A 57169-nucleotide genomic window follows, 5' to 3' on the forward strand; every position below is an offset into this window, starting at 1 on the left:
AGGTGGTACGCCGGGTGAGCGAAAGTGGCGTGGCATTCGACCAACTGATCCTGGAGTTCGATAGTTGGGTGCATCTGTCAGTCAGTCTGGCCGCGCCTCGTCGCCAAGTGCTGACCATCCGCAAAGGAACCGGTTACCTGCAGGGCCTGCATTAGATCCTAGGCCGATTGACGCCGCTGCCTCACCCTCCGTATGCTGTATATAAATACAGTGTTAAGGCGATCTCATGCTCAACGTCGAGCAACTCAAGTACAGCGTCAACCGCATGCCAGTGGAGCGGGTGTATGACGCCATGCTGGAATTGCGCCTCGAAGGCTTGGTCACAGGTGACCGCACGCCATTCGGCAAGGTGCATTTCAATACCTGCTTCGCCGAAATCGAGGCGCTGTTCCAGCGTGCTGGATACCACCGAGGGTTGGATGTCGTGGGGTATGAAGGCTTGGTCTACGCACTCTATGACCCTGGCCGTTGGGAAGCCGTACAGGTACTGCGCTGGTTGAAGGCGCACAGCGAAGCGGCAGTTGTGACTGGTTGAGGCCCCGACCTTGGGGGATAATGCCAGCTTTGACGCTTGAGCCTCGCCATGACCCCGCCTTTCGACCCCGCTCAACAGCAAGCCAGTACCGTCTGCCTGCCGCCTGGGAATTGGGCCACGGTGCTCGACTGCCTGTGCGACCATTTCAAGGCTATCGAGCGCGCTCAGTGGCTCGACCGTTTTACCCGTGGCCGCGTATTAGATGCCCAGGGCAGGCCGATTGCGGCCGAGTTGCCATATCGTCGTGGGATGCGCATTCACTATTTTCGCGAAGTGCCGAACGAGCGGCCGATCCCGGTGCAGGAAACCATCCTGCATGTCGATGAGCACCTGGTAGTGGCCGATAAACCGCACTTTCTACCGGTGACACCAACCGGTGAGTACGTTGAGCAAACCCTGCTGCGCCGCCTGATCCGTCGGCTAGGTAACCCGCACCTTGTGCCGTTGCACCGCATCGACCGGCATACGGCCGGCCTTGTGCTGTTCTCCGCCAACCCGCAGACACGCAGTGCTTATCAGCGCTTGTTCCCGGAGCGGCGTATCGACAAGCATTATCAGGCCATCGCTGCTGCCTTGCCGCAGCATACCTTCCCCTTGATACACAAAAGCCGTCTGGAGCATGGCGAACCCTTCTTCCGCATGCATGAAGTGCCAGGGCAGGCGAACAGCGAAACCCTAGCCAAGGTGCTGGAAAAAAATGGCGAGCTTTGGCGCTACGGTTTGTCGCCAGTGACCGGCAAGACCCACCAGTTGCGCGTGCACATGGCCGCCTTGGGGGCGGGCATCTGCAATGATCCGTTTTATCCGCAGTTGCTAAAGGAAGACGATGATTACCAGCGGCCATTGAAGCTGCTGGCTCAGCGCTTGTGCTTCGCAGACCCCTTGACCGGCGAGCAGCGTGACTTCCAGAGCCAGCTATCGCTGGATTGGTGAGGCATCTGGTGTACCCACCAAAAGCGGCGTTCGGCTAGGCGAAGCCGCTCTTGAGGGTGCTGCGCTGGCAATCGGTCAGCGGTTGAAACGCTCCACCAGCGAATACTGGGTTCCGGCTGTGCTCGTCAGTTCCTCGCTAAGCTGCGCCGAATGCTGCGCCTGCTCGGCGGTCTGGTCGGCCAGTTCTGCGATGGTGCTGATGTTGCGGCTGATCTCGTCGGCTACTGCAGTCTGCTCTTCGGTCGCGGCGGCAATCTGGGTAGCCATGTCAGTGATATTGGCCACCGCCTCGCTGATGCCTACCAATGCCTGGTCCGCTTGCATGACCCGGTCCACGCCTTCCTGGGCCTGGCGGTGGCCGGCTTCCATGGTGAGCACGGCATTGTTGGCCGTCTGCTGCAGTTTGGCGATAAGGCCGTGGATCTGCCCCGTCGATTCGGCAGTGCGCTGGGCCAGCTGACGGACTTCGTCGGCAACCACGGCAAACCCACGGCCCATCTCGCCGGCGCGGGCCGCTTCGATGGCTGCGTTGAGTGCCAGCAGGTTGGTTTGGTCGGCGATGCCTTTGATCACATCGACCACGCCGCCGATTTCGTCGCTGTCCTTTGCCAGTTGGGTCACGGTCTGGCCGGTTTCGCCCACCGACGTGGACAGACGCTCGATGGCTTCGCGGGTTTCACCGGCGATCTGCCGGCCCTGGCTGGTAAGGCGGTTGGCTTGCTGGGTCGCGTCAGCGGCGCGCTGCACGTGGTTCGCCACCTCCTGAGTGGTGGCGGCCATTTGGTTGACGGCGGTGGCGACCTGTTCGGTTTCCACGCGCTGGCGCTCCAGGCCCGATGAGCTCTTGTGCGCCAGAACATCGGACTGGCGTGCCTGGTCACTGAGATGCTCGGCGCTATCCTGCAGGCGAGTCAGGCAGGTTTTCATGCGCGCGTCCTGGCTGAGCATGGCCATCTCCAGGCGTGCCTGTACCCCACGGCTATCGGTGTACATCTGCGCGATCAGTGGGTCGGAGGTGGTCTGTTCGGCCAGACGCAGCAGGCGTTTGAGGCCACGTTGCTGCCAGCCAAGGCCAAGCAGGCCCAGCGGTACAGAAAGCCCGGCAGCCAAGGCAAAGCCCCAGGAATGGCCAAGCCAGTTGCCGATCAGGAAACCGACCTGGCTGATCAGAATGAACGGCAGCCAGTCCTGCAGCACCGGCAACCAGCGGTCACGACGGGGGATGGCAGTTTTGCCATCGTTCAGGCGCTGGTACAGAGCTTCAGCGCGGCGGATCTGTTCGGCGCTGGGCTTGACCCGCACCGACTCGAAGCCAACGACTTGGTTGTTTTCGAATATTGGGGTGACGTAGGCATTGACCCAATAATGGTCGCCGGATTTGCAGCGATTCTTGACGATACCCATCCATGGCAAGCCTTGCTTGAGCGTTTGCCACATATGGGCGAACACAGCCGTAGGCACGTCGGGATGGCGTACCAGGTTGTGGGGAGCACCCAGCAGCTCATCGCGAGTGAAGCCGCTGATCTCGACGAAGGCATCGTTGCAGTAAGTGATCACACCTTTGGCATTGGTGGTGGAGATCAACCGCTGTTGGGCAGGGAAAGTCCGTTCCCTTTGGGTAACCGGCTGGTTGTTGCGCATAGCTGAATAGTCCGTGAGGCTTTGGACAGATATCGGCAAGCCACCGGTTTTATTGAATGAATATTTGATTAACTTGATTTATAGCAGTTAGCCACTATGGCAGGTGCGATAGTGAGTGCGGAGCATGGACAGCAGAATACATCGCCACGATGTTGAAGGATCGAGCGCCGCTGGGGCGGCGCTCGATCTTCAGTGGCTGGCAGATTGGCAAACAATCAGCTGCTGATCATTTGCCGCAACACGTAGTGCAGAATTCCTCCGGCTTTGAAGTATTCCACTTCATTCAGGGTATCGATACGGCACAGCACCTCAATCTGCACTTGCTGGCCATCCTCTCGCGTAATGCGCAGCGGCAGGCTCATGCCGGGCTTGAGTTGCGCCCCGGTGAGCCCCAGCAGGTCGACTTGCTCTTTGCCTGTCAGCCCCAGTTGCTTGCGATCTTGCCCGGCCTTGAACTGCAGCGGGAGCACGCCCATGCCCACTAGGTTGGAGCGGTGGATACGTTCGAAACTCTCCGCCAACACCGCTTTGACTCCCAGTAAATTGGTGCCTTTGGCTGCCCAGTCGCGGCTGGAGCCGGTGCCGTATTCCTGGCCTGCGATCACCACCAGGGGTGTGCCTTCGGCTTGATAGCGCATGGCGGCGTCGAAGATCGAAAGCTTCTCGCCACTGGGAACGTGCACAGTGTTACCGCCTTCCTCGCCACCGAGCATCTCATTGCGGATGCGGATATTGGCGAAGGTGCCGCGCATCATCACTTCATGGTTACCGCGCCGCGAGCCGTAGGAATTGAAATCCCGGGGTTCCACACCTTTGCTGCGCAGGTAATGGCCGGCAGGGCTGTCAGCCTTGATGTTGCCTGCCGGGGAAATATGGTCAGTGGTGACTGAGTCGCCGAGCACGGCAAGAATCCTGGCACCCTGAATATCCTTGATGTCGGGTAAAGGCCCGCCGATGTCATCGAAAAACGGTGGGTGCTGGATGTAGGTAGAGTCGTCCTGCCACACGTAGGTTGCCGCCTCGGGGACCTCGATGGCCTGCCATTGGGCATCGCCGGCGAAGACCTCTGCGTATTCCTTGTGGAACATTGCGGTGTCGACTTTGGCCACGGCGTCAGCGATTTCCTGCTGGCTGGGCCAGATATCGCGCAGGTATACCGGCTGGCCATCCTTGCCGGTGCCCAGTGGGTCTTTGGTCAGGTCGGTGCGCACGGTACCCGCCAGCGCGTAGGCGACCACCAGCGGTGGCGATGCCAGCCAGTTGGTCTTGACCAGCGGGTGTACGCGCCCTTCGAAGTTGCGGTTGCCCGAGAGCACCGAGGCCACGGTGAGGTCGGCACCGGCGACAGCTTTCTCGATCGCTTCGTCCAGCGGCCCGGAGTTGCCGATGCAAGTGGTGCAACCGTAGCCGACCAGGTCGAAGCCCAATTGGTCGAGGTAGGGGGTCAGCCCAGCGGCTTCATAGTAGTCGGTCACAACCTTCGAGCCGGGTGCCAGCGAGCTTTTGACCCAGGGTTTGCGTTGCAGGCCTTTTTCCAGTGCTTTTTTTGCCACCAGTCCCGCCGCCATCATTACGCTGGGGTTGGACGTGTTGGTGCAGGAGGTGATTGCGGCAATGACCACGGCGCCATTGCGCAGGGTATAGGTTTGACCTGCATGGCTATATTCGATTTCGCCCGCCTGGTCGGCGTTACCGACGGCCACGCCGCCGCCGCCCTCACTCTCCAGGCGGCCCACTTCCTTGGCCAGCGGCTTGGGCTGCAGCTCGATGAAGTGGTCGAAGGCCTGACCCACCTGGCCGAGGGCCACACGGTCCTGTGGCCGCTTAGGCCCGGCCAGGCTGGCCTCCACGTCATGCATGTCCAAGGCGAGGGTGTCGCTGAACAGCGGCTCCTGGCCTGGCTGGCGCCATAGCCCCTGGGCTTTGCAGTACTGTTCGACCAGCTGCACCGCTTCGTGCGGGCGGCCGGACAGGCGCAGGTATTGTAGGGTTACTTCGTCGACCGGGAAAAAGCCACAAGTCGCCCCATACTCCGGGGCCATATTGGCAAGGGTCGCGCGGTCGGCCAACGGCAGATCGGCCAGGCCATCACCGTAGAACTCGACGAACTTGCCCACTACGCCTTTCTTGCGCAGCATTTGCGTCACGGTCAGAACCAGGTCGGTGGCGGTGATCCCTTCGCGCAGCTTACCGGTCAGTTTGAAGCCGATCACTTCAGGGATGAGCATCGACACTGGCTGGCCAAGCATGGCCGCCTCCGCCTCGATGCCCCCCACGCCCCAGCCGAGCACGCCGAGGCCGTTGATCATGGTGGTGTGCGAATCGGTGCCGACCAAGGTGTCCGGGAAGGCGTAGGTGCGACCATCGGTTTCAGCGGTCCACACCGTGCGCCCAAGATATTCGAGGTTGACCTGATGGCAGATGCCAGTACCTGGCGGCACTACCCGGAAGTTGTCGAATGCGCTCTGGCCCCAGCGCAGGAACGCATAACGCTCGCCATTACGCTGCATTTCGATGTCGACGTTTTCGGTAAAGGCTTGTGGTGTGGCGTAGCGGTCGACCATCACCGAGTGGTCGATCACCAAGTCCACTGGCGACAATGGGTTGATCCGCTGCGGGTCGCCGCCGGCTTTGGCCATGGCGGCACGCATCGCGGCCAGGTCGACCACGGCCGGCACACCTGTGAAGTCTTGCATCAGTACCCGCGCCGGGCGGTACTGAATCTCGCGGTCTGAGCGACGCTCCTGCAACCAGCCTGCAAGGGCGTGCAAGTCGTCGGTGCTGACGGTTTTGCCGTCCTCCCAGCGCAGCAGGTTCTCCAGCAGCACCTTGAGCGACATGGGCAGGCGCTGCAGGTCGCCAAGCTGCTGGCTGGCTTGGGCGAGGCTGTAGTAGTGATAGGTGCGGTCAGCCACCTGGAGGGTCTTGAGGGTGTTCAGGCTATCTAGCGAGGGCATTGCCAACTCCTTGTGCGGCGGTGCCCGGCATCACGGGGTATTTGCCGGTGCTACCGCGCTGTTTCGGCCCGCACGGCACGGGCCTGGCTGAAAGGTCAGGTTAGCCCCGTTTGGTGCCCCTGACTCTTTTCTGGACCGGCGGGGCATGTCGCTGGTTCCGATCTTCCTTTATCATCGCCGCCCTGCCGGCGCCTGTGGCGCGCCCGCCGTTGTGGAGTGAGAGATGAATACCCTGTTCATGCATTGCCGGCCCGGTTTCGAGGGTGAGGTCTGCGCCGAGATTAGCGAACATGCCGCCTTGCTGGGGGTGGCCGGCTATGCAAAGGGCAAGCCGCAGAGCGCTTGTGCCGAGTTCGTCTGTGCCGAGGCCGATGGGGCTGAACGCCTGATGGCCCACCTGCGCTTTGCCCAACTGATCTTTCCGCGCCAGTGGGCGCGTGGCAGCTTCATCGAGCTACCAGAAACCGATCGCATCAGCGTGCTGCTGGAGCATCTGGCCGGGCCCGCAGTCTTCGGCAGCCTTTGGCTGGAGGTGCTGGACAGCAATGATGGCAAGGAACTGTCTACCTTCTGCCGCAAGTTCGAGGCACCGCTGCGCAAGGCCTTGGAAAAGGCAGGCCGCCTGGTCGATAACCCAAGACTGCCGCGCCTGTTGCTGACGTTCATCAGCGGCCGCCGCGTGTTCGTTGGCGTAGCCGAGGCGAACAACTGCGCACTCTGGCCAATGGGCATCCCGCGCCTGAAGTTCCCTCGCGAGGCGCCTAGCCGCTCGACGCTGAAGCTGGAAGAGGCCTGGCACCAATTTATCCCGCGTGATCAGTGGGAACAGCGCCTGAATGACGACATGACCGGGGTCGATCTTGGCGCTTCGCCGGGTGGCTGGACTTACCAGTTGGTGCGCCGTGGCATGCTGGTGACGGCCATCGACAATGGGCCGATGGCCGAAAGCCTGATGGACACTGGGCTGGTACAGCACTTGATGGCCGATGGTTTCACCTGGCAGCCGAAGCGGCCGGTGGACTGGATGGTCTGCGACATCGTCGAAAAGCCGGCCCGCACCGCTTCGTTGATCGAGACCTGGCTGGGTGATGGGCTCTGCCGGGAGGCAGTGGTCAACCTGAAGTTGCCGATGAAGCAGCGCTATGCTGAGGTACGGCGCTTGCTTGACCGCATGCAAGCAACCTTCAAAGCGCGCAAGGTCAAGGTATCGATTGCCTGCAAGCAGCTGTATCACGACCGCGAAGAAGTCACGTGCCACCTGCGCAGGTTGGACATCAAGCAACGTTGATTCAACTGCTCCATTTTTTGCTTGTGCTAGCAAGCGCGCGATTATCCTGGCGACTCAGATTGCGACTTCAAGAGGCCTGCGCTTGGCCTGCTGAAGTCGCATTTGGCGTTTGCTGAATTACCGCGTACTTGAGCTTAAGCAAAACACCAGCAGTTCCAAGAGCGGTTGCATGACTGGCTATTGGTCCTGGCGGCCCTATGCGCCACAATAGCGATCATTTGCGGAGCCCTTCATGACCGATTTCACCCCCGATGCCATCCTCGACGCCACCGGCCTGAACTGCCCGGAGCCAGTAATGATGCTGCACCAGCACGTGCGTAACCTGGCCGCTGGCGGCCTGCTCAAGGTCATCGCTACCGATCCGTCGACCCGTCGTGACATACCCAAGTTCTGCAACTTCCTGGGCCACGAATTACTTCAGCAGCATGAAGAGGCAGGTACCTACCTGTACTGGATCCGCAAGAAGGCCGACTGAGCCGCGCTGGAACACGCCTCGCGTAGCGCCTACACTGCGCTCCCCAGACAGGAGAGCGCCATGCTGATAGTTGCCGACGAGAATATCCCGCTACTCGATGCCTTTTTCGAAGGCTTCGGCGAGATTCGCCGTTATCCCGGCCGCAGCCTCGACGCTGCCAGCGTTAAGGACGCCGATGTGCTGCTGGTGCGTTCGGTAACCAAGGTCGACCGTCAACTGCTCGAAGGTAGCAAGGTGCGCTTCGTCGGTACCTGCACCATCGGCACCGACCACCTGGACCTGGACTATTTCGCCCACGCGGGTATCCACTGGAGCAGTGCCCCGGGTTGCAACGCCCGCGGGGTGGTCGATTACGTGCTGGGTAGCCTGCTCACTCTGGCCGAGCTGGACGGCGTAGCATTGTCCCAACGCACCTACGGCGTGGTCGGCGCCGGCGAGGTGGGTGGGCGGTTGGTACGTGTGCTGCGCGGCCTGGGGTGGAAGGTGCTGGTCTGCGACCCATTGCGCCAAGCCACCGAGGGCGGCGATTTCGTCAGTTTGGCGACCCTTCTCGAACAATCCGATGTGATCAGCCTGCATACTCCGCTGCAACGTGGCGGTGAGCATCCGACCTGGCACTTGCTGGGTCAACCACAGCTTGCTCAACTACGCTCCGGCGCCTGGCTGATCAATGCCAGCCGCGGGGCCGTGGTGGATAACGCGGCGCTGCGGGAGCTGCTGCTCGATCGCCAGGACGTGCATGCCGTGCTGGACGTTTGGGAGGGCGAGCCGCAGGTCGACCTGGAGTTGGCAGACTTATGCACCTTGGCCACGCCCCACATCGCCGGCTACAGCCTGGACGGCCGTCAACGCGGTACGGCGCAGATCTATCAAGCCCTGTGCCACTTCCTGGGTGAGGCTCAGAAAGTACGCCTGGCCGACCTGCTGCCACCATCGCCATTGGCGCACATTGAAATCGATGGCAGCGCAGACCCCGACTGGGCTTTGGCGACGCTCTGTCGGGCAGTGTACGACCCTCGTCGTGATGACGCCGATTTGCGCCGCAGCTTAAGCGACGATGCGGCCAAACAACGCGCAGGATTCGATCAGTTACGCAAGCAATACCCCGCGCGGCGCGAAATCGAAGGGCTGGCAGTGCGCGTGCGGGGCGAGGCGCCGCAGTTGGTACAGCTGGTCCACGCGCTCGGGGCTGTTCTATCCTGACTGGCGCAACCCACTTGGCAAATCAAAGACCCGGCATCATCACCTGATGCTCCTCACTTAAGATCGACTTCGTCTGGCTGGGGCTGTCGCGCAGCCCCAAAGTTTCTGAGTGAAAAGCTTCAGGTGACAACGCCGGGTACTAAAGGGCTGATCCTTCAGCCTTGGCGGGCTTTCTTCACCCGGCTTTGTTCAAGCTCCTTGCAAGCTTGTTGGATCATCTGTTCGGTAATCTCGATCTCGCGCCCCTGGCCATCGATGATCGAACCACAGGGTTTAGGCTGGTGGTTGCTCTGGGTTTTCGGCGTTTGGCTGCCATGTTGCAAACTCATTGCATATCTCCTCATCAGCTTCAGGCTCAAGTTAACGTCTGCTAAAACTGGACCGTTGCAAGAATTCAACGAGCACTAAGGCTGTCCAGTCCACCAGAAACCGCAGCAAAGCTCCAGAGGCGTTTTAGAACGAAGAGCTATAGGCGCTACAGGGTGAATGCAGTGGTAGTCTTCAGATGTCCTTGTCATCTGTGGTTCCTGCCATGCCCGATCCGGCTCACTTATCACAACGCCGCGCTTTGCTGTTGACCTGGCGTTTCCTGCGTCCCTATCGGGGCCGGGCGCTATTGGCGTTGCTAGCGCTGGTGGTTACTGCGGCCATCACCTTGTCCATCGGGCAGGGCATCCGCCTGTTGGTCGACCAAGGTTTCATGACCCGCTCGGCACACCAACTCAACCAGACCATCGGGCTGTTTCTGTTGCTGATACTGGCGCTCGCGGTCGGTACGTTCAGCCGTTTCTACCTGGTGTCTTGGATCGGTGAACGCTGCGTGGCCGACATTCGCAGAGCAGTGTTCGATCACCTGGTGGGCTTGCACCCGGGGTTTTTCGAAGAGAACCGCAGTTCCGAGATTCAGTCCAGGCTGACTGCCGACACCACCTTGCTGCAATCGGTGATTGGCTCGTCGTTATCGATGTTCCTTCGTAATGCACTGATGGTTGTGGGTGGTGTGGTGCTGCTGTTCATCACCAACCCCAAGCTCACCAGCATCGTCGTGGTAGCCCTGCCGTTGGTGCTGGCCCCAATCCTGCTGTTCGGCCGTCGCGTACGGCGGCTGTCGCGCCAGAGCCAGGATCGGGTTGCCGATGTGGGTAGTTACGTTGCCGAAACCTTGGGGCAGATCAAGACTGTGCAGGCCTACAATCACCAGGCACGGGATCGTGAGCTGTTCGCTGAAACCGTAGAGGCCGCGTTTGCCGTAGCCCGCCAACGTATAGCCCAGCGTGCCTGGCTCATCACCCTGGTGATCGTGCTGGTCTTGGGTGCGGTCGGCGTGATGCTGTGGGTAGGTGGCATGGACGTGATCGCAGGACGTATTTCGGCCGGTGAGTTGGCCGCGTTCGTGTTCTACAGTCTGATCGTCGGCAGCGCCTTCGGCACCTTGAGCGAAGTGATCGGCGAGTTGCAGCGCGCCGCAGGTGCAGCCGAGCGCATCGCTGAACTGCTTGCGGCTACCAGTACGATCCTCGCCCCAGAAACGCCGAGGGCCTCGATTAATACGCGTGCCAGCGGCCGGATCGAGTTGCAGCAACTGACCTTTGCGTACCCCTCGCGGCCTGCGGTGGCCGCCATCGATGACCTCACCCTCACCATCGAACCGGGCCAGACCCTAGCGCTGGTGGGCCCCTCGGGGGCGGGAAAGTCAACCTTGTTCGACCTGCTGTTGCGCTTTTACGACCCGCAACAGGGGCGCATCCTGCTCGATGGCCAACCCATCACCGCGCTGGTGCCGGAGCACCTGCGCGGTCAGTACGCCCTAGTGGCGCAGAACCCTGCACTGTTTCGCGGTACGGTCGAAGCCAACATCCGCTATGGCCGGCCCGAGGCGAGCTTGGCCGAGGTCGAGGCCGCGGCCCGTGGCGCCCATGCCGACACGTTCATCCGCCAGTTGCCGCAGGGGTACCAGACGCTGCTGGGGGAGGGGGGAATTGGCCTTTCCGGCGGGCAAAAACAACGCCTTGCCATTGCTCGCGCTCTGTTGGTAGATGCGCCGATCCTGCTCCTCGACGAGGCCACCAGCGCCCTCGATGCGCAAAGCGAGCACTTGATCCAGCAAGCGCTGCCACGGCTGATGGCTGGGCGCACCACGCTGGTAATCGCCCATCGCTTGGCCACTGTGCAACACGCGGATCGGATCGCGGTGATCGACCAAGGGCGGCTGGTCGCGGTCGGTACGCACCGGCAGTTGATCGAACACAATGCTTTGTACGCTCGCCTGGCGCAGCTGCAGTTCAGTACGGGATAGAACCCCCGACCTGATGCACAACAAAAAGCCCGCATAAGCGGGCTTTTCGACATGATTTTGGTCGGAGAGACAGGATTCGAACCTGCGGCCTTCTCGTCCCGAACGAGACGCGCTACCTGGCTGCGCTACACTCCGATGAACAAAATCCTACTGCAGCGATTTTTCCGGTGCAAGCCCTTGGCGTTCGAGGGGGCAATACCGAAAAATCGGCCTGTATCAAAGCTCCTTGACGGTGCGAACCTGGTCTTTGTTCAGGCGCGTGCGTTTGCCGTCGAGCTGTTCGAATTCGTAGAAGCCGGAGTCCTCGTCATAGGAGGGGGTATCCACTGCCTGGATTTCGCGGCCGTCGTTCAGGGTGATCACGGTCGGCGATGCACAGCCAGCGAGGGCGCCGAGGCCCAAGGCAAGCAGGAAGGCGGGAAGGGTCCGTTGAATCATCGTGTTTCTCCAGTGCGATGGTGCAAGATGTCTGTATGACGCAAAGCGTCCGGGCAAGTTCCTTTCACATTCCAGCATAGCCGCAAGTGCGCCACATTGACCGGTGCCTGCCTGCGCTGTCGCCACAGCAGGCTGTGATATAACTGCCACCCATCATCTTTAACCTGCGACGGACCCCCATGAAAGCCAAGGCAGATACCCCCTTCGTAGCGCTGAACATTGCCGTGCTGACGGTCAGCGATACCCGTACCTTCGAAACCGACACGTCCGGGCAAACCTTCGTCGACCGCCTCAGCGCCGCTGGCCACACCCTGGCCGCGCGGGCACTGCTCAAGGATGACCTGTACAAGATCCGCGCCCAGGTCGCGACCTGGATCGCTGACGAAAACGTGCAGGTGGTACTGATAACCGGGGGTACCGGCTTCACCGGCCGTGATAGTACTCCAGAGGCTGTCGCTTGTTTGCTGGATAAGCAGGTCGAAGGGTTCGGTGAGTTGTTCCGGCAGATTTCGGTGGCCGATATCGGCACTTCCACCGTGCAGTCGCGCGCGTTGGCTGGCCTGGCCAATGGCACCTTGGTGTGCTGCCTGCCCGGCTCGACCAATGCCGTGCGTACTGGTTGGGACGGCATTCTCGCCGAGCAGCTGGATGCCCGCCACCGGCCTTGCAACTTTGTCGCCCACCTGAAACAGGCAGCGGCCTGTGCCCCTCGTGGCTGAGGTGCCTGCCGCCCAGCCACTGATGCCGGTGGAACAGGCCCTGGAACGTTTGTTGACGCTGGCCGAAGCTGCGCCGATCAGCGACACCGAATGCGTAGCATTGGCGCACGCCGAAGGCCGCGTGCTGGCCTGCGACCTGGTGGCCAGCCTTGACCTGCCGCCGTGGCCGAACAGCGCCATGGACGGGTATGCCCTACGCCTGGCCGATCTTCAGGGTGAGCCGCTTCCTGTAAGCCAGCGCATCTTTGCCGGGCATGCTCCAGCGCCGCTGCAGGCAGGTACCTGTGCACGCATATTCACCGGTGCGCCTATGCCGGCTGGCGCCGACTGTGTCGAGATGCAAGAGAACACACAAACGTTGGAAGACGGCCGGGTCCGCTTTCTTCAGGCCCTGGCGCCTGCGCAGAACGTCCGGCCCCAGGGCCAGGAAACCTGCAAGGGCGAGCAGGTGCTGGCCAAAGGAACCCGGCTTGGGCCCATCGAGTTAGGGCTGGCGGCGAGCCTGGGCCACGAGCAGTTGCAGGTAGTGCGGCGGGTGCGAGTGGCGGTACTGTCCACTGGCGATGAACTGGTCGAGCCTGGCTTGCCGCTGGGCCCTGGCCAGATCTACAACAGTAACCGGCGCCTTCTGGTCAGTTGGTTGCAACGCCTGGGTTGCGAAGTGAAGGACATGGGTATCCTGCCCGATGACCTGGCGCGTACTCGTGCATGCCTGGCGGGCTTGGGTGATGTCGATCTCATCCTCTCCACCGGCGGGGGATCGGTAGGTGAGGCCGATTACCTGGGCGCCGCTCTGCGCGAAGCGGGCGAGCTGGCTTTGTGGAAATTGGCGATCAAGCCCGGCAAGCCACTGACCTTCGGGCATTACCGCGGTGTGCCGGTAATCGGCCTGCCCGGCAATCCTGCCTCGACCCTGGTTACCTTCGGTCTGCTGACACGGCCCTATTTGTTGCGCCGCCAAGGCGTTTGCGACGTTACGCCGCTGCGTTTCGATGTAGCTGCCGGGTTCCAATGGACCAAGGCCGGCACTCGCCGCGAGTACTTACGCGGGCGCATCGAAGGTGGTCAGGTGCATATCTACAAGAACCAGAGCTCCGGCGTGCTGCGCAGTGCTGCCTGGGCCGATGGATTGGTGGAGGTGCGCGAGGGCACGACCCCCAAGCCCGGTGACAGCGTGTCGTTCATACCCCTGAGTGAGCTACTCGGCTGAGCCTTCGAGCAAGCCGCACCGGCCCTGTGGAGCGTTGGCCGTTGCGGCTTGGGTAAGGCGCATGTGCACGGTTGCAAGCTGCTGGGCGACCACGCCCCAGTCATGCCGAGTACGCGCGAACTGGCGGCCCGCTTCACTCATCTGACGCATGCGCCAAGGTTGGTTGAGTAGCTGCGTGATCATCAGCGCCAATTGGTCGCCATCATCACTGCCCAGGTAGTGCTCACCGTTGTTGGCGGCCAGGCCCGATATCCCTTTCTCGGTGCTGATCACCGGCAGCCCAGCGGCCATGGCTTCGAGGATCTTCACCTTGGCGCCACCGGCATAGCACAGGGGTGCCAAGAACATTGCGCAGCGGCTTTGCAGATCGCGAAGGTCGGGGCGGTAGCCCACCCACTCGATACGTGGGTCATTCCAGCGCAACTTCCAGCTGGCCGGCAAGGCATGCCCGGCGATAGCCAACCGTACCGCTGGGTTGCCCTGCCAGACTTGGGGCATGATTTCTTCCAAGGCCCACTCGATGGCCTCGAAATTGGCAGCGCACTCGAAATTGCCAACGAACAGCAGGCGCTGGCTGTGCAGGGCAGGCAGAACGCTCTGGTAGTAATCGCAATCGACGCCATTGACCACCACATTGACCGGGCGGCCGCTGATCTGGCTGATCAGTTCGGCATCATGCGGGCTTACAGCGACCACCTCGGTGGGTTGGCGTAGCACGCGCTGCTCCCAGCGCCGGTAGCGCCATCGGTCGAAGGCATTGAGCGGGCGAAGCCACACGGGCAGGCGGTCATGACTAGCAGCACCGGTCACCGATTCGAGGTTGTGTTCACTGAGCATGTAGGGCAGCCCGCGGGCCTGCAGTGCTTTTTCAAAAGGCTGGAAACCGTAGCTGTGTTCGATCTGGATGACATCCCATGGCTCTTCTAACAACTGTTCGAACTGGTGCCGCAAGCTGGGCGCCAAGCCATTGATGATGGCGCGCATCGGGTAGTCGATGATGGGTGATGCAAACAGGTTGAGCGGGCTGTGCAGCGGGCGTCTGGGTAGCACGATCAGGCGTTCGAGCAAGGGCTCGAGGGCTTGGCGGGCAGCATCGCACAAGGGGATTTTCGATTGCACCAGCAAAGTGATCCGGTGGCCCTGCTGCGCGAGTGCGCGCAGCAGGTGGTATTGCCGGGTCTTGCTGCCACTGGTGGTGGGCCAGGGGAGGTAGGGCAGTGTCCAGAGAACGCGCATGACCCGGAAACCTCGCTGCAGGCTGCGGACGAAAAACGCGCCCGCCAGCCTTCAGCCGAGGGCTGCCGCCGGGACGCGTCCATAGATATCAGTAAAGCGCACGATGTCGTCTTCGCCCAGGTACTCGCCGCTTTGTACCTCGATCATCACCAGGTCGATGACGCCGGGGTTGGTCAGGCGGTGAGTGCGGCCAGGTTTGATGAAAGTCGACTCATTGGTGTCGAGCAAAAACTCCTCTTCACCATTGGTCACGCAGGCCATGCCGCTGACGATGATCCAGTGCTCGCTGCGATGATGGTGCATCTGCAGCGACAGCGATTCGCCAGGGCGTACCATGATCCGCTTGATCTTGAAGCGCGGGCCCTCTTCTAGCACGGTGTACATGCCCCAAGGGCGCGTGACGGTGCGGTGCAGGCGGTAGGCTTCATGGCCCTGGTGCTTAAGCTGCTGCGCAATGACCTTGACCTCTTGACTGCGGGCAGCGTCGGCGATCAGCAATGCGTCGGGCGTATCGATCACGATAAGGTTATCCAGCCCCACCGCGCCGACCAGGCGCTTGGGCGAATCGATATAGCAGTTAGTGACTTGGTGCAGCACGGTTTCACCGTTGCAATGGTTGCCATCGTCATCGGTGTGACGCAGTCCGCGCACAGCTTCCCAACTGCCGATGTCGCTCCAACCCAGCTCGCACGGCACTACCGCAACCTTGGCGGAGCGCTCCATCAGCGCGTAGTCGATGGAGATGTCTTCTGCCAGGGCAAAGCTTGCTGGGTCCAGCTCAACCTGCAGCACCTTTTCGCCTTGCTTGGTCGCGCTCTGCCCCAGGCAGTCGGTCACACAGGCAAGCAGCTGCGGTGCGTGCGCCTGCAACTCGGCCAGAAGGGTGCCCACCTGCAGGCAGAACATACCGGCGTTCCACAGATGGCGGCCGCCTTCAAGGTAGCTAAGGGCAGTTGCAGCGTCAGGTTTCTCTACGAAGCAGTTCACCTGATACCCATGGTCGCCGACGGCTTGGCCCCGCTCGATGTAGCCAAAGCCAGTTTCAGCGCGGCTGGGTACTAGGCCGAACGTCGCCAGCCAGCCCTTTTCGGCCAGTTGCCGCGCCTGCTCCACGGCAGTGGCGAAGGCCTCGGCGTGCTCAATGACGTGGTCGGCAGGCATCACCAGCAACACGCTGTCGTTTCCGTAATGGCTTGCGCAGTGCAGCGCGGCGGCAGCGATGGCCGGGGCGGTGTTGCGACCGTTGGTTTCCAGCAGGTAGTCCAGGCCGAGTTTGTCGGGGTTCACCTGGCGATACTCGTCCTGGGTGCGGAAAAACACTTCGCGGTTGGTCACCGTTAGCACCCGTTCCACGCCGGGTAGCGCGGCTGCGCGGGCAAAGGTTTTTTGCAGCAGGCTTTGGCCGTCGGGCAATCGCATGAAGGGTTTAGGCATGGCTTCGCGAGAAACCGGCCACAAGCGGGTGCCGGCACCGCCGGCAATGATGCAGGGGATCAGAACGCTCATTTCACAGCCTCGACGCTTGGCGCTGGGTATAGCGCGGTTAAGGGGAACTTCGCGACCTGTCACGGTTTTGGCGGAAAAGTCAAAAAAACGACTTTTCGCAGTAGCTTCTTCCATGATGGCCAAATTTTTGTCGATCATGCTCTCCTTAACAAAACGTTTCAACGGTATTTATGTGAATCTGGCGATTTTTTGATCGGCCTTGAGGGCAGCCGCGCACTCGAATGCCTGATTTGGCATGGCAGTGCAGTATTTCGCTGTTGTTTGTGGTCGAGATCTGCACGCAATAGCCCCAATGGAGAAGCGTGATGACACAGCGCAAAGCGATGTTAATCCTGCATGGCAAGCAAGCCATGAATGAAGCAGTGCGCGAGGCGGTCATCGCTATGCGAGAGCGAGGCTGGACGCTGGATGTACGCGTCACCTGGGAGGGCGGCGATGCCAAGCGGCTGGTGGGCGAAGCCCTGGCGGCAGGCTACTGCCAGGTGATCGCCGGAGGCGGTGATGGCACGCTGCGCGATGTGGCCGAGGCCATGGGCCAGGCGCGTACTCAGGCCAGCCTGGCCTTGCTGCCGCTGGGAACGGCCAACGACTTCGCCAAGGCCGCTGGCATTTCCATGGAACCTGCCCATGCGCTGGCGCTGCTGGACCTGCCGCCGCGTCCCATCGACCTGGGGCAGGTCGGCGACCAGCTATTCCTCAACATGGCCACAGGCGGTTTCGGCAGCCAAGTCACCGCAAGCACCTCCGAAGACCTGAAGAAAATGCTCGGCGCCGCCGCCTATCTGTTCACTGGGCTATCGCGCTTCAGCGAACTGCAGGCTGCATCGGTTCAAGTATCGGGCCCAGGTTTCGATTGGCAGGGTGATCTTCTGGCGCTGGGAATCGGTAATGGTCGCCAGGCCGGTGGCGGGCAGGTGCTGTGCCCTGAGGCGCAAGTGAATGACGGCTTGCTCGATATTGCCATTCTGCCGGCGCCCCAGGAAATGGTCGGTGCGCTGCGCGATCTACTGGCCGGTGACGGGCTGTTCGTGCGGGCACGTTTGCCTTGGGTAGAAATTACCTGCTCCCAAGGGCTGGATATCAACCTCGATGGTGAACCCCTCAAAGCCGACAGCCTTCGTTTTACCGCAGTACCGTCAGCGTTGAACGTGCATCTGCCGCCCAATTCGCCGCTGCTCAGTCGTCCAGACTGATGATCTTTTCGCGTACGGCAAACAGCACAAGACCCGCCACGTCATAGATGTGCAGGCGCTTCATGATCTGCGAGCGGTGGGTTTCCACGGTTTTGATCGACAGCGCCAGCCCCGCGGCGATCTCGCGGGTCGACTTACCTCGCACGATCAGGCGCAGGATCTCCAGCTGCCGCGCTGTAAGGTTATGGCGATCCACCGCTGCCGGCTTACCGTGCTGGGCACGCATCAGCGCTTGATCGATCACGGTATGGGCAATGGCTGGGCTTAGATAGCGCTCGCCACTGCTCAGGGCCGTCAGGGCCTGTTCGAGCTCGGTTGCCGTCGCATCTTTGAGTAGATAGCCATGGGCGCCGCTTTCCAGTGCTCGCATGATCAAGTCAGGATCGGTATGCATTGACAGGATCAGCACGGTACAGGTGTTGCCTGCTGCGCGCAGCTGGGTGAGGGCATCGAGGCCACTGGTCGAGCGCATGGAAATGTCCAGCAGCACAACATCGGGGGAATGCTGGCGTACCATTTCGAGCAGCTGGCTACCGTCATCGGCCTCGCCGACCACCGTGTAGCCGGGAATATCGGAAACCAGGGCTCGGACCCCGGCACGGATCAGCGCATGGTCATCCACCAGCAGCAGTCTACAGGTCATGATGCAAGGTTATTCCTGGCGCGTTCATGGCTACGGGGGGGCCATGGGAACAGCACGTCGATGGTCGTCCCCTGGCCTAGCTGGCTGGTGATCGCCAGGCTTCCGTTGAGTGCGGTTGCCCGTTCCTGCATGCCAGCCATGCCACGTTGGCCGGCTTGGGCAGGGTCGTCAGCCGGCAAAAAGCCCTTGCCGTCATCCTGAATCGTCAGTGCAAGCCCTAGGGGGCTTCGTTGCAGGCGGATGATCAGGTTACGCGCCCGCGCATGACGCAGCACGTTGGTGACCGCCTCCTGGGTGATGCGAAACGCTGCCATGGCAACGTCTTCGGCAATGCCACCCAAGCGTTGGTGGCACTCAAGGCTCCATTTCAAATCGGTGCTTTCCAGCGTGCGAAGCAAGTGAGCTCGCAGGCAGGCTTCCAGGCCAAGGCTGGCCAATTGACGTGGGTTGAGCAGCGCGGATACGTCGCGCACTTTGCCCAGGGTGTCCTTAAGGGTGGCGTGCAGGCTGATGCAGTGGACTTCCAAGTCGCTCGGAACGCGGCGTTGCAGCCATTGCAGTTGCATCTTGGCGGCCGTCAACAGTTGGCCTATGTCGTCATGCAGTTCGCGGCTCAGGTGCTGGCGCTCGTCTTCCTGCACCTTGAGCATGCGCTCTGCCAGCTCGGCCGGGCGCAGGCTGATCGATTTCGCCACATGGCCCAAGTGCCAGCATACGCCAAGCGTGGCCAGCAGTTGCAGTAGCAATAGGCTGGGCGGCAGATCTTGCCCTGCAGCGAAGATTGCCAGATTTGCAAGGAGAGACACCACGCACAGTGAGGCCGTCGCCCAGTGCAGCAAAGTGGCCGGTGAGCGTCGGCGCAACAACATCTTCAAGCGTGGGAACATAGAGTCGAGAAGCCACTTAGTCTTGCGGATGGGAACCGAGCACAGGTCGTTGCACGAACGTTGGCATTGAGCTTGCTACAACTCGCGAACGCGGCTCGAAACGACGATTGGATGGCCGTTAATTGTTTGCGCGCATCTTAACACTTCGGATCGACACCTAGTTGCTCTGCCGCGCCGCTCAGTGGCGGTTACCGTCTTTTTTGCCTGTTGGCCCGGCTGGCACCGTGCCGTATTTATGCACGCAGTCGGGACCCTTCTCGGTGCCAGGCGCACACGTTTGCGAGAATGGCTGATCAAGTACTACCGCCAGTTTGTTCAGCAGCGCCACCTGTTCGCAGGTGTCCAAAGACAGGCTCCCTGTTTGCAGATCGATCAATTCCAGTTGCCAGGCCAGCAAGGTCAGGCAGGCATTGAGTGTGCGCAAGGCGAGGGGGCTCAGGCACTGGTGTTCACAGGCCGGCGCCAGTAATTGATGGAGAGCGCTCGCGTAATGGGCGACTTCAAGCAACCCCAGAGTGCCGGCGCGTCGGGCCAGGGTCTGGAGGGCACGGTTCAGGCACAGGCAGGCATCTGGATCATTGGCGATCAGTTCCAGATGCTGCAGGCATTCCTGTGACTGGGTCAGCAGGACTTGAGCATCCAGCAGGAAGTCCTGCAGGGTGTCGATATTAGAGCTGCTGTCCATCATTGCACTCCGGCGCGGTGGGCTGGAGCAGGGGATGGCGACACCTTGTCGAACGCGGGCAATAGCCTGACTCCATTCATGCAGTGAGAATGGCGTCACATTAATGGCTAAAGGATATCGCGAACATCAGGTTGCACCTGATTGCCCCTAGGGGTTTCCCTGAGGACCCATAGGGTGCGAACTAACAAGGTGTATCGCAGTAAAGCATGATGTTAATGTGATATCAATGAGTCCAGTGGGCTTTTTCTAAGGGGTAAAGAAGCCCGGTAGTGTGCCGATATAAAGCGGATCACTTCATATTTTTCCGCTACAACCCTGGGGGCTTCCGATGGCTGGTATTCTCGACACGGTCGATCAACGCACACAACTGGTGGGTGAGAACCGGCTGGAAATCCTGATGTTTCGCCTGGCCGGCCGCCAGTTGTTCGCAATCAACGTCTTCAAGGTTCAGGAAGTGCTGCAACTGCCCAAACTGACCCTGATGCCGCAGCGCCATGCGTTCGTCTGCGGCGTAGTCAACTTGCGTGGGCAGACCCTGCCGGTGATCGACCTGTCCCAGGCCATCGGTATGCGCCCGATAGAACCGGGGCCGGATAGCACCATCATCGTCACCGAGTACAACCGCTCGGTACAGGCGTTTCTGGTGGGCGGAGTCGATCGGATCGTCAACATGAACTGGGAAGCCATCATGCCTCCGCCTTCCAGCGCTGGTCGCCAGCACTATTTGACCGCCATTACCAAAGTGGACGACAAGCTGGTGGAAGTCATCGACGTTGAGAAGGTGCTGGCCGAAATTGTGCCGTACAACGCCAGGGTTTCTGGCGACAAACTCGCCGATCCGATATTGGCCCGCGCGCGGGGCCGTGAAGTGCTGCTGGTGGATGACTCCAGCGTGGCCTTGGCGCAGTTGCGCGATACCTTGTCACAACTGGGGATGAAGCTGCCCAGTGACGGATTGAAAGCCTTGCGCATGCTCAAAGGTTGGGCCGATGCGGGGGAAAACATCTGTGAAAAGCTGCTGATGGTCTTCACCGATGCGGAGATGCCCGAGATGGATGGTTACCGGTTGACCACGGAAATCCGTAACGATGCACGCTTGCGTGGGCTTTATGTGGTGCTGCATACCTCGTTGTCGGGCAGCTTCAACGAGTCGATGGTGAAGAAGGTGGGTTGCGACAACTTCCTCTCCAAATTCCAGCCCGATCGTCTTGTGGATGTGGTGAAGCAGCGCCTGCTGCTCGATGCCAGCAACGGGTGATCCGGCGGCCTGCCAGGTATAAGCTTGGTGTTTGACCTGAAATGAGGCCGGCAGGGATGTTTCTCAGTGAGTTGTACAGGTACCCGGTGAAGTCTGGGCAGGCGCAATGCTTGCAGGGCTCGCCGGTAGGGCTGCTCGGGTTGCAAGGCGATCGGCGGTGGATGGTGGTCGAGCAGGAGAATGGACGCTTTCTCACCCAGCGCGCCTGGCCGCAGTTGGGGCAATTGAAAGCTTGCGAAAGCGACAGCGGCGAGTTGCTGCTGGAATTGCCGGGGCAGGGTTCTATGCGGGTGGCGGTGCCTGACGCTGATGAGGCGTTACGTGGTGTGACCGTATGGCGTGACACCCTGCGCGTTCCCGACGCCGGGGATGAGGTGGCCGGCTGGTTGTCGCAATGGCTTGGTAAAGCGGTGCGCCTGGTTCATTGCCCTGAGCAGCGAGCACGCTACCTGCCCAGCGGCTATGGCCTGAACAGTGACCGCGCGGCGTTCCCTGATGGCTTCCCCTTACTGCTGATCGGCCAGAGTTCGCTGGATGAGTTGAACCACCGAATCGGTCGCCCCATGGAGATGCTGCGCTTTCGGCCGAATCTGGTGGTGAAGGGGGCGCAGCCGTTCGCCGAAGACGGCTGGAAGCGGATTCGCATCGGCACTCTGGTGTTTCGTGTACTCAAGCCAAGTGTGCGCTGCATCTTCACCACCCTGGACCCCGCCACCGGCGAGCGCAGCCTGGACCGCGAGCCATTGACCACCCTCAAGACATTCCGCGAGCGCGATGGGGATATTCTGTTCGGGCAAAACCTGGCCGCCGATGGCGCAGGTTGGCTTGAGGTGGGCATGCAGGTCGAAGTGCTGGAGTAATCCAGGCAGGCCTCTTCGCGGCTATGCCACAGGTGCCACACGGGCCGTATGGCCCGTGGTTGCTGTAACAGCGAGCTTACCTGCGAAGCCTTCGGCGCTGGTTCAGCGCATGTCACATGTCATCGAAGTAGCGCTCATGCCAGTCCACCAGGGGCTGGGGCACATTCAGCTTCTGCCCATAGATCACCGAATAGGACAGCACGTTTTGTACGTACTGGCGTGTTTCGTCGAACGGGATCGACTCGACCCATACGTCGAAGCTCAGATGCTTGGCGCCTTTGAGCCACTGCCTGACACGGCCGGGGCCGGCGTTGTAGGCGGCGGAGGCCAGCACTCGGTTGCCATTGAACTGCCCGTGCACTTGGCTCAGGTAGGCAGCGCCGACCTGAATGTTCTTCTCCGGGTTGAACATCTGCTGCGGTGAAGCCAGCGGGATGCTGAACTTGCGTGCCGTTTCTTTGGCGGTGGCCGGCATTACCTGCATCAAGCCGCTGGCACCGACGCTTGAGCGGGCGTCCTCCATGAACGCGCTCTCCTGGCGGGTGATGGCGAACACCCAGCTGGAGTGCAGGCCACGGACCTTGGCTTCGCGGACCAAGGTGTCGCGATACGCCATCGGGAAGCGAATATCTAGATCGTCCCAATACTGCGCCTGGCTGATGGTACGAATGGCGGGGAAGTACCAGCGCATGTCGTAGGCCAGGCGTGCCTGAGCGACCATTTCATCGCGGCTGAAGTGGCGGCTGGCATGGTACCACTCGCGGCGGCCTTCGACGATCTGGCCACGGGCGTGAAACTCCATGGCACGGCGAATGCCTGGCGCATTGCGTACTTTGTTCATCAGCTGCGGGCTCAGCACCAAGGGCCGGTTGTTCAACTGATACGGAGTTTTTGCCCGATCCGCCGCCAGGAACCCGTAGAAGTCGCGCTCACGGGCAACGTTCTTATACAGCAGTGGGATCTGTGGGTTGCTCGGCTGGGCTAGCTCCAAACTGCGAGCTTGCCAGTACTTCCAGCGGCTGCTGGCGGCCAGGTCCTGCGGCAGACGCTTGGTGAGTTCGTAGGCGTCTTCCCAGCGGCCCAGGCGCAGCAGCAGGCGTAAACGCCATTCACTGACCGTGTTGTCGCGCAGCTCGGGGTCGTAGCGGGTCATCAGGTCCAAGGCGCGAGGGTCGTAACGGCGGGCAAGGGTCAGGCCTATTTCGCGGGCGATGGCGACCTTCTCGTCACGGGAGAAATGCATGCGCTGGGCATAGTCGTCGAGCATGCTCATGGCACGATCCGGGTCTTGCCGGGCCAAGCGACGCAGGCCAAGGCTGACCACATCCGCCATGGCTTCGTTGGCCGGGGTGAAACGCGAGGGTTGGTTCAGCAGTTCAGGTTTTTGCGCCACATCGATCAGCAAACGGCCTTGCGCTGCCAGTGTGGTCAGGCCCTGTACCAGGCTGTTGGCCAGCGCATAGTTACGTGCCTGTGCTGCAAGCTTCGCGCGGTTCCAGCGTTTGGCTTCGGTGAGCTGACCTTCTGCTGCCCACATGCCGAACAAAGTATCGCAGGCCGCTGGTTGCGACTTGCCCACATTCCACAGTTTTTCGGCGCTGGCAAAACCCTCGGCACGCTGCCCGTGGCTCAACTGATATTGCCCGTTGAGGCAGTCGAGTTCGGTGAAGTTGAGCTTGGGGTCATAATACTTGGCAAAGGTATTCCACTCGCCACGTTCGGCGAGCCACCGCAACCAGCGCAGTTTCATCCAGTTTGCCTGGGGCAGGTCACCGTGCTGGGCCAGGAAACCCTCGATTTCCTCGTTGCTGGCGGTCTTCAGGCGTGCGGTCAGTTCGTCATAGGCAAGGTAAGGCGTCAGTGGATAGTCGCTCAATGCCTGGCTGTAGCGCAGGTAAGGGCCCTTGTCGCCCTTGGCCAGCGCACGCTTGGCTTCGTCGTAGTACTGACGTTGCAGGGAAAGGTCGGTGGCCTGTGCCGCGCTGGCAGTGGCGGCGGTGAGTAGCAGGCAGGAAGCAATCTGAAACAGGCGGCTGCGCATGATACGTCCGGGCAGTTGAACCATGGGGAAGTGACGGCGATGCCAGCACTGATGAAGTCAATTGCCTTAGCTTAGCCGTTTGCCGGCGCCGGGTGATAGCGCTGTGCTTGTAACCGGGCATTAACGCCGACCGGGCGTCGCCCAGGCCGCTGCGCCGGTCAACTTTATGCTTGAAGGGGGCAATTCAGTTAGAATGCGCGCCCGCTTTCTGGAGACAAACATGACCCTGCTCAAATTCAGCGATGTGTCCCTCGCATTCGGCGCGATGCCGCTGCTGGACAAAGTGTCCTGGCAGATCGCCCGTGGCGAGCGGGTGTGCATCATCGGCCGTAACGGTACTGGCAAGTCGAGCATGCTGCGCCTGGTAAAGGGCGAGCAGAAGGGCGACGACGGCGAAATCTGGCGTGCCCCTGGCTTGAAGATTGGTGAGCTTCCCCAGGAACTGCCGGTGGCCGATGAGCGCACGGTGTTCGACGTGGTCGCCGCTGGCCTGGATGGCGTTGGCGAGTTGCTCGCGCAGTTCCATCATCTGAGCCAGAACATCCAGGGCGATGAGGATCTGGAAAAACTCATGCACGTCCAGCACGAGCTCGAGGCCCGCGATGGCTGGCGCCTTCAGCAAGTGGTGGAAAGCACCCTCAGCCGTCTTCAGCTGCCTGCCGACAAGACTTTGGCCGAACTCTCAGGTGGCTGGCGTCGCCGTGTGCTGCTGGCCCAGGCTTTGGTCTCCGAACCTGACCTGCTGCTGCTCGACGAGCCCACCAACCACCTGGACATCGGTGCCATTGCCTGGCTTGAAGAGGCTCTGCGCGGCTTCAACGGAGCTGTGCTGTTCATCACCCACGACCGCTCCTTCCTGCAGAACCTGGCCACTCGCATCCTCGAACTGGACCGTGGCGGGCTGATCGACTGGAATGGCGACTACGCCAGCTTCCTGGTGCACAAGGAAGCCGCCCTAGCCGCGGAGGAGACTGCCAACGCGCTGTTCGACAAGCGCCTGGCCCAGGAAGAGGTATGGATTCGCCAGGGCATCAAGGCCCGCCGCACCCGTAACGAGGGCCGTGTGCGTGCACTCAAGGCACTGCGCGTGGAGCGTAGTGAGCGCCGCGAGCGTCAAGGCCGGGCGAATATCCAGATAGAGGCGGCGGACAAATCCGGCAAGCAGGTCATGGTGCTGGAGAATGTCAGCTTCCATCACCCCGAGGGCCCGCTGCTGGTCAAGGACTTCTCCATGGTCTTGCAGCGTCAGGACCGCATCGGCTTGCTGGGCGCCAACGGTACGGGCAAGACCACGTTGCTGAAGATGATGCTCGGCGACCTGGAGCCAACGGCGGGCAAAGTCGAGCGTGGTACCAAGCTTGAGGTCGCGTACTTCGATCAGATGCGTCACCAGCTCGATCTGGAAAAGACCGTGATCGACAACCTCGCCGAAGGCCGCGACTTCATCGAGATCGATGGTCAGAACCGCCATGTGCTGAGCTACCTGGGCGATTTCCTGTTCAGCCCGCAGCGTGCGCGCACGCCGGTCAAGGCGCTGTCTGGCGGCGAACGTGCGCGGTTGCTGCTGGCAAAGCTGTTCAGCAAACCGGCCAACCTGCTGGTGCTCGACGAACCGACCAACGACCTTGATGTGGAAACCCTCGAGTTGCTCGAAGAGGTGCTGTGCAATTACAAGGGCACCGTGCTGATGGTCAGCCACGACCGGGCCTTCCTCGATAACGTGGTCACCAGCACTTTGGTATTCGAAGGTGAGGGCAAGGTACGCGAGTACGTCGGTGGCTATGAGGACTGGATCCGTCAGGGTGGCTCGGCGAAGCTGCTCGGCGTGACCGAGAGCAAGGGTGGCAAGTCAGAGCTCAACAGTGCGGTGGTGGAGAAGCCCGCGGCAGCCGCGACGCCTGCACCTGCAGCGCCAGTGGCGGATGCCTCGAAGAAGAAGCTCAGCTACAAGCTGCAACGGGAGCTGGAAATGCTGCCGGGGCAGATCGATGAAGTCGAGCAGCGCATGGCCCAGGCCCAGGCAGAAGTGAATGCCCCAGGCTTCTATCAACGGCCGATTGCCGAGACATCGGCGGTGCTGGCCAAGATCGAGGGGCTGCAAGCTGAGCTGGATACGCTGGTGGAGCGGTGGGCCGAGCTGGAAGGCTGAGACTGGTATAGCCGTTGGTAGGTAGATCCGCTTCTACAGTAGCTGCGCAGGTCCTGGGACTGGTGCAGCTACTGTAGGGGCGGGTTTACCCGCGAAGAGGTCGATGCGCGCTACATCATTCTTTTTTCAGCAAACGCACCGCCAGCACATCGCACGGTGCGCCGTGAAGCACGTCATTGGCTGTGGAGCCCAGCAGCAGTGCCAAACCATGCCGCCCATGGCTGCCCACCACGATCAGGTCGCAGTTCTGCTCCTTGGCCAATTGATGGATCTCTTGGCGCGGCTGGCCATACGTCAAGTGAGAGTCGCCGCGGTGGATATCGGGGTATTTGTTGAACAAGCGGTCCATGCGCTCCTTGGCCTGGTCGAATTGCTGCTGCTGCAGTTGCGACAGGTCCATGGGCACATCACCACCAAAAGCCATGGCCATCGGTTCGACGATATGTACCAGCGAGACCTTGGCATTGGAGGGTGCCGCCAACGCCATGGCACGTTTGATCACCGGGTCGCACTCTTCGGTAAGGTCGACGGCGACCAGAAGATGTTCGTAGGACATGAGCTGCACTCCTGACAATCGCGATAGTAGGAAGTATGGTCGCTTTCCTGCAGGTCATCCGTGAAACTGAGTAACCCGCTCATTTGCAACGCTTTATGGAAACTACTGATATGACGGTATGGCTGGTGGTGTCAATCCTTGCGCTGATTCTGAGCCCGCTTTCCTGGTTGCGGTTGTCGCGCAAACAAGGGCAGCAGATGACCCTGCGCCTGGCTGCGCGGCGCATGGGCCTGGCCATGCAGCTGGCACCGACACAGTGGCCCCATTGGCTCGAAAAAGAGCCACCTAGCCCTTGTCCGCAGTACCACCGTGCCCGCCGTAGGGGGCACGAAGACTGCTGGTGTTACTGGCAGGTCAGCCCCGGTATCTGGTGGAACCAATGGAAAGAAGTCTGTGAAGACCCACGGCTGGGCGCGGTTTTCGCGCGCTTGCCGGCAACGGTCTACAAAGTGGAGGCCGATAAACGCATGATCGCCCTGTACTGGAGCGAGCGTGGTGATGAATCTGTATTGCAGGATATTGCCTACGCCTTCGACGCCCTGGCCTGACACCCATAACGACAAAGCGGCAACCCGGTAGCTACCAGGTTGCCGCTTTGTCGTTTCTGCAGTGCAGAAAAGGCCAGGCAGGCCGGGAATTTCATCGATGCATAGGCAGTGTAGTCATTTCCTGCCGGCGTGCACGGGAAAGTTGCAGCGCTCGGCACCGCGTTTGGGTCAATCGTCGCCATGAATGGTCTGCGATCACTGTCATCATGCTTATGCCCTGGCGCTGCACAATGGCTGGAAAGTCGGGTTGATCGGCTTTTCGTGAGCATTTGACAACGCTCGGCATTTCGGAGAATGTAGGCGCACCCAAATCAAACGGGCGTATGAAATGAGCGTTTGTATGTCACGCCGCTCATACGAATCCCGACTATCGCGCCGACGGGTGTGTGCCTGGGCGAGGGCGGCAACGCCGGCTTCTCTCAGCGATCGGTGTGTACAGTTCAGCTTCCATATCGTGGAGATCAGTTGATGATTTACGAAGGTAAAGCCATCACGGTTAAGGCTCTTGAAAGCGGCATCGTCGAATTGAAATTCGACCTCAAGGGTGAGTCCGTCAACAAGTTCAATCGCCTGACCCTGGACGAATTGCGCCAGGCTGTCGATGCCATCAAGGCCGACGCCTCGGTGACAGGTGTGATCGTCAGCAGCGGTAAGGACGTGTTCATCGTCGGCGCCGATATCACCGAATTCGTCGACAACTTCAAGCTGCCCGAGGCCGAACTGGTTGCCGGCAACTTGGAAGCCAATCGCATCTTCAACGCCTTCGAAGACCTCGAGGTGCCCACTGTGGCGGCCATCAACGGTATCGCCCTGGGCGGCGGCCTGGAGATGTGCCTGGCGGCCGACTACCGAGTGATGTCCACCACTGCCAAGATTGGCCTGCCTGAAGTCAAGTTGGGCATCTACCCAGGCTTTGGCGGCACCGTGCGCCTGCCGCGCCTGATCGGTTCCGACAATGCCATCGAGTGGATCGCCGCTGGTAAGGAAAACCGTGCCGAAGACGCCCTGAAAGTTGGCGCGGTGGATGCAGTCGTCGCCCCTGAACTGTTGCAGGCCGGCGCCCTGGACCTGATCAAGCGCGCCATCAGTGGCGAGCTGGACTACAAAGCCAAGCGCCAACCCAAGCTGGAAAAACTCAAGCTCAACGCCATCGAGCAGATGATGGCCTTCGAAACCGCCAAGGGCTTCGTCGCCGGCCAGGCAGGCCCGAACTACCCGGCACCGGTCGAGGCGATCAAGAGCATTCAAAAAGCTGCCAACTACGGCCGCGACAAGGCGCTGGAAGTCGAAGCCGCGGGCTTCGCCAAGCTGGCCAAGACTTCGGTCGCCGAAAGCCTCATCGGTCTGTTCCTCAACGATCAAGAGCTCAAGCGCAAGGCTAAAGCCCACGACGAAATCGCCCGTGATGTGAAGCAGGCGGCGGTACTGGGCGCTGGCATCATGGGCGGTGGCATCGCCTACCAGTCGGCGGTCAAAGGCACGCCGATCTTGATGAAGGACATCCGCGAGGAGGCCATCCAGCTGGGCCTTAACGAGGCATCCAAGCTGCTCGGCAATCGCGTCGAGAAAGGCCGCCTGACGCCGGCCAAGATGGCCGAGGCGCTCAATGCCATTCGCCCGACCCTGTCGTACGGTGATTTCGCCAACGTCGACATCGTCGTCGAGGCCGTGGTCGAGAACCCTAAAGTCAAACAGGCCGTGCTGGCCGAAGTGGAAGGCCAGGTCAAGGAAGATGCGATCCTCGCCTCCAATACTTCGACCATTTCCATCAACCTGCTGGCCAAGGCGCTCAAACGTCCAGAAAACTTCGTTGGCATGCACTTCTTCAACCCCGTGCACATGATGCCGCTGGTGGAAGTGATTCGTGGCGAGAAGTCCAGTGAAGTGGCGGTTGCCACCACCGTGGCCTATGCCAAGAAGATGGGCAAGAACCCGATCGTGGTCAACGACTGCCCGGGCTTTTTGGTCAACCGAGTGCTGTTCCCGTACTTCGGCGGCTTCGCCAAACTGGTCAGCGCGGGCGTCGACTTCGTGCGCATCGATAAGGTCATGGAAAAGTTCGGCTGGCCGATGGGCCCGGCCTATCTGATGGACGTAGTCGGTATCGACACCGGCCACCACGGCCGTGACGTCATGGCCGAAGGTTTCCCAGACCGCATGAAGGACGAGCGCCGCTCGGCTGTCGATGCCCTCTACGAAGCCAACCGTCTTGGCCAGAAGAACGGCAAAGGCTTCTACGCCTACGAAACTGACAAGCGTGGCAAGCCTAAGAAAGTCGTCGATGCCAGCGTGCAGGAGGTACTCGCACCGATCGTCTTCGAACAGCGTGAAGTGAGCGACGAAGACATCATCAACTGGATGATGGTGCCGCTGTGCCTGGAAACCGTGCGCTGCCTGGAAGACGGTATTGTCGAAACCGCTGCCGAAGCCGACATGGGCTTGGTCTACGGGATTGGCTTCCCTCCGTTCCGGGGTGGTGCGCTGCGCTACATCGACTCGATCGGTGTGGCTGAATTCGTTGCCCTGGCCGACCAGTACGCCGACCTGGGGCCGCTGTACCACCCGACCGCGAAGCTGCGTGAAATGGCCAAGAACGGCCAGCGCTTCTTCAACTGAGTGGTCAACGAGCTAGAGCGAGAGATTTGATATGAGCCTGAATCCAAGAGACGTGGTGATTGTCGACTTCGGTCGCACCCCTATGGGCCGCTCCAAGGGTGGCATGCACCGCAACACCCGCGCCGAAGACATGTCTGCGCATTTGATCAGCAAGCTGCTGGAACGCAACGACAAGGTCGACCCGAAAGAGGTCGAAGATGTGATCTGGGGCTGTGTCAACCAGACCCTGGAGCAGGGCTGGAACATCGCCCGCATGGCGTCGCTGATGACCCAGATTCCCCACACCTCCGCCGCCCAGACCGTCAGCCGCCTGTGCGGCTCGTCGATGAGTGCGCTGCACACCGCTGCCCAGGCGATCATGACCGGCAATGGCGACGTTTTCGTCGTCGGCGGCGTCGAGCACATGGGGCACGTCAGCATGATGCATGGCGTTGACCCTAATCCACACCTGTCCCTGTATGCTGCCAAGGCCTCCGGGATGATGGGCCTGACCGCCGAGATGCTGGGCAAGATGCACGGCATCAGCCGTGAGCAGCAGGACCTGTTCGGCTTGCGTTCGCACCAACTGGCCCACAAGGCCACGGTCGAGGGCAAGTTCAAGGACGAAATCATCCCGATGCAGGGCTACGATGAGAACGGCTTCCTGAAGGTTTTCGATTACGATGAAACCATTCGCCCGGAAACCACTCTAGAAGGCTTGGCGTCGTTGAAACCGGCGTTCAACCCCAAAGGCGGCACCGTGACTGCCGGTACTTCGTCACAGATTACCGACGGCGCTTCGTGCATGATCGTCATGTCCGGCCAGCGCGCCATGGACCTGGGGATTCAGCCATTGGCGGTGATCCGCTCGATGGCGGTCGCCGGCGTTGACCCGGCAATCATGGGCTACGGCCCGGTTCCTTCAACCCAAAAAGCGCTCAAGCGCGCTGGCCTGACCATGGCCGATATCGACTTCATCGAGCTCAACGAAGCCTTTGCAGCACAGGCCTTGCCAGTACTCAAAGACTTGAAAGTGCTCGACAAGATGGATGAGAAGGTTAACCTGCACGGCGGCGCCATCGCTTTGGGCCACCCGTTCGGTTGCTCCGGTGCACGTATTTCCGGCACCCTGCTCAATGTGATGAAGCAGAACGGCGGCACACTGGGGGTCGCCACCATGTGCGTAGGCCTTGGCCAAGGTATCACCACTGTCTTCGAACGCGTCTGATCGCGTAGCTGGACAGCAGCCGGGGCCTTGTGCCCCGGTTTTTTGTTTTTCACAGAATTGGTTTCAAGAGGAAGGGCGGCATGCAGATCCAGCCAGGCGTATACCGGCATTACAAAGGGCCTGAGTACCGTGTCTTCAGTGTTGCACGGCACTCCGAAAACGAAGAGTGGATGGTCTTCTACCAATGCCTGTATGGTGATTACAGCTTCTGGGTAAGGCCGCTTGCGATGTTTGAGGAGTCCGTCGAGGTTGACGGCGAGCAGGTGCCGCGCTTTGCTTTGGTCAAGGCCGAAGTCGGGCTGCCAGAGCTGTCTGGCAAGTCGCAAGCGTGAACGACCGCGCTTGACCTCTCCCTGTTGCCACTATATATAGCGGTGCCGCGTCCGGCACCTGACGCGTTTTTCATCTTCAGATTCAGGAATACTCCGATCCATGGGCAAATCGCTGGTCATTGTGGAATCCCCGGCCAAGGCCAAGACCATCAACAAGTACCTGGGCAACCAGTACGTGGTGAAGTCGAGTATCGGCCATATCCGAGACCTCCCCACCAGCGGTTCGGCCAGCGCAAGCAAAGAGCCGGCCGCCAAGCGTGGCAAGGCTGCTGCGGGTGAGGCTCCGGCGCTGTCGCCGAAAGAAAAGGCGCGTCGCCAGTTGGTAGCGCGCATGGGTGTCGACCCTGACCACGGCTGGAAGGCCAAATACGAGATCCTTCCCGGCAAGGAGAAGGTGATCGAAGAGCTTCGCCGCTTGGCCAAGGATGCCGACACCATCTATCTCGCAACCGACTTGGACCGCGAAGGGGAAGCCATTGCCTGGCACCTGCGCGAAGCCATCGGTGGTGACGACACCCGTTACAAGCGCGTGGTGTTCAACGAAATTACCAAGAAGGCGATTCAGGATGCGTTCTCGCAGCCTGGCGAGCTGGACATCGATCGTGTCAACGCCCAACAGGCGCGGCGCTTCCTCGACCGTGTGGTGGGCTACATGGTCTCGCCCCTGCTGTGGGCGAAGATTGCCCGCGGCCTGTCAGCCGGCCGTGTGCAATCGGTGGCGGTGAAACTGGTGGTGGAGCGTGAGCGCGAGATTCGCGCGTTCGTCCCCGAAGAGTACTGGGAAGTGCATGCTGATCTGGGTACCGCCAAGAGCGCCAAGGTGCGTTTCGAAGTGGCCCGTGAGAATGGCGAGGCCTTCAAGCCGCTGAACGAAGCGCAAGCGATGGCCGCGCTGGAAAAACTCAAGGCTTCCAGCTACAGCGTGGTCAAGCGTGAAGACCGCCCCACCAGCAGTAAGCCGTCGGCTCCGTTCATCACCTCCACTTTGCAGCAGGCCGCGAGCAACCGCCTGGGCTTTGGCGTGAAGAAGACCATGATGATGGCCCAGCGTCTGTACGAGGCGGGCTACATCACTTACATGCGTACCGACTCGACAAACCTGTCGTCCGATGCCTTGGACATGGCGCGTAGTTACATCGAGCGCGAGTTCGGCAAGCAGTATCTGCCAGACGCACCCCTGGTGTATGGCAGCAAAGAAGGCGCCCAGGAAGCGCACGAGGCGATTCGCCCTTCCGACGTGAATACTCACCCGTCCAAGCTCAGCGGCATGGAGCGGGACGCCGAGCGTCTGTATGAGTTGATCTGGCGCCAGTTCCTTGCCTGCCAGATGCCGCCTGCGCAGTACCTGTCCACCAGCGTCACAGTGGCTGCAGGGGACTTCGAGCTGCGCGCCAAAGGCCGTATCCTCAAGTTCGACGGTTATACCCGTGTGCTGCCACAGCAAAGCAAGCCTGGCGAGGACGATGTGCTGCCAGAGATGGCCCAGGGTGAAGTGCTCAAACTGTTGCAGCTCGATCCGAGCCAGCACTTCACCAAGCCGCCAGCGCGCTTCACCGAAGCCAGCCTGGTCAAGGAAATGGAAAAACGTGGGATTGGACGCCCGTCTACCTATGCCGCGATCATCTCCACTATTCAGGACCGTGGTTACGTCACTCTGCACAATCGGCGCTTTTATTCCGAGAAGATGGGCGACATCGTGACCGAGCGCCTGTCGGAAAGCTTCTCCAACCTGATGGACTACGGCTTCACGGCCGACATGGAAGAGAACCTCGACGATGTGGCCCAGGGCGAGCGCGACTGGAAGAACGTACTGGATGAGTTCTACGGTGACTTCAGTAAGAAGCTGCTCAATGCCGAGTCTGCTGAGCATGGTATGCGTGCCAATCAGCCGACCATGACCAACATTCCGTGCAAGGAATGCGGTCGGCCGATGATGATACGCACAGCCTCTACCGGCGTGTTCCTTGGCTGTTCTGGTTATAGCCTGCCGCCCAAGGAGCGCTGCAAAGCCACCGTTAACCTGGTGCCCGGTGATGAAATTGCCGCGGACGATGAGGGTGAGTCGGAATCGCGCGTGCTATTGGGCAAGCACCGTTGCCCGATCTGCTCCACGGCCATGGATGCCTACCTGCTGGATGAGAAGCACAAGCTGCACATCTGCGGTAATAACCCAGATTGCCCAGGCTACGAGATCGAAGAGGGCAGCTACCGCATCAAGGGCTACGAGGGGCCGAGCCTGGAATGCGACAAGTGCGGCAGCGAAATGCAATTGAAAACTGGCCGCTTTGGCAAGTTCTTCGGGTGCACCAACCCTGCCTGCAAGAACACCCGCAAACTTCTGAAGAACGGTGAGGCTGCGCCGCCGAAGATGGACAAGGTGGACATGCCGGAGCTCAAGTGCGAGAAGGTAGACGATACCTACGTGCTGCGTGATGGTGCTTCAGGGCTGTTCCTGGCCGCCAGCCAGTTTCCGAAAAACCGTGAAACCCGTGCGCCGCTGGTGATGGAGATCGTGCCGCACAAGCACGAGATCGATCCTAAGTACCACTTCCTGTGCGATGCGCCACAGAAGGACCCAGATGGCCGTCCTGCGGTGATTCGCTACAGCCGCAAGACAAAAGAGCAATACGTGCAATCCGAAGTCGATGGCAAGCCGACAGGCTGGAAAGCGTTCTACGACGGCGGAGCTTGGAAGGTTGAAGACAAGCGCTGAAATTTCAGTGCGTGAATCAGGGCCGCTTTGCGGCCCTGATCATTTATGATGCATTGACCGGCCTTTTAGCCTTAGGGAGGTCATCCGAAATGGCCCAGGAACTCTACACCCGTACCAATCAGAAACTGTTCTTCGCAGGGCTGGCCCTTGAATCAATGGCCAAAGCTGAACAAAGCCACGCCATGAACGCTCAAGGCGTGGTTCAGGCCGAACGAGAGTCAGCATTGTTCCACCTATATGGCGCACTGCTGGGTCTGTGTCATGAAATCGGTGGGTTCTATCGCCTGCCGGTGGTGGCGTCGGTCGAGCAGGCGCTGGATGACGACGCATTGAACGCTATCGCCATCCCGGAAGTGGCCGAGATGCTGGAGCTGGTTCGCCAGCGAGAAACCTGGTTGGCGCAATTGTTGAGTGCTTATAGTGATTTGTTCCGACCACCGGTCGCCATCAAAGCACCGAAAACCGATGTCACCCAGCCGCTGATACAGGCCGTGAATCTCGACAAGGCTGAGCCTGCGGTGCTTTCCAGGGAGTTGCTGGAAAGCTGGCGCAACGATCTTAAAGGCTTGGTGAGACGTTTTCGCGACGCGTTGAGTGAGTGCTGATCACCGCAGTGGCTGTTACACTAGCAGCCTTTCGTGGAGAACTGCCCTATATGTCTACGTCGTTTCTGGAAATTGTCGAGTTGCCTGATGGCCGTATCGAGCTGCGTCGCGCCGAGGATGAAGGCTCCCTGGTAACCCTGGATTTTTCGGAAGACGCCAAGGCGTTTTTGCAGGGCCAACACGTCGAAGTCGCTAAAGCCATGTTGAGCGTTGGCGTACAGATGGCAGGTCGGCTAGTGGATGGCGAGTTGGAACGCGACGAAGGGCCGCGTGTACTGCACTGACCTTCTACTCGTATAGCGCTTCAGGCAAAAGCCTGAATGTCAGCCGAGGCGGACGTTCAGGCTTTTTGCGTTTCCAGTGCTGGCGGCACGCAGCAGTTGTTGGCGAGCAGTCGCATTGACGCAGCCGAGCCAGCTGACCACCGTGTGGCTATGGCCCAGGCGCAGGGCTTGGCAGGCCAATTGAAGCGCGCTTTGATTGCCGTTCGGTTGCAGCAGCAGAATGCGTTCGCGGTTCAACCCAGCATCCCGTAGCCAGGCCTGGGTGAGACTGGCGGGAGGAGCGATCAGCGTCAACCAGCGGGCTTCGGCCTCTTCGCTCAGTTCGCGTAACACCGGTGCCAGCAGGTTCTGGCAATGTTCGGGTGCGCCACGCAGGGTCAGTTCACTGAAAAGCTCAGGATGGCTGTGCTTGCGTGCCTGCTGACTGGCCTTTAGCCCTGGCAGGACTGGCTGGGCCAGGAACGCTTCGAACAGCGGAAGCTGGACTTGTTGATGTGCTTGAATGGACTGCTGCATGACGCCTCCTGGATCAGCGACGAATGACACCGACACTCAAACCCTCGATCACCAGTTCCTGTTCTTTCAGATCGACTTCGATGGGGGCGAACTCGGGGTTTTCAGCGATCAGCCAGACCTTGCTGCCTTCACGCTTGAAGCGCTTGACGGTCACCTCATCGCCGATACGAGCAACGACGATCTGGCCGTTGCGGGCCTCGCGACATGTGTGTACTGCCAGCAGGTCGCCGTCGAAAATGCCGACGTCCTTCATGCTCATGCCGTGCACACGCAATAAATAGTCGGCTCGAGGGTGGAAGAAGGCCGGGTTGATGTTGCAGGATTGCTCGATGTGCTGCTCGGCAAGGATTGGTGCGCCGGCAGCCACCCGGCCAATGATCGGCAAACCGTTCTCTTCGGCTTTGGCCTCGACGCCCGGGATGCGGATGCCGCGGGAAGCCCCAGGGGTCATCTCGATGGCGCCTTTGCGGGCGAGAGCTTTAAGATGCTCCTCGGCGGCATTGGGCGATTTGAAACCCAGCTCCTGAGCGATTTCCGCGCGGGTAGGGGGAAAGCCGTTTTCTTCGAGGCAGCGTTTGATGAAGGCCAGGATCTCGGCTTGGCGTGGCGTCAGTTTCAACATGGCGGGCGCTCTGTCTTTTTATACAGTGACTGGGATTATATACAGTACTGGATACGCTGCAAGCACAATGAATCCTAAATGGTGCAGCAAGGCGCTTGCAGCTCTTGGTCAAGCGCTTTTAAATGGCGACCGCCCAGTCACCGAGCCTTGACAGGAGCAGGGCTGAAACGTATGTTTCAAACACCTGTTTGTCTCTGTCTGGCGGAGTTGTGATGGCCCAATCTGAAACCGTGGAACGCATTCTCGATGCTGCCGAGCAGTTGTTCGCGGAAAGAGGCTTTGCGGAAACCTCATTGCGGCTGATCACCAGCAAGGCGGGGGTCAATCTGGCAGCGGTGAATTACCACTTCGGCTCGAAGAAGGCGCTGATCCAGGCGGTCTTCTCGCGTTTTCTCGGGCCGTTCTGCGCAAGCCTGGAGCGTGAACTGGAACGCCGTCAGGCAAAGCCCGAACAAAAGCCCAGCCTTGAAGAACTACTTGAAATGCTCGTGGAGCAGGCGCTGGTCGTGCAGCCTCGCAGCAACAACGATCTGTCGATTTTCATGCGTTTGCTGGGCCTGGCTTTCAGTCAGAGCCAAGGCCACTTGCGCCGCTATCTTGAAGATATGTACGGTAAGGTGTTCCGCCGCTACATGCTGTTGGTCAACGAAGCCGCGCCGCGCATTCCTCCGCTCGAGTTGTTCTGGCGTGTGCACTTCATGCTGGGCGCCGCGGCCTTCAGCATGTCCGGGATCAAGGCACTGCGCGCCATTGCCGAGACCGATTTCGGTATCAACACCTCCATAGAGCAGGTGATGCGCCTCATGGTGCCGTTCCTGGCTGCTGGCATGCGCGCCGACAGCGGAGTCACCGATAGCGCCATGGCCAGCGCTCAACTGCGCCCCCGTAGCAAAACCGGTAGCTCGACGGTCAAGGCCTAAGGGTGCGCGAGGCAGGGCGCTTGAGCTAAGCTAGCGCCCATGCCTGACCCCTTCGCTGCACGTACCCCATCGTCTGACAGTGCTTTTGCGGCTTTGCCCAAGGGCTGTATGCGTGCGCCTGACTGGTCCGGCCTTGCATCCTTTGCAAGGCGCGTCCAGTGTCTTTGTTCTCGTAATTAAGGATTGCCCATGACTGCCAGCCTGCAAGGCTCTCTAATGGTAGATATCGCCGGTAAGTGGCTGACTGCCGAGGACCGCATGCTCCTGCGCCAGCCGCAAGTGGCCGGCCTGATCATCTTCGCCCGCAACATCGACAGCCCTCGCCAAGTGCGCGAGCTTTGCGCTTCGATCCGCGCCATCCGCCCTGACCTGATACTTGCGGTCGATCAGGAAGGCGGGCGTGTACAGCGTCTGCGCCAGGGCTTCGTGCGCCTGCCTGCGATGCGCGCCATTGCTGATAATGCCAATGCCGAGTATTTGGCCGAGCAGTGCGGTTGGTTGATGGCGACCGAGGTGTTGGCTGTTGGTCTGGATTTAAGCTTCGCCCCAGTGCTGGACCTGGATCATCAGCGCAGCGCGGTGGTTGGCAGCCGTGCATTCGAGGGCGATCCGCTGCGTGCTACGCAGTTGGCTGGCGCATTCATCCGCGGCATGAATGCTGCGGGCATGGCAGCCTGTGGCAAGCATTTCCCTGGGCATGGTTGGGCTGAGGCCGATTCGCACGTGGCGATCCCGGTTGACGAGCGCAGCCTGGATCAATTGCGCCAAGCCGATCTGGTGCCATTCTCTCGGCTAAGCGGACAGTTGGCTGCTGTGATGCCTGCGCATGTCATCTATCCGCAGGTAGACAACCAGCCGGCAGGGTTCTCGCGGCGCTGGCTGCAGGGCATCCTGCGCGGCGAGCTGGGCTTTGAGGGGGTCATTTTCAGTGACGATCTGTCCATGGCTGGCGCGCACGTGGTGGGTGATGCTGCCAGCCGTATCGAGGCGGCTCTGAGCGCCGGTTGCGACATGGGCCTGGTGTGCAATGATCGGGCGGCGGCCGAGTTGGCACTGACCGCGGCGCAGCGTTTGAAGGTCAAGCCGTCGCCGCGCATTGCGCAGATGCGCGGGCGTGGTTTTGCCCGCACCGATTATCGCCAGCAGCCGCGTTGGCTTGAGGCGTTGGGTGCCTTGAGAGATGCGCAGCTGGTTGATTGATCGATGCTCAAAGCTGGCCTGCCCTAGCGGGGTCATCTGCCTAGGTCGGCAGGCGTTGTAGCGGGCCTAGCGGCCCCGCTTGCCGGGCAGGGGGGCAAAAAGTGCCTCGATTTCTTCATCGCCCAGACGCCAATGCCCCGCCTGGCCACCATCGAGCAGGCTCGCCGCTAGTGCGGCCTTTTCTTGCTGCAGCGCCTGGATCTTTTCTTCCACCGTGCCTCGGGTAATCAGCTTGAAGACGAACACCGGCTTGTCCTGACCGATACGGTAGGCGCGGTCAGTCGCCTGGTTCTCGCTGGCTGGGTTCCACCACGGGTCGAAGTGGATCACGGTGTCGGCCCTGGTAAGGTTCAGCCCCACTCCACCGGCCTTGAGGCTGATCAGGAACACCTCGCTTTCACCTTGCTGGAACTGCTGCACTGGAGTACGCCGGTCGCGGGTTTCGCCGGTAAGCAAGCTATAGCGGATTTTGCGCTTATCGAGTTCTTGCTCGATAAGCGCCAGCATGGAGGTGAACTGTGAGAACAGCAGCACCCGACGGCCCTCACTCAGAAGCTCATCGAGCATCTCCAGTAGCGCACCAAGTTTACCCTTGTCGGCTTGGTTGCCCTTGGTCTCGACACCTTTGACCAGCCGCAGGTCGCAGCATACCTGGCGCAGTTTGAGCAGAGCATCGAGGATCACGATCTGGCTGCGCGATGCGCCATTGCGCGCGATTTCGTCGCGGACTTTTTTGTCCATGGCAACGCGCACCGCTTCGTAAGTGTCGCGCTGGGCATCACTGAGATCGACCCAGTGCACCATCTCGGTCTTGGCTGGCAGCTCGGTGGCCACTTGCTCCTTGGTACGGCGCAGCAGGAAAGGCCGCACTCGGTTGGCCAAGTGCGCCAGGCGTTCGGTGTCGGCGTGGCGTTCGATTGGGTTACGGTAATCCTGGTTGAAGCGCTTCACGTCGCCCAGCCAGCCAGGCATCAGGAAGTTGAAGATCGACCACAGTTCGCCCAGGTTGTTTTCCATTGGTGTGCCGGTCAGGCACAAGCGCTGGTTGGCCTGCAGTTCACACACGGCCTGGGCGGCCTTGCTGGTACTGCTCTTGATGTTCTGCGCCTCGTCCAGCACGAGCACATGCCAGGCTTGCGCGCGCAGTTGCTCAAGGTCCCGAGGAACCAAGGCGTAGGTCGTCAATATCAGGTCGTACTCCTGCAGCTTGGCGAAATGCTTACTGCGGCCGGGGCCGTGCAGGGCTAGCACGCGAAGGTTTGGAGCAAAGCGCTTGGCTTCGTCCAGCCAGTTAGGCACCAGGCTGGTAGGCATCACCGCCAGTGCCGGGGCGTTCAAGCGCCCAGACTGTTTTTCCAGCAGCAGGTGGGCCAGAGTCTGCAGGGTCTTGCCCAGCCCCATGTCATCGCCAAGGATGCCGCCGGTGCCCATTTCACGTAGCGCCTGAAGCCAGTTCAGACCTTGCTGCTGGTAAGGGCGCAGGTTGGCCTTGAGCCCGCTCGGCACTTCGACCTGCAGGTCGCGGGCATCACGAAGGCGCCGACCGAGATCGCGTACGTGGGCGCCGCCCTCCCAGTGCAGGGGCAGGTGATCGATGTCGTTCAGGCGTGCGGCATCGGCACGGTCCAGGCGTAGGGTTGGGCCGACCGCGTCCTCGTGGAGATAAAGCTCACCCAAGGTGCCCATGACTGCCTTGATGCGGCCGTAGGGCAGCGCGACGCGTAACGCTGGGCTGTCCAGGCGCCCGCGGTTGAGGTCGATCAGCAGGTGTTCGTCGTCGCTGCGCCGCGCCAGCTCGCTAGGGCGCAACAGCTCAGGATTGTTTCGCAGCAATTGCAGCACGATCGGCAATAGGCTGTGGCGCTGGCCTTCGACCACGATCCCCAGCTCCAGGTCGAACCATTCGTGGCCAGGCGCTTCGTCGATACTGGCGTACCAGTCGTCCACCTCCTGCAGGTTGAAGGCGAAGTCCCGGTGTATATCGATCTCCCAGCCCGCCTCGCGTAGGCGTGGCAAACCATCGCGGGCGAAGCGCAGCCAGGCTTCGTCGTCGGGCAGTTGCAACATTTCACCCGCGCTGTCGGGTAAGGCCTTGCTCTGGCGGGTGGCAGGCTTGAAGCCAAGGTCACGCAGCACCTTGCGTATGGCCTGCTCGGCCTGGGGCTGGCGGCGGATGCGCTGGCTGGTGGCCGCGACCAGTCGAGCCAGTGGCTTGTCATCGTGGCCGGTGGCGCGCAACCCATCGTAGTCGAATGTCAGTGCGGCGCGGTGTTGCATCTGCCGTTGCATGCGGCCGGTCTTGGGCATGTAGGCGCTGAATTCCAGGCTGCCCAGCGTCAGGTGGGGCCGGGGTTGCAGGTCGTCGACCCATTGTTCGCTCAGTGTGGTCGGGGTGGGCAGTTGGTGGTTCAAGGCATTGAGCTTGTGGCTGAGTGGCACGACGAGGTGTTCCGGGATATCGGGAGCGATGGTCAGTTGCAGAGCGGTGTGCGGATCGAGATTGTGTTCGAGCCTGCCAACTTCGCCGTTGATGATGTCGAGGTAGTACAGCGGCACAAGCGCAATCACGCAGTTGAGCGGGGTTTCGCCGTGATACCAGACCCCTCGATAGTAACCATTTTCCAAGCGCACCCAGCGAAATTCAGCCGCCAGGGTGGTGCCTTCGCGCAGCAGTGGCATGTTATCGAGGCAGAGCAGCCGTTCGGTATCCAGCATGCGCTGGAACAGCTCGCCGCCCTCCTGGCCCTTGAGCGAGTAACCCCGCTCTTGGTTGCCATTCTGGTTGAGCGCCGAAAGCAAGCGCAGAATGCGCAGGTCTTCGCCCTTCACGAAACTTGGAGGGTTGTAAAGCAATTCGTAAAGTGACTGCACACGGCTAAAGCGCAGGCCTTGTTCTTCGCGTATGCCTTTACGCACCCGCACGGCGCAACCCGGCTCTTCGCTCAAGACGAGCTGGTAGCAGACCATGCGCCCGCGCTTGTCGGGTGCATCTCCAGACGCCTGGTTTGGGGGCTCGAGGCTGTTGAGCCAGTGCTGCAAATTGGCAGGCAGTGCGTTATCGTCATGCCGGGCTATGGCGTCAGACTCGCTTAGAACCAACAGCGCCGCCGCGCAATGCTTGCAGTTTTGCCCCACCGGGCAGCTGCATTGGCTACGTACATGACAACGCCCAGCAATAGCGGTGAGGGTGATTTTCTGGCGGTAACGGCTATTCCCGCTGCCGCTGCAGCTGGCCTCGATGAGCGGGCCACTGCATTGTTCGATTTTGACGCGGCCCTCCTGGGCGTAGCGCGCGCCGCGTTGCAGTACCGCTTCGGAGAACGACTGGACCCAGTTCGGATACTCGTGCAGCAATTGCAGAGCGGCGCGGCTCATGAGGTCACTGCTCCATCATCTCCGGATCCATCGCGGGCATTTTCGGCGTACCCGGCGGCGTGATTTTCAGCAGCAGCGCCAGGTGGCCGCCATCAAGGAAGGTCAGCTGACCGCCTTTGATGGTGCTGTTGCTCTGCTTGAATTGCTCGCTCTGCAGCACATTGCCGTTACTGTCGAGTTGGTTGACCCAGAGGTTAGCAGCCACGGCAATGAAGCGCCCTTGGGTGATGGTCAGGTTGCCTTCGATGGGGAAGTGCCCGAACTGCTCTGCACCGTCGCCCAGGGCAACGCGGCTTGGTTCGCTGCCCACTGCTTGCTGCCAAGCCTTGTGCAGCAGCACGGTATAGTCGGCAGTGGCTTGCAGGCGAGTGGCTTCGTCCTTGAGCGCAGGTGGGCGTTCGGCGTCCTTGGCCAGGCGTGGGGCGCCTGCGCTCCAATCCTCCGGGGCGAAGGGGCTGGTGAAGGCAGGCACGTTGTTCTGCCGCACCAGCATCATTTCTACCTGATACATCCCTTCGGCGAAGGCCCCTGGCGCGAACAGCGCCAGCAGCAGGGTCAGGCAACGGATGGCACGCATGGATCTTCCTTATGCAGGCTGTGGAGTCAGGCGCTCGAACAGCGCCTCCAGGGTGTTGAAGCGTTCGTCTGGGCGTTCCATCGGGACCAGGAAGCGGAACTGCGTGGCGCCTTCGAACTTGTAACGTTTGGGCTGGCTCTGGATCAGCTTGATCAGGGTCAGTGGGTCGACCGGGGTCTCGGCCTCGAACTCGATCTTGCCGCCGTTGGGGCCTGCGTCGACCTTCTTGATGCCTAGCGCTTCTGCCTGCAGCTTCAGCTGAGTCAGGCGCATCAAGTTCTTGGTCGGCTCAGGCAGCAGGCCGAAGCGGTCGATCATTTCTACCTGCAGATCCTTCAGGCCTTCCTCGTCGGCCGCCGAAGCGATGCGCTTGTAGAGGATCAGCCGCGCGTGCACATCAGGCAGGTAGTCTTCGGGAATCAGCGCCGGCAGGCGCAGATTGATCTCCGGCCCACCGCCCAGGGGTTGTTCGAGGTTGGGCTGGGTGCCCTTGCGGATGGCCTTGACCGCGCGCTCGAGCATTTCCATGTAGAGGGTGAAACCGACGGCCTGGATCTGCCCACTCTGACCTTCGCCGAGCAGCTCGCCAGCACCACGAATCTCCAGGTCGTTGGTCGCCAGCACGAAGCCTGCGCCCAGGTCCTGGGTGTTGGCGATGGCCTCCAGGCGCTTTTCGGCGTCGGCGCTGATCTTCTGCCGCTGTGGGGTGAGCAGGTAGGCGTAGGCCTGGTGGTGGCTGCGACCGACCCGGCCGCGCAACTGGTGCAACTGGGCCAGGCCAAATTTGTCGGCGCGCTCGATGACGATCGTGTTGGCGCTGGGCACGTCGATGCCGGTTTCGATGATGGTCGAGGCGATCAGCACGTTGAAGCGCTTGTGGTAGAAATCGCTCATAACCTGTTCCAGTTCGCGCTCGCGCATCTGCCCGTGGCCGACGCCGATTCGCGCCTCTGGCACCAGTTCGGCCAGGTCGGCGGCGCATTTTTCGATGGTTTTCACATCGTTGTGCAGGTAATACACCTGGCCACCGCGCAGCAACTCACGCAGCAGGGCTTCCTTGACCGTGCTCTTGTTCTGTTCCATGACGAAGGTGCGCACCGACAGCCGCCGTGCTGGTGGCGTGGCGATGATCGACAGGTCGCGCATGCCTGCCACTGCCATGTTCAGCGTGCGCGGAATGGGCGTAGCGGTCAGGGTAAGAATGTCCACTTCGCTGCGCAGGGCCTTGAGCTGCTCTTTCTGGCGCACGCCAAAGCGGTGTTCCTCATCGATGATCGCAAGGCCCAGGTCCTTGAAGCGCACATCATCCTGCAGCAGCTTGTGGGTGCCGATCAGGATGTCGATCTTGCCTTCGGCAAGGTCCGCGGCGGCTGCAGCCACTTCTTTGGCCGACTTGAAGCGGCTCATCACTTCGACCTTCACCGGCCATTCGGCGAAGCGGTCACGGAAGCTGTTGTAGTGCTGTTGGGCGAGCAGGGTGGTCGGCACCAGTACCGCCACTTGGCGACCACTGTGTACTGCGATGAAAGCAGCGCGCATGGCCACTTCGGTCTTGCCGAAACCGACGTCGCCGCACACCAGCCGATCCATCGGCTTGGGCGCCAGCATATCGGCCCGCACCGCCTCGATGGCCGCTTGCTGGTCGGGGGTCTCCTCGAACGGGAAACCTGCGCTGAAGGTGGCGTAGTCGGCGGCTGGGTCGGCGAAGGCGTAACCCTTGCGCGCGGCGCGGCGGGCGTAGATGTCGAGCAACTCGGCGGCCACGTCGCGCACCTGTTCGGCGGCCTTGCGCTTGGCTTTCTGCCAGGCCTCGGAACCCAATCGGTGCAGCGGCGCCAGGGCATCATCGCTGCCGGTGTAGCGGGCGATAAGATGCAAGTTGGCCACTGGCACATACAGCTTGGCGCCCTCGGCATACTCCAGGGTGAGGAACTCGGCGGCCTGGCCGTCGATTTCCAGCGTAGCCAGGCCCAGGTAGCGGCCCACACCGTGGTCGATGTGCACCACCGGCGCGCCTTCACGCAGTTCTGTGAGGTTCTTGATGACCGCGTCGTTGGCCGCCTCGCCGCGTTTTTCACGGCGCCGGCGCTGCATGACGCGTTGGCCGAACAGTGGGCTTTCGGCTACCAGGGCAATGGCCGGGTCGTCCAGCACCAGCCCATCGTCCAGTGGCGCAATGGTGATCGCCAGGCGCTCGCTGCCGGTGATGAAGTCGGTCCAGCTGTCGACCGACTGCGGGCGTACCTTGAGGCGTTCAAGCAGTTCCAGCAGCACTTCGCGCCGGCCTGCCGACTCAGCGGTAAACAGCACGCGGCCGCTGAACTGGTCGAGAAACGCTGCCAGCGCCGCCAGCGGCTGGTTGGCCTTGGCCTCGATGGCCAGGTTGGGCAAGGCCCGCGCCGGGAAGCGTTCGCGCCCGGCACCCGGTTCGATGTCGTCGCCACTGACCACCACCCGCGGCCACTGCTTGAGTTGGGCGAAACAGTCTTCCACGGGCAGGAACAGCTCGGCCGGTGGCAGCAATGGGCGAGTCAGGTCGCCTCGACGCTCTTCATAGCGCCCGCGCACATCGTTCCAGAAGTGCTCGGCGGCCTGTTCCACACCCGGCAGCGAGAACACTTGAGTGTCGGTGGGCAGATAGTCGAACAGGGTCGAGGTTTCTTCGAAGAACAGCGGAAGGTAGTACTCGATGCCGGCCGGGATGATGCCGCTGGCCAGGTCCTGGAAAATCGCGCTGCGGCGAAAGTCCACATCGAAGCGCTCGCGAAAACGCGCCTTGAAGCGGGTGACCTCTTCTTTCTGCATCGGGAACTCGCGCGCCGGCAGCAGGCGGATCGAGTCGACCTTGTCGATCGAACGTTGAGTCTCCGGATCGAAGGTGCGCAGGGTTTCGATCTCGTCATCGAACAGGTCGATGCGATAAGGCAGCTTGCTGCCCATCGGGAACAGGTCGATCAGCGCCCCGCGCACGGCGAACTCACCGTGCTCGTAGACCGTATCCACGCAGCGGTAGCCTGTGGCCTCCAGCCGCGTGCGCATCTGCTCGACGTCGATGGTCTGGCCAACATCCAGCACCAGGCTGCTGCCCAGCAGGAAGCGGGTCGGCGCCAAGCGGTGCAGGGCAGTGGTGATCGGCACTACCAGGATGCCGTGGCTCAGTTCCGGCAGCCGGTACAGGCTGGCGATGCGCTGGGAAATGATGTCCTGGTGCGGCGAGAAAAGGTCGTAAGGCAGGGTTTCCCAGTCGGGAAACGGCAAAACCGGCAGGTCCGGGGCGAAGAAGCGTAGCTCCTGCTCCAGCCTGTCGGCCGCCTGGCTGTCGGCGGTCAGTAGCAGGGTGAAACGGCCAGCGCTGCTGGCGGCTTCGGCGATGGCCAGGCTAAGGGCGGCCCCGGGCAGGTTGCCCCAGGTTTGTTTGCCGGCCGTGGCCGACATTTGCGGTAGGCGCAGAACTGACACGGGAGATCGCACTCCAAGCGTTGCGGCAAAGAGGTCGATTGTACCGGTGGCGGTGGCGGCTGTCAGGCTCCGTAGGCCATCAACAGCCGGCTTTGCCATCGGCGACAGGCGCTCATTGCCGGTTACGCGCTGGGGCGTCATAATGTAGCCCCTTTTTTCTGTCCCTACATGTGGAAGGTTCCCGTGACTCAGAAGCCCGACCAGTGTCTTGGTGAGTGGATCGATCGTGAAGCGCTCGCTGAAGCGATGATCCCGCTTATCGGTCAGCTCTACCGCAACAACAACGTGGTGAGCTCGATCTATGGCCGCAGCCTGATCAACCGTTCGGTTATCTCGATCCTCAAAGCCCACCGCTTTGCGCGTCACCGTCAAACCGACGAGACCGAACTGTCCGTACACGAGACATTCCCCCTGCTCAAGGCCATGAGCGAGCTGAAACTGGGCGCCGCTTCGGTCGACCTGGGCAAGCTGGCCAACAAGTTCAAGCAGGAAGGCAACGGCCGCACTGCCGAGCAGTTCGTCCGTGAAGAACTGGCCGAGGTGGTGGGCCAGCAGAACGCTTCGGCCCGCAAAGGTACCGACGTCGTGCTGTACGGTTTTGGCCGCATCGGCCGCCTGCTGGCGCGCATCCTGATCGAGAAGACCGGTGGTGGCGACGGTCTGCGTCTGCGCGCAATCGTGGTGCGCAAAGGCGCCGAGAACGACCTGGTCAAGCGGGCGAGCCTGCTGCGCCGTGACTCGGTACATGGCCCGTTCGATGGCACCATCACCATCGACGAAGCCAACAACACCATCACTGCCAACGGCAACCTGATCCAGATCATCTACGCCAAGAGCCCGAGCGAAGTCGACTACACCCAGTACGGCATCGAAAACGCGCTGATCGTCGACAACACCGGCGTGTGGCGTGATGCAGACGGCCTCGGCCAACACCTGGCCTGCCCGGGTGCTGCCCGCGTGATCCTCACCGCACCTGGCAAGGGCGCGCTGAAGAACATCGTGCACGGCATCAACCATGGCGATATCACGGCCGATGACAAGATCATCTCGGCTGCGTCCTGCACCACGAACGCCATCGTTCCGGTGCTCAAGGCCATCAACGATCAGTACGGCATCGTCAACGGCCACGTCGAAACCGTTCACTCGTTCACCAACGACCAGAACCTGATCGACAACTTCCACAAAGGTAGCCGTCGTGGCCGCGCCGCGCCGCTGAACATGGTCATCACCGAAACCGGCGCCGCCACTGCCGCCGCCAAGGCGCTGCCTGTGCTCAAGGGCAAGCTGACCGGCAACGCCATTCGTGTGCCGACGCCGAACGTTTCGATGGCCATTCTCAACCTGAACCTCGAGAAGCCGACCACCCGCGACGAGATCAACGAGTACCTGCGCCAGACCGCCATGCACTCTGAGCTGCACAAGCAGATCGACTACGTCAGCTCCCAGGAAGTGGTTTCGACCGACTTCGTCGGTTCCCGCCACGCGGGCGTCGTCGATGCCGAGGCGACCATTGCCAATGACAATCGCGTTGTTCTGTACGTTTGGTACGACAACGAGTTCGGTTACAGCTGCCAGGTCGTGCGTGTGATGGAAGACATGTCGGGTGTGAACCCGCCAGCGTTTCCACGCTGATCCGCTTGTAAGGGCGTGAAAAAACGGGAACCTTCGGGTTCCCGTTTTTTTTGCTCGGCATTTTATTCCCTGTTCCGGCCGGTTCCCCAGGATCTCCATCAAGCCAGGGCTGTCAGTGATGTGTGTGCAAGCAGGATTGCCCACGCTTAGGCCAGTACAGGCAATAGAGAGCCCGAATGTTGCGCACCCTTTCACTGTTGATCTTGATGCTTCTGACCGCCTGCAATCAGGGGCCGACCGTGGAGCGCCTCAGCGGCCCGACCATGGGCAGTAGCTATAGCGTCCAGTACGTGCGTGAGCCTGGTGGCCCGGCGCCGATCCAGGTTCAGAGTGCCGTCGAAACCCTTCTTGAGCAGGTCGATCAGCACTATTCGACCTATCGCAGCGACTCCACGGTCAGCCGTTTCAACCAGTTGCCTGGCCGGCAATGCATGGCCTTGCCGGCCGACATGCTCGAGCTGGTCGGCTTCGGCCAGCACTTGGCCAAAATCAGTGACGGAGCCTTCGACCTCACTGTCGCGCCACTGCTCGAGCTATGGGGGTTCGGCCCTCGCGCCCACCATGAGCAGGTGCCTGACCCACAAGCCAGCGCCCAGGCCCAGCAGCGCATTGGCTATCGCCACCTGCGCGAAGAAGGCCAGGCATTGTGCAAGGACGCCCCTGTGCAGCTGGACTTCAACGCTATTGCCGCAGGCCTAGCGGTTGATTTGATCGCCGAACGCCTGGGGGCAATGGGGATAAACAGTTTCGTCGCCCAGGTCACCGGCGAGCTGAAAGCGGTAGGGCGCAAGCCCGACGGTAAGCGCTGGCGCGTCGTACTGGAACCGCCCGGCGAAGACCGCCAGATCATCTCGGTCGATGGCCTGGGAGTTTCGACCTCGGGTGACTATCGCCACTATTTCCAGCAGAATGGCCGGCGCTATTCGCATACCTTCGACGCCAGGCTGGGGCGCCCGGTCGAGCATGACCTTGCGTCGGTCACGGTGCTCGCTGCCTCGGCGCTCGTGGCCGATGGTTATTCGACCTTGCTGTTGGTCCTGGGGCCCGAGCGTGGTTGGCGTTTTGCCTTGGCCCAGGATCTGGCTGCGGTTTTGGTGACTCGGGCCGAGGGTGGTTTCGTCTCCCGTGCGACGCCTGCATTCGAGCGGGCGGTGAAAGGCGATTGAAAGCGTTGGCAGGGATGATCGGCGCCACGGATCGGTGAATGACATGTAGTGCAGGCAAAATTGGCCTACGACGCGACCAAGGGTTAATGTGCGCGGCGTTCACGCTTGATTAGACTGCACCCGAATTTTCTCATGACGCCCCGGCGGCATGATCGAGTCCCGCGGGTAACCATAGCCCCGGGCCAGTTCTGAAGGAGTACGCATGGCTGTCTACAACTACGACGTAGTGGTGCTGGGTTCCGGCCCGGCCGGTGAAGGCGCGGCAATGAACGCCGCCAAAGCGGGGCGCAAGGTGGCAATGGTCGATAGCCGCCGTCAGGTCGGCGGCAACTGCACCCACCTGGGCACCATCCCGTCCAAAGCACTGCGTCACTCGGTGCGGCAGATCATGCAGTTCAACACCAACCCGATGTTCCGTGCCATCGGCGAGCCGCGCTGGTTCTCCTTCCCTGACGTGCTTAAAAGTGCCGAAAAGGTCATCGCCAAGCAGGTCGCCTCGCGCACCGGCTATTACGCCCGTAACCGCGTCGATGTGTTCGTAGGCACCGGCAGCTTCGCTGACGAGCAGACCGTGGAAGTGGTCTGCCCCAATGGCGTGGTCGAGAAGCTCAACGCCAAGCACATCATCATCGCCACCGGCTCGCGGCCCTATCGCCCGGCCGACATCGATTTCCACCACCCGCGTGTCTATGACAGCGATACCATCCTCAGCCTCAGCCACACCCCGCGCAAGCTGATCGTATACGGCGCCGGTGTGATCGGGTGCGAATATGCCTCGATCTTCAGTGGCCTGGGCGTGCTGGTGGAGCTTGTCGACAACCGTGGGCAGTTGCTGAGCTTCCTGGACTCGGAAATCTCCCAGGCGCTGAGTTACCACTTCAGCAACAACAACATCACGGTGCGCCACAACGAGGACTACGAGCGAGTCGAAGGCTTGGACAACGGTGTGATCCTGCACCTGAAGTCGGGCAAGAAGATCAAGGCCGACGCCTTGCTGTGGTGCAACGGTCGCACCGGCAACACCGACAAGCTGGGCCTGGAAAACATCGGTATCAAGGTCAACAGCCGTGGCCAGATCGAGGTTGACGAGGCTTACCGCACCAGCGTGCCGAACGTTTACGGCGCCGGTGACGTGATCGGCTGGCCGAGCCTGGCCAGTGCCGCCCATGACCAGGGCCGCTCGGCTGCCGGCAGTATCGTCGACAACGGCAGCTGGCGCTTCGTCAATGACGTGCCAACCGGGATCTACACCATCCCGGAGATCAGCTCGATCGGCAAGAACGAGCAGGAGCTGACCCAGGCCAAGGTGCCGTACGAAGTGGGCAAGGCCTTCTTCAAGAGCATGGCGCGCGCGCAGATTGCCGGTGAGCCACAGGGCATGCTGAAGATCCTGTTCCACCGCGAAACCCTGGAGATCCTCGGCGTGCACTGCTTCGGTTACCAGGCTTCGGAAATCGTTCACATCGGCCAGGCGGTCATGAGCCAGCCGGGCGAGCAGAACAACCTGAAGTATTTCGTCAACACCACGTTCAACTACCCGACCATGGCCGAAGCCTATCGGGTAGCTGCCTACGACGGCCTGAACCGGCTTTTTTGAGCGGCTCCGGCCGGTGGCCTGAGCCGGTCGGGGAGACCGATTTCAGCCCTACCCGAGGGTGGTCTTGGCCAAACCGGGAAAGTCTGTAATCAGGCTGTCCACGCCAAAATCAGCGAGCCGGCGCATCAGTGCCGGTTCGTTGACCGTCCACACCGAGACATGCAAGCCCTGGTTCTGGGCCTTGAGCAGCCGCTCAGGGGTGCACAGCGTCCAGTTCAGCGCCAGCAGCTCACAGCCGTAGTTCTGCGCAACCTTCAGCGGGTCTAGCCAGGCATATTCGGCTACCAGCCCGCGCTTCACATCCGGTACCAGTTCCTGGGCCGCGCCCAGCACTTCCCTCGAACTCGAAGTGATGGTCACTTTGTCCAGCAGACCATGCTTGACCGCCAGCTCGCGAATCGCCAGCACGGTGGTGGCGGCGCGAGTGCGCGAGGCACTCTTGACCTCCAGTTGCCAGTGCTCGAATGGGCACTTGTGGAACAGCTCTTCGAGTGTCGGGATAGGGCAGGGCTGAACGTGCCCGGGCCCGCCCTTGCGCGCATCGATCTTGATCAGTTCGGCGGCCGGGTGCTCGACCACTTTGCCGCGCCGCCCCGTGGTACGTTTCAGGGTAGGGTCGTGGATGACCATCAGCTCGTTGTCGGCCGACAGGTGCAAATCCAGTTCGCAGCGGTTGACGCCGTGGGACAGGCACTGCTGAAAGCTTTTGAGGGTATTTTCAGGGGCTTCGCCCTTGGCGCCGCGATGGCCGTAGATCAGGGTCACGTTCGTTCCTTCAAATCAGGGGTAAATAGGGCTCAGGAGGCGGGGCCATCTTGTTCCAGTTGCTGGCGCCGTTGCTGCTGTTGGCGCTGCAGGATGTAGCGTGCCAGCAGTTGCCGTTGGGCATCGGTCATGTCGATGAATTCGGTGCCGACTTCAAAATTGCCGTCGGGGCGCAGGTCGCAGTGGGTGACTTTGCCGCGCAGCAGCAAGCCGTGGGCGCGCGGCATCAGTACCATCTTCACCTTCACGCGGGTGCCGGGGGCGATCTGCCTAGCTTGCGCGAACTCGATGCCGCCTTCGGAAACAATCACTTTCTGTGGCTGGCCGATTTCGCCGAGCAGGGTTTGCGCTACTACTGCGCTTAGCAGGTCCAAGCGCTTGTTCTGAGCCCGCAGGAAAGCAGCCAGGGTGCGGTCCTTGTCGCTCAGCTGGCGCAACAGGTGCTGGGACTCGAAGTCGGACAGGTGCAATTCGCTGAGCAGGTTGAACAGTGGCGAATCATCCTGCAACAGTTCTGCCTCAAGGGCTTCGGCCGCGCTCAGGGGGCTGATTTCCAGTGCGATCCGATCTTCGATGCGGTAGTATTCGCGGCGATCTTCTTCGTCTAATGTCGTCATGGCGAACCCATGGTTGCGGCGGTGGTCCGAGTGTAAAGCCGCCGTAGGCGCCTCGCCACAAGGACGTTCCCTTTCATCCGAACAAGCCCCGACATGTTCAGACCTCTTTTCGCATTCATCGGTACGCGTTATACCCGTGCCAAGCGCCGTAACCATTTCGTCTCGTTCATATCCCTGACCTCGATGATCGGCCTCGCCCTGGGCGTGGTGGTGATGATCGTGGTGCTCTCGGTCATGAATGGCTTCGACCACGAGATGCGTACCCGCGTGCTGGGCATGATTCCCCATGCGACGCTAGAGAGTGGCCAGCCGATCAACGACTGGCCCGCTCTTGCTCAACAAGTAAAGCAGAATCCGCAGGTGCTGGCGGTTGCGCCGTATACGCAGATGCAGGGCCTGCTGACCCATGCCGGCAAGGTCCAGAAGGTATTGCTCAACGGCATCGACCCGGCGCGCGAGCGCCAGGTGTCGATCATCGACGACTTCGTTCTGCAAGGTGGCCTCGACAAGCTGGCACCGGGCGAATGGGGCATCATGATCGGTGACAAGGCCGCGGCCAAACTGGGCGTGGCCATCGGTGACAAGCTCACCTTCGTCGCCCCCGAGGTCAGCGTGACCCCAGCCGGCATGTTCCCCCGCATGAAGCGGTTTACCGTGGTGGGTACCTTTCATGTGGGTGCCGGCGAAATCGACGGTTATCTGGGCCTGACCAACATCACCGACCTGTCACGGCTGCACCGCTGGAAGCCTGACCAGGTCCAGGGCCTGCGCCTGAAGTTCGACGACCTGTTCCAGGCGCCGCGTGTGGCCTGGAGCATCGCCCAGCAGCTGGGCGAAGAGCAATACTACAGCCGCGACTGGACGCGTACCCACGGCAATCTGTATCAGGCCATCCGCATGGAAAAGGCCATGATCGGCCTGCTGTTGCTGCTGATCGTCGCGGTGGCTGCGTTCAACATCATTTCCACCCTGGTGATGGTAGTCAACGATAAGCGCGGTGATATCGCCATCCTCCGTACGCTGGGCGCCACGCCTGGGCAGATCATGCTGATCTTCATGGTCCAGGGCACGGTGATCGGGGTGATTGGTACGCTGATCGGCGCGGTGGTCGGGATTGTCGCGGCGTTGAACGTGAGTGCGGCGATCGCTGGCATCGAGAAGCTGATCGGGCACAAATTCCTCAACGCCGATGTGTATTTCATCGATTACCTGCCGTCGCAGATCCAGGCCCAGGACGTGTACATGGTCTGTGGTGCGGCGCTGGTCCTGAGTTTCTTCGCCACCCTGTACCCGGCCTGGCGTGCGGCCCGCACCCAGCCTGCAGAGGCGCTACGTTATGAGTGAGTCGCGCATGAGTGATAAAGCCGTTCTGAGTTGCCGCAACCTGGGCAAGTCTTACGACGAGGGGCCGGAGTCGGTGCAGGTGCTGGCTGGGCTCAATCTTGAGCTACATGCCGGTGAGCGCGTGGCCATCGTCGGTAGTTCTGGCTCCGGCAAGAGTACCTTGCTCAACCTGCTGGGCGGCCTTGACCGGCCGACCCAGGGCAGTGTCTGGTTGGCGGGTGAGGAGTTGTCGGCGCTCGGCGAACGTGCCCGCGGTTTGCTGCGTAACCGCGAACTGGGCTTCGTTTACCAGTTCCATCACCTGCTGCCGGAGTTCACCGCCATGGAGAACGTGTGCATGCCGCTGCTGATTGGCCGTACCGCTATCCCAGAGGCACGCGAACGTGCCGAGGCGCTGCTCAAACGAGTCGGTTTGGGCCATCGCCTGCATCACAAGCCGGCCGAGCTGTCCGGTGGCGAGCGCCAGCGCGTTGCGATTGCTCGGGCGCTGGTCAATCGTCCGGGCCTGGTGATGCTCGACGAGCCGACCGGCAACCTCGACCATCACACGGCCCAGGGTATTCAGGAGTTGATGCAGGAGTTGTCCAGTGCGTCGCGTACCGCGTTCCTGGTGGTTACCCACGACCTCAATCTGGCGCGCCAGATGGATCGCGTATTGAAACTGGCCGACGGCCACCTGGTGGCGATCTGATGCAGTGCTCGGGGTGGCTTGGCTGCCCCGTTTCCCCGTTTTGATTGGGTGTTTCCTACATGTTCAGACCCTTGCCCATCTTCATCGGCGCGCGCTACACACGGGCCAAGCGCCGCAATCATTTCATCTCGTTCATTTCCATGACCTCGATGATCGGCCTGTCGCTGGGCGTGCTGGCCATGATCGTGGTGCTGTCGGTGATGAACGGCTTCCAGCGTGAAATGAGCTCGCGCATTCTCGGCCTTGTGCCCCACGCGGCGATACTTGGTGTCAAGCCGCTGGATGACTGGCGCACGGTGGCCGACGCTGCGTTGCGTAACCCTGCAGTGATGGCCGCAGCGCCAATCACCGAGATGGAGGGCATGCTCTCGTACAAAGGTGCGATGCAGCCGATCCAGGTCAGCGGTATCGACCCGGCCGAGGAGGGCAAGGTCTCCATCGTCGGCCAGCACATCGTTCAGGGCCGCCTGCAGGATCTGCAGCCGGGTGAGTACGGGGTGGTGATCGGCGAACTGACCGCCCGGCGCTTTCGCCTGAACACGGGTGACAAGCTCACCCTGATCGTTCCGGAAATCAGCAATGAACCGGGTGGCATCACGCCGCGTATGCAGCGCCTGACAGTGGTAGGGATCTTCAAGGTCGGTGCCGAGCTGGACGGCTCACAGGCCTACATGCACGTGGCCGATGCTGGCCAAATGCAGCGCTGGGCGCCTGGCCAGGTTCAGGGTGTGCGCCTGAAACTGCATGACCTGTACGCCGCGCCCCAGGTGTCCAAGGCCATCGCTGCCGGTTTGGGCGATGGCTACCGCGCCGACGACTGGTCGCATACCCAAGGCAGCCTGTTCAGCGCCATGAAGATGGAAAAAACCATGATTGGTCTGTTGCTGCTGATGATCATCGCGGTGGCCGCGTTCAACATCATCGCCACTTTGGTAATGGTGGTGAACGACAAGGGGCCGGATATCGCTATCCTGCGTACCCTTGGCGCCACACCGGCGCAGATCATGGGCACGTTCATGGTCCAGGGCAGCCTGATCGGGATCGTCGGCACCTTGATCGGTGGCGTGCTAGGTGTGATCGCCGCGCTTAATGTCAGCCAGATCGTTGGCTGGCTGGAACGGGTGAGTGGGCAGCACATTTTCACCTCGGATGTGTATTTCATCAGTAGCCTGCCGTCCGAACTGCAAGGTGGGGATGTTCTGATGATCTGCGCTGCGGGGCTGGTGATGAGCTTCCTGGCGACGATCTACCCGGCGTATCGGGCGTCGCAGGTTCAGCCGGCGATTGGCCTGGCGGTTTGATGCTCGCCCAGGGGCTGTGCTGCAGCCCCTGATTCAAAAGGCTTCGGGCAGTTCGATATCAAAGCGCGTCCAGCCATCCTCGCAGTGCGCACGAATGCTGCCTCCGTGTGCCTGCACGATGGACCGAGTAATTGCCAAGCCTAGCCCTGCATGTTCGCTGTTGCCTTCGCGTCGCGCCGGGTCCGCCCTGTAGAAACGATCAAAAAGGCGCGGTAGTTCGGCAGGGGCAATGGCGCCACCGGTATTGGCTACGCATAGTTGCACCCCCGCTGCCAAGGTCACCCGTATCTGGCCACCCGGTGGGGTGAAGCGCAACGCGTTGTCCAGCAAGTTGGAGAGGGCGCGACGCAGCATGTAGCGGTCGCCCTGCAACATCGCTTCGCCCTCCCTAAGTAGTTGCACGGCGTGGTCTTCAGCCAGCGGTGCGTAGTACTCCAGCAAAGCATCCACCTCCTGATGCAAGGCCAGCGCCATCCGCCCAGGCATCAGCAGGCCGTGATCGGCTTTGGCAAGAAACAACATGTCGTTGATCATCTGCGCCATCCACTGCAGTTCCTCAAGGTTGCCATGCAGCGCCTCTCGGTATTGCTCAAGGGTGCGCGGACGGGTGAGTGTGACCTGGGTGTGGGTCAGCAGATTGGACAGCGGCGTGCGCAGCTCATGGGCGATGTCGGCAGAGAACGCCGACAGGCGCTGGAACGCGTCGTCCAGGCGTTGCAGCATGCCGTTCACCGTCGTGGCCAGTTCTGCCAGTTCCTCAGGCATCTGCGCCACCGGCAGGCGCGTGGTGAGCGAGCGCGCTGATACACCGGCAGCCACCTGGCCCATCTGGCGCAAGGGGCGCAGGCCGCTGCGCGCAGCCCAGGCGCCGAGCAGCGCCGTGACCAGCGCGGACAGCCCAACGGTGAGCCATATCAGGCGCTGCATACCTTGCAGGAAGTGCTGGTGGTGGGTGATATCAAGAAACAGGGTCAGCTGCGCTGGCACTTGCTGGTCGGCCGGCACGGCCAGGCGTCGGTAAGACACGCCGTCAGCATGCAGGGTCGACAGTGCGGGCACGGCCGTCGTGGCTGGTAAGCCGCTGCGGCTGCTGAACCAGTTGCTACCATCGGCGCCGTCGATGCGTAGTGCCAGATCAGCCTGATGGCTGAGTTCGTTGCGCAGGGCGGGCAAACGGTTTTGCAGTTGAGCAGTGGTGCTGACCCCGGTGAGCTGGCTACGGAATAAAGACAAACGCGACTCGAGCAGTTGTTTATCCAGCTCAACGAAATGCTGGGCACTGGCATGGCTGAACAGCAGGCCCGCCCCCAGTGAAACGCAAGCGGTGCAGGCGGCAAATAACAGTGCCGTGCGCGTGCTCAGGGCAAGCCTACGCATTATTCAGGACGCTCTTCGAGCACGTAGCCCATGCCCCTTATGGTGTGGATCAACTTGTTCTGATGCGGGTCGTCGATCTTCAAGCGCAAGCGACGCATTGCCACTTCGATGACGTTGGTATCGCTGTCGAAGTTCATGTCCCATACCTGCGAGGCAATCAGTGATTTGGGGAGCACCTCGCCTTGGCGGCGCAGCAGCAGTTCAAGTAGGGCGAACTCCTTGGCGGTCAGGTCGATGCGCATGCCGGCTCGGTCGGCGCGGCGGCGGATGAGGTCCAGGCGCAGGTCGGCCAGGGTTAGGGTGGTGTCCAGGCTTGGGCTGTTGCCACGGCGCAGCAGGCTGCGCACCCGAGCCAGCAACTCGGAGAAGGCGAATGGCTTGACCAAGTAATCATCGGCCCCTAGTTCAAGGCCGTGAACCCGGTCCTCGACTGCGTCGCGGGCGGTCAAAAACAGTACCGGGGTAGCCAGCCCGGCTGTGCGCACGGCTTGTAGAATCTGCCAGCCATTACGCCCAGGCAGCATCACGTCCAGAATCAGCAGGTCGTGGTCGCCGGTCAGCGCCAGGTATTGGCCAGTTTCACCGTCGGTGGCAAGCTCGGTGGCAAAGCCGGCTTCGTTCAGGCCCTGGCTCAGATACTGGCCGGTGCGGGCCTGGTCTTCGACGATCAGCAGTTTCATGCTCAATCCACAATCAGAAGGTTGACGCCGAGCCCCTTTGGAGCGGCTTGGCCGCGGATGCTTCAGTGCTTACGACAGCGTAAGCGGATAAACCTGCGCACGATGATGGGATGGGTGGAATGATACGTTACTCACTCGAGCTTCGCCCAAGCTGACAAAGTTGTAATCTTCCCGTCAGCCGAGCGCCAGTTGCACCACTCTAGAGTGGCCGCATCTTCTCGTGATCATTGGAGTCATCATGAAACAGCTGTTCATCGCCGCTGCCCTGGCTTCGGTCAGCCTGCCGAGCCTAGCGGGGGAGACCACCACGTTCGCC

At 61.1% G+C, this 57169-nt stretch carries 48 protein-coding genes, 1 tRNA gene and 1 pseudogene (1 of these 50 cut by a window edge); 29 read left to right on the top strand and 21 right to left on the bottom strand.

Translation table 11 applies throughout. The features are described from left to right. The 3 genes and pseudogenes from ACK59H_RS10745 to ACK59H_RS10755 all read left to right on the top strand — a co-directional run. Nucleotides 1-155: pseudogene (locus ACK59H_RS10745) on the top strand (peptidase M15); the annotation flags it as partial. 71 nt (nucleotides 156-226) lie between these two features. Then, nucleotides 227-535: a hypothetical protein gene (locus ACK59H_RS10750; RefSeq protein ID WP_060476632.1), complete on the top strand. Its 309-nt coding sequence runs from the start codon at nucleotides 227-229 to the stop codon at nucleotides 533-535. A gap of 48 nt (nucleotides 536-583) precedes the next feature. Beyond that, the gene (locus ACK59H_RS10755; protein WP_060476633.1) at nucleotides 584-1468 is read left to right on the top strand and encodes a pseudouridine synthase; all 885 of its coding nucleotides are present in this window, start codon (nucleotides 584-586) and stop codon (nucleotides 1466-1468) included. 75 nt (nucleotides 1469-1543) lie between these two features. On the opposite strand, the gene ACK59H_RS10760 is transcribed toward ACK59H_RS10755, so the two are convergent. Then, complete coding sequence (locus tag ACK59H_RS10760; protein WP_060476634.1) at nucleotides 1544-3109, bottom strand: PAS domain-containing methyl-accepting chemotaxis protein; 1566 nt, start codon at nucleotides 3107-3109, stop codon at nucleotides 1544-1546. A 215-nt stretch (nucleotides 3110-3324) separates the two neighbouring features. Then, nucleotides 3325-6066: an aconitate hydratase AcnA gene (gene acnA / locus ACK59H_RS10765; protein WP_060476635.1), complete on the bottom strand. Its 2742-nt coding sequence runs from the start codon at nucleotides 6064-6066 to the stop codon at nucleotides 3325-3327. A 223-nt stretch (nucleotides 6067-6289) separates the two neighbouring features. Here acnA and rlmM point away from each other — a divergent pair, with 223 nt between their 5' ends. The 3 genes from rlmM to pdxB all read left to right on the top strand — a co-directional run bounded on the left by rlmM (nucleotide 6290) and on the right by pdxB (nucleotide 9032). After that, nucleotides 6290-7354 carry a 23S rRNA (cytidine(2498)-2'-O)-methyltransferase RlmM gene (gene rlmM / locus ACK59H_RS10770; protein ID WP_060476636.1) on the top strand — a complete coding sequence of 355 codons (1065 nt, stop codon included), beginning with the start codon at nucleotides 6290-6292 and terminating at the stop codon, nucleotides 7352-7354. A 232-nt stretch (nucleotides 7355-7586) separates the two neighbouring features. After that, a complete protein-coding gene (gene tusA / locus ACK59H_RS10775; protein ID WP_060476637.1) occupies nucleotides 7587-7829 on the top strand; it encodes a sulfurtransferase TusA in 243 nt (80 codons plus the stop codon). Nucleotides 7830-7889: 60 nt separating this feature from the next. Further along, nucleotides 7890-9032, top strand: a complete 1143-nt coding sequence (gene pdxB / locus ACK59H_RS10780) for a 4-phosphoerythronate dehydrogenase PdxB (RefSeq protein ID WP_060476638.1) — start codon at nucleotides 7890-7892, stop codon at nucleotides 9030-9032. Between the two features lie 155 nt (nucleotides 9033-9187). On the opposite strand, the gene ACK59H_RS10785 is transcribed toward pdxB, so the two are convergent. Continuing rightward, nucleotides 9188-9361, bottom strand: coding sequence for a PA1571 family protein (locus ACK59H_RS10785; protein ID WP_196375111.1), 174 nt, complete (start codon nucleotides 9359-9361; stop codon nucleotides 9188-9190). 203 nt (nucleotides 9362-9564) lie between these two features. Here ACK59H_RS10785 and ACK59H_RS10790 point away from each other — a divergent pair, with 203 nt between their 5' ends. Continuing rightward, entirely contained in the window at nucleotides 9565-11328 is a 1764-nt protein-coding gene (locus tag ACK59H_RS10790; protein ID WP_060476639.1) for an ABC transporter transmembrane domain-containing protein, read from the top strand. A gap of 58 nt (nucleotides 11329-11386) precedes the next feature. Here the strand turns inward: ACK59H_RS10790 and ACK59H_RS10795 are convergent. Next, nucleotides 11387-11463: transfer RNA gene (locus ACK59H_RS10795), tRNA-Pro, on the bottom strand. 81 nt (nucleotides 11464-11544) lie between these two features. Beyond that, nucleotides 11545-11766 (bottom strand): YgdI/YgdR family lipoprotein, encoded by a 222-nt coding sequence (locus ACK59H_RS10800; protein WP_054903110.1) that lies wholly within the window; start codon nucleotides 11764-11766, stop codon nucleotides 11545-11547. Between the two features lie 179 nt (nucleotides 11767-11945). On the opposite strand from ACK59H_RS10800, the gene moaB reads away from it, so the two are divergent. Next, nucleotides 11946-12485: a molybdenum cofactor biosynthesis protein B gene (moaB, locus tag ACK59H_RS10805; RefSeq protein WP_060476640.1), complete on the top strand. Its 540-nt coding sequence runs from the start codon at nucleotides 11946-11948 to the stop codon at nucleotides 12483-12485. Continuing rightward, nucleotides 12469-13695: a gephyrin-like molybdotransferase Glp gene (gene glp, locus ACK59H_RS10810; RefSeq protein WP_409264437.1), complete on the top strand. Its 1227-nt coding sequence runs from the start codon at nucleotides 12469-12471 to the stop codon at nucleotides 13693-13695. Before moaB ends, glp begins: the two co-directional genes overlap by 17 nt. On the opposite strand, the gene ACK59H_RS10815 is transcribed toward glp, so the two are convergent. Then, on the bottom strand, nucleotides 13684-14931 hold the full coding sequence (locus ACK59H_RS10815) for a glycosyltransferase family 4 protein (protein WP_060476641.1): 1248 nt from the start codon (nucleotides 14929-14931) through the stop codon (nucleotides 13684-13686). The two genes, glp and ACK59H_RS10815, sit on opposite strands and share 12 nt — an antisense overlap. Nucleotides 14932-14982: 51 nt before the next feature. Continuing rightward, nucleotides 14983-16437, bottom strand: coding sequence for a mannose-1-phosphate guanylyltransferase/mannose-6-phosphate isomerase (locus ACK59H_RS10820; RefSeq protein WP_060476828.1), 1455 nt, complete (start codon nucleotides 16435-16437; stop codon nucleotides 14983-14985). Between the two features lie 305 nt (nucleotides 16438-16742). Between ACK59H_RS10820 and yegS the strand changes: the two genes are divergently transcribed. Continuing rightward, nucleotides 16743-17630, top strand: coding sequence for a lipid kinase YegS (yegS, locus tag ACK59H_RS10825; protein ID WP_060476642.1), 888 nt, complete (start codon nucleotides 16743-16745; stop codon nucleotides 17628-17630). On the opposite strand, the gene ACK59H_RS10830 is transcribed toward yegS, so the two are convergent. The 3 genes from ACK59H_RS10830 to ACK59H_RS10840 form a co-directional block, all read right to left on the bottom strand. Continuing rightward, complete coding sequence (locus tag ACK59H_RS10830; RefSeq protein ID WP_060476643.1) at nucleotides 17614-18273, bottom strand: response regulator transcription factor; 660 nt, start codon at nucleotides 18271-18273, stop codon at nucleotides 17614-17616. The two genes, yegS and ACK59H_RS10830, sit on opposite strands and share 17 nt — an antisense overlap. After that, the gene (locus ACK59H_RS10835) at nucleotides 18270-19160 is read right to left on the bottom strand and encodes a sensor histidine kinase (RefSeq protein WP_060476644.1); all 891 of its coding nucleotides are present in this window, start codon (nucleotides 19158-19160) and stop codon (nucleotides 18270-18272) included. The genes ACK59H_RS10830 and ACK59H_RS10835 overlap by 4 nt, the downstream gene beginning before the upstream one ends. Before the next feature lie 178 nt (nucleotides 19161-19338). Next, nucleotides 19339-19845 (bottom strand): hypothetical protein, encoded by a 507-nt coding sequence (locus tag ACK59H_RS10840; protein ID WP_060476645.1) that lies wholly within the window; start codon nucleotides 19843-19845, stop codon nucleotides 19339-19341. 328 nt (nucleotides 19846-20173) lie between these two features. Between ACK59H_RS10840 and ACK59H_RS10845 the strand changes: the two genes are divergently transcribed. Together ACK59H_RS10845 and ACK59H_RS10850 are read left to right on the top strand one after the other, a co-directional pair. Then, nucleotides 20174-21103: a chemotaxis protein gene (locus ACK59H_RS10845; protein WP_409264438.1), complete on the top strand. Its 930-nt coding sequence runs from the start codon at nucleotides 20174-20176 to the stop codon at nucleotides 21101-21103. A gap of 56 nt (nucleotides 21104-21159) precedes the next feature. Beyond that, a complete protein-coding gene (locus ACK59H_RS10850) occupies nucleotides 21160-21963 on the top strand; it encodes an MOSC domain-containing protein (RefSeq protein ID WP_060476647.1) in 804 nt (267 codons plus the stop codon). Between the two features lie 112 nt (nucleotides 21964-22075). Here ACK59H_RS10850 and ACK59H_RS10855 read toward each other — a convergent pair whose 3' ends face one another. Further along, a complete protein-coding gene (locus ACK59H_RS10855) occupies nucleotides 22076-24004 on the bottom strand; it encodes a transglycosylase SLT domain-containing protein (RefSeq protein WP_186476731.1) in 1929 nt (642 codons plus the stop codon). Nucleotides 24005-24224: 220 nt separating this feature from the next. On the opposite strand from ACK59H_RS10855, the gene ACK59H_RS10860 reads away from it, so the two are divergent. After that, nucleotides 24225-26153: an ATP-binding cassette domain-containing protein gene (locus ACK59H_RS10860; RefSeq protein WP_060476649.1), complete on the top strand. Its 1929-nt coding sequence runs from the start codon at nucleotides 24225-24227 to the stop codon at nucleotides 26151-26153. A gap of 115 nt (nucleotides 26154-26268) precedes the next feature. Here ACK59H_RS10860 and ACK59H_RS10865 read toward each other — a convergent pair whose 3' ends face one another. Continuing rightward, entirely contained in the window at nucleotides 26269-26709 is a 441-nt protein-coding gene (locus ACK59H_RS10865) for a universal stress protein (RefSeq protein ID WP_060476650.1), read from the bottom strand. A gap of 110 nt (nucleotides 26710-26819) precedes the next feature. On the opposite strand from ACK59H_RS10865, the gene ACK59H_RS10870 reads away from it, so the two are divergent. The 7 genes from ACK59H_RS10870 (at nucleotide 26820) to ACK59H_RS10900 (ending at nucleotide 35014) form a co-directional block, all read left to right on the top strand. Beyond that, complete coding sequence (locus tag ACK59H_RS10870) at nucleotides 26820-27257, top strand: hypothetical protein (protein WP_060476651.1); 438 nt, start codon at nucleotides 26820-26822, stop codon at nucleotides 27255-27257. Between the two features lie 468 nt (nucleotides 27258-27725). Continuing rightward, nucleotides 27726-29873, top strand: coding sequence for a fatty acid oxidation complex subunit alpha FadB (gene fadB / locus ACK59H_RS10875; protein WP_060476652.1), 2148 nt, complete (start codon nucleotides 27726-27728; stop codon nucleotides 29871-29873). 31 nt (nucleotides 29874-29904) lie between these two features. Then, a complete protein-coding gene (gene fadA / locus ACK59H_RS10880; protein WP_060476653.1) occupies nucleotides 29905-31080 on the top strand; it encodes an acetyl-CoA C-acyltransferase FadA in 1176 nt (391 codons plus the stop codon). An 80-nt stretch (nucleotides 31081-31160) separates the two neighbouring features. Then, on the top strand, nucleotides 31161-31412 hold the full coding sequence (locus tag ACK59H_RS10885; RefSeq protein WP_060476654.1) for a DUF1653 domain-containing protein: 252 nt from the start codon (nucleotides 31161-31163) through the stop codon (nucleotides 31410-31412). 100 nt (nucleotides 31413-31512) lie between these two features. Next, nucleotides 31513-34125, top strand: coding sequence for a type I DNA topoisomerase (topA, locus tag ACK59H_RS10890; RefSeq protein WP_060476655.1), 2613 nt, complete (start codon nucleotides 31513-31515; stop codon nucleotides 34123-34125). A gap of 89 nt (nucleotides 34126-34214) precedes the next feature. Further along, nucleotides 34215-34730 carry a DUF6586 family protein gene (locus tag ACK59H_RS10895; protein ID WP_060476656.1) on the top strand — a complete coding sequence of 172 codons (516 nt, stop codon included), beginning with the start codon at nucleotides 34215-34217 and terminating at the stop codon, nucleotides 34728-34730. Nucleotides 34731-34780: 50 nt separating this feature from the next. Continuing rightward, the gene (locus ACK59H_RS10900) at nucleotides 34781-35014 is read left to right on the top strand and encodes a hypothetical protein (RefSeq protein ID WP_027919557.1); all 234 of its coding nucleotides are present in this window, start codon (nucleotides 34781-34783) and stop codon (nucleotides 35012-35014) included. Between the two features lie 39 nt (nucleotides 35015-35053). Here the strand turns inward: ACK59H_RS10900 and sulA are convergent, their stop codons facing one another. Next, the gene (sulA, locus tag ACK59H_RS10905) at nucleotides 35054-35530 is read right to left on the bottom strand and encodes an SOS-induced cell division inhibitor SulA (RefSeq protein WP_060476657.1); all 477 of its coding nucleotides are present in this window, start codon (nucleotides 35528-35530) and stop codon (nucleotides 35054-35056) included. A 13-nt stretch (nucleotides 35531-35543) separates the two neighbouring features. Then, entirely contained in the window at nucleotides 35544-36152 is a 609-nt protein-coding gene (lexA, locus tag ACK59H_RS10910) for a transcriptional repressor LexA (RefSeq protein WP_060476658.1), read from the bottom strand. A 212-nt stretch (nucleotides 36153-36364) separates the two neighbouring features. Between lexA and ACK59H_RS10915 the strand changes: the two genes are divergently transcribed. Both ACK59H_RS10915 and nagZ read left to right on the top strand, forming a co-directional pair. After that, the gene (locus tag ACK59H_RS10915) at nucleotides 36365-37072 is read left to right on the top strand and encodes a TetR/AcrR family transcriptional regulator (protein WP_060476659.1); all 708 of its coding nucleotides are present in this window, start codon (nucleotides 36365-36367) and stop codon (nucleotides 37070-37072) included. Between the two features lie 201 nt (nucleotides 37073-37273). Beyond that, nucleotides 37274-38272: a beta-N-acetylhexosaminidase gene (nagZ, locus tag ACK59H_RS10920; RefSeq protein ID WP_261745605.1), complete on the top strand. Its 999-nt coding sequence runs from the start codon at nucleotides 37274-37276 to the stop codon at nucleotides 38270-38272. A 66-nt stretch (nucleotides 38273-38338) separates the two neighbouring features. Here the strand turns inward: nagZ and ACK59H_RS10925 are convergent, their stop codons facing one another. Genes ACK59H_RS10925 through mfd form a run of 3 tightly spaced genes read right to left on the bottom strand, consistent with a single transcriptional unit; the run spans nucleotide 38339 to nucleotide 45683 of the window. Beyond that, the gene (locus ACK59H_RS10925) at nucleotides 38339-41647 is read right to left on the bottom strand and encodes an SNF2-related protein (protein ID WP_409264439.1); all 3309 of its coding nucleotides are present in this window, start codon (nucleotides 41645-41647) and stop codon (nucleotides 38339-38341) included. Nucleotides 41648-41651: 4 nt separating this feature from the next. Beyond that, nucleotides 41652-42224, bottom strand: coding sequence for a CsiV family protein (locus ACK59H_RS10930; RefSeq protein ID WP_060476661.1), 573 nt, complete (start codon nucleotides 42222-42224; stop codon nucleotides 41652-41654). Nucleotides 42225-42233: 9 nt separating this feature from the next. Continuing rightward, nucleotides 42234-45683: a transcription-repair coupling factor gene (mfd, locus tag ACK59H_RS10935; RefSeq protein WP_207869597.1), complete on the bottom strand. Its 3450-nt coding sequence runs from the start codon at nucleotides 45681-45683 to the stop codon at nucleotides 42234-42236. A 168-nt stretch (nucleotides 45684-45851) separates the two neighbouring features. Here mfd and ACK59H_RS10940 point away from each other — a divergent pair, with 168 nt between their 5' ends. From ACK59H_RS10940 to sthA, 3 genes are all read left to right on the top strand, one after another. After that, the gene (locus ACK59H_RS10940; protein WP_060476662.1) at nucleotides 45852-47315 is read left to right on the top strand and encodes a glyceraldehyde-3-phosphate dehydrogenase; all 1464 of its coding nucleotides are present in this window, start codon (nucleotides 45852-45854) and stop codon (nucleotides 47313-47315) included. 179 nt (nucleotides 47316-47494) lie between these two features. Further along, the gene (locus tag ACK59H_RS10945; protein WP_409264452.1) at nucleotides 47495-48481 is read left to right on the top strand and encodes an FAD:protein FMN transferase; all 987 of its coding nucleotides are present in this window, start codon (nucleotides 47495-47497) and stop codon (nucleotides 48479-48481) included. A gap of 202 nt (nucleotides 48482-48683) precedes the next feature. Continuing rightward, on the top strand, nucleotides 48684-50078 hold the full coding sequence (gene sthA / locus ACK59H_RS10950; protein WP_060476663.1) for a Si-specific NAD(P)(+) transhydrogenase: 1395 nt from the start codon (nucleotides 48684-48686) through the stop codon (nucleotides 50076-50078). 48 nt (nucleotides 50079-50126) lie between these two features. Here the strand turns inward: sthA and ACK59H_RS10955 are convergent, their stop codons facing one another. Further along, complete coding sequence (locus tag ACK59H_RS10955) at nucleotides 50127-50843, bottom strand: glycerophosphodiester phosphodiesterase family protein (RefSeq protein WP_060476664.1); 717 nt, start codon at nucleotides 50841-50843, stop codon at nucleotides 50127-50129. 32 nt (nucleotides 50844-50875) lie between these two features. After that, nucleotides 50876-51460 (bottom strand): PilZ domain-containing protein, encoded by a 585-nt coding sequence (locus ACK59H_RS10960; RefSeq protein WP_409264440.1) that lies wholly within the window; start codon nucleotides 51458-51460, stop codon nucleotides 50876-50878. Between the two features lie 93 nt (nucleotides 51461-51553). Between ACK59H_RS10960 and ACK59H_RS10965 the strand changes: the two genes are divergently transcribed. From ACK59H_RS10965 to ACK59H_RS10975, 3 genes are read left to right on the top strand one after another with little or no spacing between them, the layout of a single operon-like run. Then, nucleotides 51554-52804 carry a lipoprotein-releasing ABC transporter permease subunit gene (locus ACK59H_RS10965; RefSeq protein ID WP_409264441.1) on the top strand — a complete coding sequence of 417 codons (1251 nt, stop codon included), beginning with the start codon at nucleotides 51554-51556 and terminating at the stop codon, nucleotides 52802-52804. Between the two features lie 7 nt (nucleotides 52805-52811). Continuing rightward, nucleotides 52812-53495: a lipoprotein-releasing ABC transporter ATP-binding protein LolD gene (lolD, locus tag ACK59H_RS10970; protein ID WP_186476741.1), complete on the top strand. Its 684-nt coding sequence runs from the start codon at nucleotides 52812-52814 to the stop codon at nucleotides 53493-53495. A 59-nt stretch (nucleotides 53496-53554) separates the two neighbouring features. After that, nucleotides 53555-54796 (top strand): lipoprotein-releasing ABC transporter permease subunit, encoded by a 1242-nt coding sequence (locus ACK59H_RS10975; RefSeq protein WP_186476742.1) that lies wholly within the window; start codon nucleotides 53555-53557, stop codon nucleotides 54794-54796. A 33-nt stretch (nucleotides 54797-54829) separates the two neighbouring features. Here the strand turns inward: ACK59H_RS10975 and ACK59H_RS10980 are convergent, their stop codons facing one another. Both ACK59H_RS10980 and ACK59H_RS10985 read right to left on the bottom strand, forming a co-directional pair. Next, entirely contained in the window at nucleotides 54830-56176 is a 1347-nt protein-coding gene (locus tag ACK59H_RS10980; RefSeq protein WP_409264453.1) for a heavy metal sensor histidine kinase, read from the bottom strand. After that, entirely contained in the window at nucleotides 56173-56853 is a 681-nt protein-coding gene (locus ACK59H_RS10985; RefSeq protein ID WP_261745154.1) for a heavy metal response regulator transcription factor, read from the bottom strand. Before ACK59H_RS10985 ends, ACK59H_RS10980 begins: the two co-directional genes overlap by 4 nt. 238 nt (nucleotides 56854-57091) lie before the next feature. Between ACK59H_RS10985 and ACK59H_RS10990 the strand changes: the two genes are divergently transcribed. Continuing rightward, on the top strand, nucleotides 57092-57169 hold the beginning of the coding sequence (locus tag ACK59H_RS10990; protein WP_060476671.1) for a plastocyanin/azurin family copper-binding protein. Its footprint extends 447 nt past the window's final position; only the first 78 of its 525 coding nucleotides appear in the window; the start codon lies at nucleotides 57092-57094; the stop codon falls past the right edge of the window.

Source organism: Pseudomonas sp. KCJK9000 (assembly GCF_046230725.1).
Classification (GTDB): Bacteria; Pseudomonadota; Gammaproteobacteria; order Pseudomonadales; family Pseudomonadaceae; genus Aquipseudomonas; species Aquipseudomonas promysalinigenes.

Bases quoted from the DNA above. Each gene is read 5' to 3' on its own strand.
- sulA (WP_060476657.1), bottom strand. From the start codon at position 35,530: ATGCAGCAGTCCATTCAAGCACATCAACAAGTCCAGCTTCCGCTGTTC.
- ACK59H_RS10900 (WP_027919557.1), top strand. From the start codon at position 34,781: ATGTCTACGTCGTTTCTGGAAATTGTCGAGTTGCCTGATGGCCGTATC.
- ACK59H_RS10835 (WP_060476644.1), bottom strand. From the start codon at position 19,160: ATGTTCCCACGCTTGAAGATGTTGTTGCGCCGACGCTCACCGGCCACT.
- ACK59H_RS10750 (WP_060476632.1), top strand. From the start codon at position 227: ATGCTCAACGTCGAGCAACTCAAGTACAGCGTCAACCGCATGCCAGTG.
- acnA (WP_060476635.1), bottom strand. From the start codon at position 6,066: ATGCCCTCGCTAGATAGCCTGAACACCCTCAAGACCCTCCAGGTGGCT.
- ACK59H_RS10860 (WP_060476649.1), top strand. From the start codon at position 24,225: ATGACCCTGCTCAAATTCAGCGATGTGTCCCTCGCATTCGGCGCGATG.
- ACK59H_RS10845 (WP_409264438.1), top strand. From the start codon at position 20,174: ATGGCTGGTATTCTCGACACGGTCGATCAACGCACACAACTGGTGGGT.
- ACK59H_RS10965 (WP_409264441.1), top strand. From the start codon at position 51,554: ATGTTCAGACCTCTTTTCGCATTCATCGGTACGCGTTATACCCGTGCC.
- ACK59H_RS10800 (WP_054903110.1), bottom strand. From the start codon at position 11,766: ATGATTCAACGGACCCTTCCCGCCTTCCTGCTTGCCTTGGGCCTCGGC.
- fadB (WP_060476652.1), top strand. From the start codon at position 27,726: ATGATTTACGAAGGTAAAGCCATCACGGTTAAGGCTCTTGAAAGCGGC.
- ACK59H_RS10830 (WP_060476643.1), bottom strand. From the start codon at position 18,273: ATGACCTGTAGACTGCTGCTGGTGGATGACCATGCGCTGATCCGTGCC.
- ACK59H_RS10865 (WP_060476650.1), bottom strand. From the start codon at position 26,709: ATGTCCTACGAACATCTTCTGGTCGCCGTCGACCTTACCGAAGAGTGC.
- ACK59H_RS10850 (WP_060476647.1), top strand. From the start codon at position 21,160: ATGTTTCTCAGTGAGTTGTACAGGTACCCGGTGAAGTCTGGGCAGGCG.
- ACK59H_RS10855 (WP_186476731.1), bottom strand. From the start codon at position 24,004: ATGCGCAGCCGCCTGTTTCAGATTGCTTCCTGCCTGCTACTCACCGCC.
- ACK59H_RS10785 (WP_196375111.1), bottom strand. From the start codon at position 9,361: ATGAGTTTGCAACATGGCAGCCAAACGCCGAAAACCCAGAGCAACCAC.
- ACK59H_RS10975 (WP_186476742.1), top strand. From the start codon at position 53,555: ATGTTCAGACCCTTGCCCATCTTCATCGGCGCGCGCTACACACGGGCC.
- rlmM (WP_060476636.1), top strand. From the start codon at position 6,290: ATGAATACCCTGTTCATGCATTGCCGGCCCGGTTTCGAGGGTGAGGTC.
- ACK59H_RS10930 (WP_060476661.1), bottom strand. From the start codon at position 42,224: ATGCGTGCCATCCGTTGCCTGACCCTGCTGCTGGCGCTGTTCGCGCCA.
- topA (WP_060476655.1), top strand. From the start codon at position 31,513: ATGGGCAAATCGCTGGTCATTGTGGAATCCCCGGCCAAGGCCAAGACC.
- ACK59H_RS10895 (WP_060476656.1), top strand. From the start codon at position 34,215: ATGGCCCAGGAACTCTACACCCGTACCAATCAGAAACTGTTCTTCGCA.
- lexA (WP_060476658.1), bottom strand. From the start codon at position 36,152: ATGTTGAAACTGACGCCACGCCAAGCCGAGATCCTGGCCTTCATCAAA.
- ACK59H_RS10885 (WP_060476654.1), top strand. From the start codon at position 31,161: ATGCAGATCCAGCCAGGCGTATACCGGCATTACAAAGGGCCTGAGTAC.
- ACK59H_RS10760 (WP_060476634.1), bottom strand. From the start codon at position 3,109: ATGCGCAACAACCAGCCGGTTACCCAAAGGGAACGGACTTTCCCTGCC.
- yegS (WP_060476642.1), top strand. From the start codon at position 16,743: ATGACACAGCGCAAAGCGATGTTAATCCTGCATGGCAAGCAAGCCATG.
- ACK59H_RS10940 (WP_060476662.1), top strand. From the start codon at position 45,852: ATGTGGAAGGTTCCCGTGACTCAGAAGCCCGACCAGTGTCTTGGTGAG.
- pdxB (WP_060476638.1), top strand. From the start codon at position 7,890: ATGCTGATAGTTGCCGACGAGAATATCCCGCTACTCGATGCCTTTTTC.
- ACK59H_RS10820 (WP_060476828.1), bottom strand. From the start codon at position 16,437: ATGAGCGTTCTGATCCCCTGCATCATTGCCGGCGGTGCCGGCACCCGC.
- ACK59H_RS10985 (WP_261745154.1), bottom strand. From the start codon at position 56,853: ATGAAACTGCTGATCGTCGAAGACCAGGCCCGCACCGGCCAGTATCTG.
- ACK59H_RS10925 (WP_409264439.1), bottom strand. From the start codon at position 41,647: ATGAGCCGCGCCGCTCTGCAATTGCTGCACGAGTATCCGAACTGGGTC.
- ACK59H_RS10790 (WP_060476639.1), top strand. From the start codon at position 9,565: ATGCCCGATCCGGCTCACTTATCACAACGCCGCGCTTTGCTGTTGACC.
- ACK59H_RS10915 (WP_060476659.1), top strand. From the start codon at position 36,365: ATGGCCCAATCTGAAACCGTGGAACGCATTCTCGATGCTGCCGAGCAG.
- tusA (WP_060476637.1), top strand. From the start codon at position 7,587: ATGACCGATTTCACCCCCGATGCCATCCTCGACGCCACCGGCCTGAAC.
- ACK59H_RS10870 (WP_060476651.1), top strand. From the start codon at position 26,820: ATGACGGTATGGCTGGTGGTGTCAATCCTTGCGCTGATTCTGAGCCCG.
- ACK59H_RS10840 (WP_060476645.1), bottom strand. From the start codon at position 19,845: ATGGACAGCAGCTCTAATATCGACACCCTGCAGGACTTCCTGCTGGAT.
- lolD (WP_186476741.1), top strand. From the start codon at position 52,812: ATGAGTGATAAAGCCGTTCTGAGTTGCCGCAACCTGGGCAAGTCTTAC.
- fadA (WP_060476653.1), top strand. From the start codon at position 29,905: ATGAGCCTGAATCCAAGAGACGTGGTGATTGTCGACTTCGGTCGCACC.
- ACK59H_RS10815 (WP_060476641.1), bottom strand. From the start codon at position 14,931: ATGCGCGTTCTCTGGACACTGCCCTACCTCCCCTGGCCCACCACCAGT.
- sthA (WP_060476663.1), top strand. From the start codon at position 48,684: ATGGCTGTCTACAACTACGACGTAGTGGTGCTGGGTTCCGGCCCGGCC.
- moaB (WP_060476640.1), top strand. From the start codon at position 11,946: ATGAAAGCCAAGGCAGATACCCCCTTCGTAGCGCTGAACATTGCCGTG.
- ACK59H_RS10960 (WP_409264440.1), bottom strand. From the start codon at position 51,460: ATGACGACATTAGACGAAGAAGATCGCCGCGAATACTACCGCATCGAA.
- ACK59H_RS10755 (WP_060476633.1), top strand. From the start codon at position 584: ATGACCCCGCCTTTCGACCCCGCTCAACAGCAAGCCAGTACCGTCTGC.